We start from the raw sequence: 48,721 nt of genomic DNA, 5'->3' as shown, positions 1-48,721 counted from the left end.
GTACGAGCCCGGTGGCTTCTGGGTCCAGGCTGCATATCAACTCGAGATCGTCTGAGTGGCTTGGGTTTGCCGTCGGTGAACTGCTTCGACGCTCAGGGCGGATGACGATCCGATTGCCGTGCAACGGTTCTCATCGCCAGCGTCGGTCAGCCTGCAGAAGTGACTATCGACGGTGTCGTGGCCAGCGACCCGCCGCGTGCGGACCAGCGCGGGCCACGCCCGCGCCGACGCGGTGGCCGCTGGCCTACCTCGGCGGGCCTAGCAGGCGATCTCCGCCGGTGACGATGCTCGTTTGCACGCTGATCCAGCCGAATCGGCCCTGCACGAAGGACTTTGCGACCTGGACTCGGTCCAGGCGCCAGGGCTGGCGGCCGCCGTTCACGGAGTTCTGCAGTCCAGTGGACTGCTCGGCCGTGAGTCCCTCGCCGGCGAAGGTCGTGCCGGGCGCCGGACGTCGTCGGCCGCCCCACTCCGCTGCCGATGAACCGGGCACCGCACGAGAGCGTGTTCATCCTGGTGCACCGCGGCCAGCAGGAGGAGCCGCTACGACCGCGTCCCGCGCAGGCGAAGGGCAAGCTGCGTCCGGTTCCGGCAGCCGGTTATCGAAAGAGCTTGGGTAAGATGCTTTTTCACCGTGTCGACACCGATGTGAAGTCGCTGGGCTATCTCGGCGTTGGTCAGGCCGTCGGCGACGAGTCCCGCCACCTCTGCTTGTCGTGGGGACAGGGCAACAGCCGGAGCGGCGGTGTTGTCCGCCGCGAGATGCAGATCCAGCAGACCGCCCAGATGACGCCCGATGAGCCGCGCCAGGGCCAGATCGCGGGGTCCGAACGCGCCCGACTCCGAATCGAGCACACCCATCGCAGCAACGGCACGGGAACTCCGCAACAGAATCACGATCTTGGCGTGCATGCTGTTGGCGAACAGGAATCTGTCCAGGTAGTTACGCATATCGGGTCGGCTGGGGCGGGGAAACCAGTCCAGTGACGCCACGTCGTACCGAGCGAGAAAGCCGACGGACGGCGGCCGCGCGAATGGGTCGTATCGGTGCCAGTGTTCCAGGTACTGCGGGAGCAGACCGGCGACGCGGCCGTTGAGTATCGCGGTATCGTCGACGAAGCAGTCCTGCAACGTCTCGCCCATGAAGAACGTGGTCTCTCGATATCCCAGATAACGCGCCATGGCCTCCAGTGCGACGGCCCGCAGATCACCGGCGGAGGGTGCGCGCTCGCAGTCTTCCAGCACGCGCAGGACGCCGTCCAGATCCCGGCTCGTGAGTGCCTGGGGCGGAGCGATCAGCGAGGGTGGCGGTGTCACTGGAGGAGGCTGCAACACGGTGACAGTATCTCACCCACCTCCGTGTATCGCACCCGCGCTGGGCGAAATGTCTTTCGGCGCCGAGCCGAGTCGTGCGGAAACTGCGAAAATGCGTGTGCGATCCGACGAGTCGTGTGCCCACGCGATTCGTCGGATCCCCGCCATACGGATGAGGGATCGGAGCACAGCCGGATGGGTCGCGCGTGGAGTTTCACGGACTTCGGGTGGAATACGCTGTGGGACAGCGTGCATCACGACTGGCTGCCGGCGCCGCTGATATACACCGAGCGGATGACCGACGAGCACGAGTACCGGGCGGAGAAACAGCGGGTACTCGATCGGTTGCGCACCCTGAACGATCTGGAACTGCGGTCCATTGTCGATGCGCTCGGTGGGCCGGACATCCGGATCGAGGTCCAGGGTTACGACGGGCAGGATATGGAGGATCCGGAGGGCTGCATCCGGGTCCTGGGCGCGCGCCGGGCAGGTCTGGCCGCGGTCGTCGTTCAGCGCCCCGGTGAGACGATTTGGCACAGCGGCGGTTACGACCTCGCCGAATGCGAGGTGCCCGAGCTGGCCGCCGTCGTGGTCGCCGCGCTGCCGGAGATGCCGGCGGGCGAGTTGGGCGAGGTCGTCGTGCCGGGCGCCTCGGCCGAGGATGTCGACTACGAATACGGCCTGTCGCCGGTGTACATCGGGGACGACAGTGCCGCGCAACGGTATCGGGCGTTTACCCGCGCCGGATTCGACACCGTCGGCAGGCTCGACATCGTGCAGGCCCGGTCGAAATTCGGGGTGCGCGGCACGACCCGGCACCGCCTGGAGTGGCGCGATCGACGCGGCGACGGGCGGTATGCGATCCTGCCCGGCGATCCGGCGATCGCGAAGCCGGTGGACGCGCGTGGCCTGGTGGACCTGATCAACGATCGCATCGCCGCGATCGTCACGGCGATCCGCGACGAATCGCTCTGATCCACACGGTGATTACCGGAGCACGTGCGGCGACGATCAGACCGTGATCTGCCGCCCCTGTCCCTGATCGGGCCTGTGGACGCGAACCTTGGTCTTGCGCGACGAGACCGGCGGTTCCTGCGATTCGCCCTCGACGGTCCGCACGGTGACCGGTTGCTCAACCGGCTGGGCCTGCTCGGTTGCCGGATCGGCGGCGCCGACGATCGGGCGAGCCATATCGGGCGCGGTGCCGAATGCCTCGTCGAGATTGGCGGTCGAATCGAGGTATTTCGCGCGCTTGTGGGCCTTGTCGTTGTCCCTGTTCTGTCCGGCGCCACCCATGCCGCCCATGGGCGAGCCTGTTGATGGCATGCTGCCGGCCGCCACGCCCGGCACCGCGACCGCTGGTGAGCCGGGGGCCGTCGGACCGATGAGACCAGCCCGGGGAAACAGGCGAGATTGCCCCTGATAGTCGCCCAGCGCCTGGACCGCACCCGCTCCCATCCCACTGCCGGCGGATCCGGCCGCGGTGCCACCGAATTGCGCAGCGGCCTTATCGGCCAGGCCGGCGATGTCCGAGGGGGTCAGCGCCGATAGCGCATTCTGCGCCGCGGCCTGCTGTCCGGCGGCCAGCGCCTGCTGGGCGGCCTGCTGCCCGGCCTGCAATGCCTGCTGCAGTGCCGATAGACCGGTCTGCAAACCCTGCTGAAGAGCCTGTGCGGCCTGGGCCTGTTGCTGTGCGGCGGTCGATGCGCCCGAAGCGGCGGCGCCGGAGCCTACGGCGCTCCCCGGGCTGAAGCCGGACTGAGAATCTACACCGGAACCGGAACCCGAATGCGAACCCGCACCGAAACCGGACCCCGACACCGAGCCCGCACCGAAACCGGACCCCGAGTGAACACCCGCACCGGAACCAGTACCCGACTGCGAACCCGCACCGGCTCCCGAGTGAGATCCGGCGCCGGAACTCGAGCCGTTGTTCGCCGCCCCGTTGTTGCCGTTATTCGTGCCGCCGTTGTTATTACCCTTATTGCCGCCGTTCTGGTTCTGGTTGTTTCCGTTGTTGTTCTTACTCTGCGGCGCGACGATGGTCGGCACATCTTTTCGCGACTTATCGTATTGGCTGGCATATGTGGACTGGTACAGATCCCGGTAGCTGTTGAGCGTCGCCGCGTCCATCGGATAGCTCTTGCCGTTCTGGGTGACGGTGGCTGAGGTCGGCATCGCGGCCTTCGCTTGAGCCAGCCAATCCTGCGCATACGCCAGATTGTTCGCCACCAGCATGGCGTGAGAGGCCAGATCGGCGAGGATGCACACCTCGTTGTAGACCGCCTCGTTCGCGGAACTCGCTCCGTATCCGAACCAGCTACCGGATTCCATTGCCTTCGAGATCTGCTGCGCCAGGGTGGTACGGGTACTGTTCAGCTGAAGGTACAGGTGCGTCCAGTTGTTGGCGGCGGTATACACCTGCTTGTTGTCTATCGTCTGACCGAGTGTGACCAGCTGAAAGGCGGCCATGCTGCCGGGCTGATCTCCGGTCGCGAGCGCGGGAAGATTTTCGTAGTCGACCGGGAAATTGAATTCCGGAACATTGAATCCCGGAACGTTTCCGGTTGTATTATTGTAGCGGCTCTGGCCGTATACCGGCAGGGAGCTCAGCGAGTCGGTATCTACGCCGTACTGCAGCGCGGCCGGTGTCGGGTTGTGCAGTTCTCCGGACAGATTGGTGAAACTCGATGTCGATTCGTGGTCGGCCTTTGCATAGGCCGTGGCGGCCGAGATGAAGGTGTCACCCATATCGGTCAGAATCCTGGAGTGCACGTCCAGGGAGTCGTTCATATTGCCGACCAGCTTGTTGAACGCAGCCTCCAGGAGATCGCCCGAATGATAGGGCAGCGTACCGAACGCGCCGTTGGGGATGGTCAGCAGCTTGGTCGAATTCTGTCGCAGCCCCTGCAGACTCTCGATCGCGGCGATGCAGGCCTTGACACAGTCGGCGGCGATCGAGGGGGCGAATCCAAAAGAACCCTGGCCTGCCGATTTGCTCAGATTCGACCATTGCGTCTCCAGACTTCCCGGATCGCTGAGGTCCGGCTCGCCACTGTACGGTTGGCCACCCATGATGATCTCCTGCTGTTTCTGGCTGGGTTTGCTCGATCGAGAGCTCGTTCGACGTTCCTATGGCGGGGGCAGCCTGGGGAACCGATCCGGCGGGTTCGCGAGATTGCCGTTCCGGTCGACGGATATGCCCGCGCGCGCCAGGGCATCCCGCATCTCCGGTGGGATCTCCGCCCCGGCACCACCGCCGAAGAGTTTGTTCAGATTGAGGGAGATGGTGGAGTCGCCGCCCACATCGGGAATTTTCAGCGCCCAATCCGGCGGCACCGTGATATGGTTCGCACCGAGTATGCCTGGCAGGGTTTTCTGAACCAGATTCTCGAGGACCGAATAACTCCCCATCAGCTGCAGGGAGTAATTGACGGCCCCCGTCGGCGCACCGTTGTCGGTACTGGTGAACACGGTGTCCATAACGATCCTTGCCGTCAGTGGGACATCGGCGAGGGCGATATGGTTGAAGAATATTCTCGGGTTGACCGCCCAGTAGTTCTTGATCGTTACCTTGTCGACATCGTGCAGGTTCAGCGCGGGGTCGAAGGTGGCCGGATCCTGCTGTGACTCCGCCTCCGGCCAGAAGTTGACATGCTGTTCGATGAAGGCCGGGCCGGGAGCGAGAGGATTGATCTTGACGGCAAAATAATCGCGCTGGTCCACATTCTGCTCGAATCGCCGGCCGCTCGCTTCCACGACCGCGGTATTAGCCGACGCCGAATAGCCCAGGCCGAAGTGTTCGTGCCAGAGCAGTTCGTGGTCGACCGGCGGCAACACATCGGAGAGCCCGTCCCAGACGCCGGACCCGAAGTAATATCTATTGGCCTCGTACGCGATCATGTCGGTCAGCCTGTTGAACCGCAGATAACGGGTCCCGTTCCCGGCCTCCACAATATCCGCCCCGACCCGCATGGTCTTCGTGACCGACTGAGAATCCACCACGCCGCTGCGCCACGCCGCCCGCTGCCACCAATGCTGTTCGGGCAGACTCGATCCGGTCTCGAGTTCATTGATCAACCTGTGGGCGTAGGCGGTCACCCTGGGATCGGGAACATTCCGCGCGGCGAGATCGATCTGGCTGCGCGCCGCGTCGAGCGCGGCCCGCACCCGCTCGGGTGTCGATCCGGATTCATTGAGCACCGCGCGGACCGCGCTGATCGGCCTGCGGAGCTCCTCGGGAAGAATCGGGGACAGGTTGCCGTTGCGCACCTGCTCGTCGAGCATCTGCCTGGTGAAATTCACCTGCATCCGATCGTTGCCGCTGACCGGCAATTCGAATCGGGCGATCACGCGGGCACTGCTCAGATCGACGGTGGCCCCGCTCTGGTCGTTACCGAATCGCAGCAGGCTGTGGACGGCGATATTGGCCTGAACCCACTTCTCGTCGAGCCCGATCTTGTCCCCGATCAGCTGGGTACGCTGGTCCAGCAGTTCCTTCATCCGCTGGGCCACATCCGGATCGGCGCCGTTTCCGTGCTGCCGCAGGGCATCAATCTGCGCCTTGACCTGATCGAGTAGTGTCTGCACGCCCGCCCGCTGCCCGCGCAGGGCCCGCCGTTCGGCCTCCGCGCTCGCGACCTTGTCGTACAGGCCCGCCGGGGGACGCCCGGTCTGACGCAGGGCCTTGTTCACCGCCTGCTGCCGGTCGGCGACTCGCTTGCGGAGCTCGTCGAGGTCGGGGTCGGCCTGGTTGCGGAACTGCTGTTCGGCGTCCTGCGCCGCACGCACCCGGGCCGTGTGGTTCCGCACGTCCCGGCTTTCCCTGATCGCCCTGTCGAGTTCGTTCTGGGCGGCAAGGCGCTCGTCGGCGAGCGCCTGTTCCGTGGCGATGCGCCGATTGTCACGGACGTTCAGCTCGTCCTGCTCCCGGTTCAGGATCACCTGCTGGCGAACGAGGTCTCGCGGATCGATGATCTTCGGAACCGCCTCGCGGACAGGCGGATTCGGCGACATATCCGGCTGCTGCGGGGCATGCTGCTGTGACTGTTCCGGCGGCAGCATCATCTGCTGCATCTGCTGCCCACCCGCCATCTGGGCGGCTTCATCGCCGCCGCCCGGCTGCGGCGGCGTGATCTGGTCGACCGTGATCGGCCCCTGGGGGTTCGGGTTCGCGCCCTGCGGCCGCAGGCCCTGACCGTACGCGTTCGCGGTCTCGTCCTGTGTGCCTCCGGGCCGCGTGGGCAACTCGCTGATGTCGGGACCATGGTCACCACCACCCGATCCGCCACCGGCCGGATTCACAACCGGCGGAGGCTGATTCGAGTCCCCGGCATCGAGCGGGGCGAGCCTGACGGGACGAAGCCGAGGCCGGGCCGGGGCGTCAGGTCTGGTGGGCTGATTCGAGTCCCCGGTATCGAATCCGGTGAGCCTGACAGGACGAAGCCGAGGCCGGGCCGGGGCGTCCGGAACCGTGGTCCCGGCATTTCGCGGCGCCGCACTGTCATCCGCAGATGCCTCCGGGGAGCCCGGCTTCGTCGCGGTGACCTGAAACGGTGATTCCGGCACCCAGCGCAGCCGGGGCTCACCGTCGGAGTACAGCAGAATGGTGCCCTCGTCGTCCCGGTCGAAGAACGGCCGGATATCGGCCTCCTCGTTGAATTCCCATCGGATATCGGTGAATCCGGCATTCTCCAGCGTGCGGATGACGGCCTCGCGCAACCCCTGTTCGGCGAAGTACCTCGGGCCCGTCGTCATCACCAGCTGTCCACCGGGCTCGAGCACGCGGTGAAGCTGGGCGGCGGCGGACGCGGTGAGCTGATCGAGTCCCACATTCTCGAATACGGCCTTACCGGATGTCCCGGTGGGTAGCGCATCCATCTTCGCGACATCCGCCTTCAGGTGAGGGCGGGCCTCCGGATCGATGTTGACGGTCAACTCGCCGCGTGCCAGCGGCCGGAATGCACGCCCGCCGCCGATGATCAGCTCCCTTCCGCCCGGTGCCGAGCCCGTACCGGACAGCGCCCGCTCCACGTCCTGGACGGGTGTCTGCTCCTGGAGGGGGGCGTCCCGGAGATCGAGCAGGTCGAGCTGCCGCAGAACATCGTCGTAGGGCAGATCGTTGAGCGAATCCATCAGTAGCTTGTGCTCGTCCCTGAGCGCCTGCCCGGCTCGGCGAGCCAGTTCTCGCAGCGTCTCCTCGGGAGCCCCGTCCCGGAACGCGGCCCTGAATTCCTGGACGGCCTGCTTGCGCGCCGCGACGAGGCGGGCAGGTCCGGATTCATGCGATGTGGGTGATTCGCCCGATGCCAGGGTGCCGGGCATCTCGGCATGCGGCGCAGGCTCATTCGTGTCTTCGCCCTCGAATGCGGTGAGCCTGACGGGACGGAGCCGGGGGCGGACGGGTCCGTCCGACCCGTCGGGCTGCCGGGATGTCCGCTGGGCGCCTTCGTCCGGATGTGCCCCCGGCTTCGACGGACCTGGCGGCTCGACCGCAGCGGGCCGGGTCGCAGCGGCCTCGACGTCGTGGCCGTTCGGCGTGGTCGACAGGGAGAACGGTCTGTCGGGCTGCGATTCCGGAGGCGGCGTGGGCTGTTCGGCGTCGCCGTGCGCACCGATACCCCGCTGCCAGGGTTCGAGCTGCTCGCCGGAGGCGCCCGGAAGGGGGCCGCCGCCCCCCTCCGCGGAGGGCTCTACTCCTCGAATGTCCCCTGTTCCGGCCAGGTTCCGTTCGTGCGGGCCTGCCACTGCGCCCAGGCCGCCACGCTCGCCCCCGGTGGCGTCGCCGGTCGGCAGGCCAGGCTGGTCTTGGTGATCTCCAGGGGGTATTCCCTGGTCGGTTCCGGAGGTTGGGCCAGGGATTCGATCCGCACCTGGTATTCGATCGTCTTCGGATCCTCCCGCGTTCGCCGGATGATCACCCGGGACAGGTGCGGATAGATCTGCCGTCCCAGCAGGGGCCGGCCGATCCGGACCGACTCGTCGTACCGCTTCCCCGCCAGGTGTGGGGGCGTCGAGCTGGGAATCGTCGTGACCACCCCGGTTCGCCTGTCCACCAGGTAGCTGCCCAGGCCCAGGTGTTCCCTCCGGGCGATCTGCTCCGGGGACAGCGTCGCCTGGCACACCCAGCAGTGGTCGAAGGGGATCACCCGGAAGCGTCGGGTCGTTCCGAATGCCTGTGTCAGATAGTGATTGACCTGTTCCTCGGTGTTCAGTTCCGGTGGCATCTGGGGTTCCTCCAGGCGGTTCGAATGCGACGTACTCCAGCGATGCCGCTTCCTGCACCACATCTTCCGGTAGGCGGGGGTCCGTGATGATCTCGCCCGACTGTGGATCGAACCACACCGGACCCTGGGCGTCGTGTGGATAGACGAGGACGATGGCATGGCCACTGTTGACCATCGGTGTCCCGTCCGGGTTGAACAGCGGATTTTGCTCGGCGTCGTATACCTTCCACCCCCACCCCACCAATGCGGCGGATCCCGGCCCTGCGCTCTCGATCCGAGCGCGCAGGGCATCGAATTGCTCGGGAATCGTCCTCGTGCCGTCGTTGAAGTTGTCCCACGGGCGATTGCCCATCCAGGGACCGATCTGCCGCCACTCGGCATCGCCCACGCCGGTGTACGTCATCTCGCCGTCGACCACGGTGGGCGCGCGGGGCACCGAGACCGTCGGGTCGCCGTAGAAGGTCGCCAGCGCGGAGAGGGAGGCTATGACACAGTTGTCGCCGCGACCGGGCGCGGCGAGACCGCCCGGATTGATGAGCCGCCTGTATTCCTCCGGGTTGACCCCGATCCGGAACCTATTTTCTCCGGGCATCCGCAGGATGTCCTCGAGATCGTATTGGTTTCCGCGATCCTCCAGCTCGGCGTACCTGCCGAGGCGCTGGATGTGCTCCAGACCGCCCAGCATCGCGTCGGTGTTCACCCTGCAGATGGCCCGGCTGAACTTGTAGAGGTCGTCCTCGCTCAGGCCGTGGCCGGATCCGGGCTCCAAACCCAGGTCCTGGTGCAGGCGCTGGGCGAGGTCGTCGACGGTGGTGCCCTCATGGAGGGTGCCGAATTCGCCGTTTTCGGTGAGGTACAGGCTCACGGCGCCGCTGCCCTCGTCGGTGGCGGGGACCAGCTCGGCCAGGAACCGATCACCCGAGGGCAGTGTGTGGCCGCGATTGAACAAGGAGTCACCGGCGGACCGGAGTTTCTCCCACAGCCCCGCCTCCAGACGATCGCCGGTGGCGGGCTCGCTGCTCGGATCCACGGCGATATCCACGGGGATACGGACGACGCTGAGCGGTCCGTCGGGGTGATCCGGATAGCGCCGCCACTCGTACGCCGATGGTTGATCCGGGTCTGTTCGGACGGAAGCGATCTGCGGCGGATGCTCGCCCTCGTACCGATCGAGCGTCGCGAGGGTCCCGCGCGCACGCGCAATGGCGGCCCGATCCTGATCGGACGGCTGTTCCGCCGAATTCTCCGGTAACTGCTGCGGATTCTCCGGCGGTGTCGCCGAAAGGTCCTGGTGTGACGGGTCGTCGGATTCGACCGGGCTGCCGATCCGGAAACTCTTGTCGGCGGGATTCGCCTCGATCGCGGTTCCCGCGCGAGCCTGGATCTCGGACTGGGGTTTGGCATCGACGGCCCTCGGGGCGGCCGGATCATCGGCGGAGACGACGGCGCGGGTGGGGCGCTCGTTCGGGCTCTTGGAACCCACGGTCTCGGTACGGCCGTTGCGCGCCCCCTCCTTCGAGGCCGGAACCCGGTCGCTGGCCGGTACCTGAGATTTTCCCGTGTCCTGTGTTTTCTGCGGCGCCGCGGGAGCGGCGGCGCCCTGCGATTCCGTCTCGTTGCCGGTCGGCTGATCGATACGGGAAATCGTGTCGGCGGCAACGGGATCCAGCGCGGGCGTAGACGGCTCCGGGACGGCCGTGGACCGATTCGCCACGGGGAGTGGCTCGAGATCGGTCTGCGGATTCGACGGTCCGCTGCCCCGGGCGCCGGTGGTCGAGGCATCCGGGAGCACGCCCGCCGCCGTCGCGGAGGCCGGTACCGGCGTTGTTGTTTCGTCGGCCGTTGCGGGACCCGGTATCGGCGTGGCGGTTTCGTTCGTCGGCGCGGCAGAGATGGGCGAATCGCGCATAGGCGCTGGGATTTCCGATGCGGAATTGCTAGCGATCGAGGCAGCCGGTTGCGCTGGTTGCCCGGGGATCTCGTCCGATACGGGAGCGGTATCCGATGTCACCGGCCTCGATGTGACCGGGCTCGACCGCACCGGGCCCGGCGCCGCGGTCTTCAGCGTCCCGGTACGAGGTTCCGCCGCGGCCTGCTCCGGGGGCTTGTTCTGATTCGCGTCGGAATCGACTGTGGGGACCTGACTTTCGCTGCGACCGATCATCGGGCCGCTGTCGTTGGCCGTGCCGCCGCTCTGCTCCGTGACAGTCGGAGCGCTCCGAGCAGGGATTCCATTCGGCGACGCCGAATCGGTGGTTATCGCATCGGTCGGCGCCGTACCCGTATCGGGTACCGGAACGTCGGGGGTGACGGTGGGCACGTCCGGTGCGGCCGTGGTGTCCGCCGTCGTCCCCGGGGCGTGCTCCGAGAGGGCCGAATGCAGCCCGGTGCTCACCGCCAGGTTCAGGAACATATTGGTCGAGAACTCGGGCTTGTCCAGATGCCAGTCCCCGGTCGTGAGGCCACGCATGATGGTGGACTGCGCCTCGCCGGCCACGGTGCCGGCAACGAGTCCTCCTGTGCCCCCGGCGATTCCGATGAGCGCCTGCTGGCCGAATTTTCCCGCGAACGATTTCAGAAGATCCTCGCCGACGGCCTTGCCGATCGGACCGGCGAGCATCTTTTCGAGCAGACTGCCGAATCCCTTGCCGAACAACCGGCCACCCAGCTCGCTCGCCGCCATATTGGCACCGGAGAAGGCGATCTCCCAGCCGTCGAGGCTCTTGATGTGCCCCTCTTCCAGCTGTATCAGCTCGATGAACAACTCCTGCAGGATCCCGATCAGCGCCATCCGCAGCATGGCCCAGGCGAGCGGCAGGTCCGCCTGGCAGCCGGGGATGGCCGCCGATGCGAGCATCGCCACGGTCACCGCGGCGGCGACCAGGATCTGCAGCTTGCTGTGCTCGATGCTCGCACCGGTTCCGTCCGAATAGTCGCCGAGCTGGTCCATGAACCCGGACAGGGTGTCGAACGAGGAGTTGCCGGTGACGAATTGGTCCAGGGCCGCGACGATCGCGTCATGCCCCTTCCCCTCGGGATACGCCACGTCGACCGCGGACTTGGCGTCGGCGAGGTCGGTGTCGAGAGCCTTCAGATCACCGGCTGCCTGCTTCCACGCTGCGCCCAGGGCGAACAACGCATCCTCGTCGGCCTCGGGCCACGTGCCGCCGCCGAGCACACCGATGATGCCAGCGGCCCAGTCCGGCAACATGATGCTCATAACCACCCTCGATCCACGGCTCCACCGCGGTTACGGAACCGGTGCGCGTCCGGTTCACCACTGCGAGTCGTTGACCTCGGATCGGTTGCCCCGCTCTCGATCCGCCTGCGCAGCCGTCCGCGACGGCGAGCCGGGCAGATCGGTCGGCGCCCTCGGGGCCGACGGGAACATGGTGCGGATCTGATCGAAATCCGGTAGACCGGGCAGGATCTCGGAGAATCCGGGGAGGTCGCGGGCCAGGCTGGTGACGTCCGTGATCTCGGCCGATTCGCGGACCGCCGCGGCGGCCGCGTCCTGCGCCGCCACTCGCACTGCTGCCGCGATCTCGCCGTAGTCCAGATCGTCGACATCGTCCGCGAATTGGACGTCGATCACCACGCCGTCGGCGTTGACTGTCACCGAGACCCGGCCGTCGGCGGCCTCGGCCGTCACCATCAGCTGCTCTCGGCGCTCCCGCGCCCGCGCGGTGGCGGCGGCGTAATCCTGAACCGATTTCATCAGCTCGGCGACCTGAGCTTTCAATGCCTCATTGGCCATGGCATTCCTTCCGGCACACCGTCATTCGAGACCATATCGGCCTGCCGTCAGTATGGGTGGGTCAACCGGCGTTCTGGGCTTCCATCTTGTCGATGAGGTCGGCCGCCTGCGTGATGTTATCCGCGTACTCGCTCAGCGTGGCGCCGGATTTGGAGAGTGCGCCTTCGAGATTCGCAGCGGTCTTGACGTAACCGCCCGTGCCGTTCTGTCCGTTGGCGAACTGAGTACCGGGATCGTCACTGCCCCAGTGGCTTGCACCCTCGTCGCCGGTCACGGCACATATCAGCGTGTCGTATACGGATGTGACCTTGTCGGCCAGATCGCCGACTCGGTGGGCCGCCTCGCGCAGCGCGGCGGTGTCCACCTTCACGGTGTCGGACATGATGGCTCCCCATCATTTCATTCGTCGTGGCGATCCAGCCGAGCCCGACGGCCCGCGGACAAGAACACCCACGAGATTACTGCGACCGCAGGCGGATTGATACGGCCCAAAGGTGGAATTCTCGGCGTAGCGGAATCTGTTGGGCCTGTGATCGTTTCGCCTGCTCGCACACGGGTTCGACCACACGCTACCGCCGGTTCACTTGTGCGCCACGGCGAGTTCGCTGGCGGCTGTCATGGTGCTCTCAGGGGTTTCTGCGCCGACGGAGGGACGAGCGATGGCCGACAAGATGATGGTCGAGGTGAACAAGCTGCGCACCGCGGCCGATAAGACCGAACGCGTGCACGATCGCATCTACGACGTGCTGACCACACTGCAGGCGTCGATGGTGGCCCGCGGCCCGGTGTGGGGCAACGACTCGCTCGGACAGCAGTTTTACGGCGACGACAAGCAGGGCTACAAGGGCTCCAGCGAGAACCTGATCACGGGCGCCGGTCAGATCGCCGACACCATGGACAGCTTCTCCCAGGCGCAGTACAAGTCCGCCGACCAGTGGGAGACGGCTGATCAGCAGAGCGCCGGTCAGTTCTGAGGCCGGGCTGGATCGGCCGACCATGACGAACGAGCGGGCCAAGGCGGACCTAGCCGCGGTAGTCGACGGGGTGCAGACCCAGTTGCAGATGATCGCGCAGGTGCAGCGGGATCGAGCCCAACTGCTCGGTACCGCGACGGTCCTCAAGGGCCGGGTGTCGGTCACGGTGAACGCCGCCTTGGTCGTCGTCGAGACGAAGTTCGGACCCGGCGCCGAGGATATGACCTTGTCGGCGCTCGCGCGCGCGGTGACCGACGCCGCTCAGCGGGCCGCGGAGGATCTGACCCGTAAGAACCAGGAGCTGATGGCGCCGCTTCGTTCGCATCGGGCCCGGATGCCGAGCCTCGCCGACCTGATCGAGGGGATGCCCGATCTGCGCGCGGGGCTCGGCGAGCCGCCGAAGCCCTCGCTGGCGCGACCGAATTCGCCGGACCGCGAACCGCCGCCGGAGGGGGGCGGGTTGCGGTTCACCGACGTCGAGGACATCGACCGCAGCGCCGAGCCCAGCGGCCGCGTGACCGACTCCAGTTGGTGAACCGAGGGCAGGGCGGATGACGCTCGAATTCCCCAGCGGCCTGCAGTGGGTCGGCGACCTGATCCAGATGCAGTGGCCGCAGGGCGACGAGGACCAGATGTTCGCGCTCGCCGGCGACTGGCACACCGCGGCCGGTTCGCTGCGCGACATTCTGTCCGATATCGATGCCGCGCAGGCGGCGAGCGTCGATGCCTATATCGGCGACGGCGTCCAGCAGATGATCGACGACTTCAAGACCATGCGGGACGGTCAGGGGTCGCTGTCGGATCTGGCCGACAACTTCTCGCAGGTCGGCGACTCCGTCTACGGCGGCGGTACGAACATCCAGTACCAGAAGATGATGTTCTACTCCACGCTGGTGATGACGGCCGCGGACCTGGCGATGGTGTGGCTGGAACCGTTTACCGCGCCGATCGAGGAGGCGCTCATCGTCGGCGCCGCCCGCATCGCGGCGCGCATCATCGGCCGCGAGGGCCTCGAGATGATGGAGAAGTGGGCGGCGAGGCTCGCCGAGAACGCCCTCGCGAAGTTCATTCTGCGACACATCGTGATCAGCACGCTGATGGCCACTCTCCAGGATGTCGGCATCCAGGAGTTGCAGGTCATGGAGGGAACCCGGCACAACGTCGACTGGGGCCAGGTCGGCATCACGGCGCTGAGTTCGGCGGTCGGCGGCGCGCTCGGCGGAGGCGTCGCGGAGGGGCTCGGCTCCACCCTCTTCAAGGATGTCTTCAAGAACGAGATAAGAGACGTCACCAATAAGGATGCTCAGGCGGTGGCCAGCCGGTGGGCCGCCAGGGCCGCCCGCGCCGGAATAGGCGTGGCCTCGGGGGAGATCAACGCGCTCGGGGCATTCGGCACCAACTTCGCCGCGCAGGTGGCCACCCAGGGCTGGGACAAGGCCGTCGAGAACACCCACTTCGACTGGCGCATGCTGACCGGCGCCGCGGCGACCGGTGTCCTGTCCTCCGGCAATCACGAGATGAATCACTGGGCGAGCGAGCACTTCAATTTCAGGAAGTCCTCGAGTCTGGCGAGTGTGTTGTCCAACATCGGGGCCGCTCCGGGCGGCGACGGCAGTCATGCACCGCACGACCTGGTCAACAGCCACGGCACCGATGGATCTGGGGCCGAGGGGTCGGGGGTCAACGGCCACGCACCGAATGACACCACGTCGAACGGCGCCCCGCCCCGGACCGGTGCGGGGACCCCGGATGTCTCGGCCTCGTCGAACGGCCATGTCGTTGCGGGCAGCCAGGATTCGAGCACGGGCGGCGGAACCACGACGGCGCACTCTACGGATAGCGCGGGCGGGTTGCCGCGAAGTTCGACGTCGACCTCGTCGACCGGCGGTGTGTCCACCGACTCCGGCGGAGATACCGGGTCCGGCGGTCGTTCCGGCACAAGTTCCGAAACTACCTCGGCGACAAACGAATCGGCATCCGACACCGTCGTGCCGACTACAACCACCATCGGCGCGGCTCCATCCGGCGTCGAATCAGGCAGCAACACAACGACATCCGCGCAGTCTACCGGCGGGGGCGCCGGCTCGGCCCGCTCGGACGGCACACCGGGCGCGAGTCCGCGCTCGGACGCCCCATCCGGCGCGACGCCGCGCTCGGACACCATGTCCGGCACGACGCCGCATTCCGACGCTACGTCCGGCACGACCCCGTCCACCGATCGAACCGGTGCGACATCCGATGCGCAGGTTGGTGATTCGGGCAACGAGTTCGCCGATGCCACGGGCGGCGTCGATACCGGCAGCCACACCGAAATCGGCGGGGGTATCGACGCGTCGGGTCGCACCGACGCCGCGGGCAACGGCGACGGCCGCATCGACCCACCGGCCGATGGCCGGGCTCCAGGCTCGGACTCCCGCACCGACGGGCGCGACTCGTCCACCGTGCGCGGCACCGCCGACCCCCGGAGCCGGACCAGTGGCCGCGGACCGGAGGGCGCTCCCCGCGCGGGCATCGCCGACGACCGCGGCGGCGTCGAGCGTCGCGGCGCCACCGCATCGGGCGACAGCGCCGAGTCGAGGTTGCGCGCGGCGGGCGCCGGCGAGCGCGGGACCGGCTCGCCCACCGGCAAATCCGAGGAGGTGACGGCCGGGCGGCAGGAGCAACGCGGTGCTCAGGCCGCCTCACCGGAGAAGGACAGTGCCCGTGCCGTGCTCGACGAAAACCGCACTCCTGCAGGTGATCGCGACCGGCGGCCGGAGCCGGGCAACCGGGAGGCGGGACTCGAACCGCAGATGCCCGCCAAGGAGCGCGCTGATACCGAGCCCACCGGCGGACGCACCGATCAAGCATCGCGTGACGAGACCGAGATCGCCGAGGCCCGGGACCGCGCCGCCCACGAACAACAGCGGCAGCGCGACCGGATCGACGAGTCGCAACGGCGCGTCGACGAGACGCAGGAGCGGCTGCGGCGGGCGCAGGAGGCGCTGGGTCAGGGTGCCGTCCTTATAGAAACGCACCCCGACCATGCCGGGACCGAGGATCCGGCGGCTAGCCAGCGCAGCGAGCTGGCCGCGGCCGAGGCCGAATATCACGCCGCGGTGGCCGATCACGTGGAGACCCTGCGGGACGCCACCGACAATCTGGTGGCCGCGGCGCGCGACGCCCATGCCGGCGGCGTCCGCGGCAAGGCGCTGACGGAGGCGTACCGGGCCGCGGCCAAGGCGGCACGGGACTATTACCACGCCCGGACCGCGGAGGATGTCCCCGAGCATCTGCAGTTGAAGGATGCCGCGCCGGAGACGCTGCGCCGGATGCTGGAATCGGGCTCGGAGGCCGACAAGTTCGCCGCCGTGATCGAGGCGATCCGCCAGTCCGATGAGGGCAAGATCATGCGTGAGGTGCAGGTCATGGGCGCCCTCGCCATGCGGGACGGTGCGATCAACATGGACGCGGGCGAGGGCAAGTCGATGGTGTTCCTCGCCAGCGCCACCATCGACGCGGTCGAGCACGGCAAGGTCCAAGTGCTCACCACCCGGGACACGCTGGCCAATCGCGAGGTCACCGCGTATCTGAAGACACTGCACGACTTGGGTTTCGATGTGGTGCGGATGAACCCCGACCACGAGTACGCGACGCCCGCCGAGGGCAGGCCCACGATCTACATCGGCACCATGGAGGATGTCGGGTTCGGTCACCTGCGCGGCAACATTCCGCCCGGCAAGCACGTCGCCATCGATGAGATTGATGAGGCGCTCGTATATGCCAACACCACCTACATCCTGTCGGAGGGGGCGGGTGAGCCGGCGTCGGCCGAGGTGGAGGCCGAGGTGACGGGGGCGGGCGAACTGCTCGACAAGAGCCTGGCCAAGGATGCCAAGGGCCACAGCGTCCTCACGGAGGCCGATCTCGGCCGCAAGCCCGGCCAGCAGGGCGGGCCCGCCGTGCTGACCGACGAGGGCCGGGCCAAGGTCGAGGAGTCACTGGGCCGGGAGCTGACCAACGACGAGCTGAACCGGCTGAACATGGCCGCCGCGGCCAGATACGAATACCAGGAAGACGTCCATTACATCGTCGAGGACGGCCGGGTGCTGATCATTGATCAGACCACACACAAGGTGATGTTCGATCCGGAGACCTCGACGGAAAGCCGCTGGAACGGTGGCCTCGCGCAGGCCATCGAGGCCAAGCACGGGCTGCAGATCCGCGACGACCCGGGTAGCACGAACGAGAAGTCCGCGAAGGAGCTGATCAACGAGCATTACGAGGGCAAGACCGGTGCGTCGGGCACGGCGAAGTCCGAGCAGGTGGCCGGGAAGCTGCAGCAGGACTACGGAATCGGCGTCACGGAGATTCCGCGAAACGAGGATTCCAAGCTGCTGCACGGCGCCGACGATGTATCGGATACCGAGGCCGAGAAGCTGGACAAGATCCCCCAGGACATCGCGCTGAATCAACAGTCGGGTCGCCCGCAGCTGGTGCTGGCGCACCGCAACGACATCGTCGGGAAGATCTCGTCCAGGCTCACGGAGGCCGGCGTCGAACACGTGGCGGTGGATGCCCGCTGGTTCGCCAAGAACGGCGTCCACGCCGAGGAACGATTGCAGGCGATCTTCGACGAGGCGGGCAAGGAGGGCAAGGTCCTGGTTATCAACATGCAGGGCGCTCGCGGCGTCGACATCAAGATCGGGGCCGACGTCAACGCGAAGGGCGGCCTGCACGTCATCGTCACCGGCCACTCCGCCGTCTCGCACGATATCGACATCCAGGCCGAGAACCGGGCTGCCCGGGCGGGGCAGCGCGGCAGCGTGCAGTACTACACCTCGCCCGAGGACGACCTCTACGCCCTGAGCGACAACCCGGCCGTACAGCACGTCGTGATCCGCTTCTCGCAGGCCGCCGGCTCCCACGACGAGTCGGCCGACGTCGTCACGCCGGCGCCCGGCACGGAGACCGTGGCTCAGGACACCCGGTTGGCCGGCGAACAGCAACTCCGCGACCTGGTCGAGCCCCTGCAGAAGGCCGCGGCGGATCGGCTGGTCCTGAGCCGGGCCCCGCCGGGCGCCAGCCGGGCGCCCACCGCCACCCGCGACACACCGGGCGCCGATACCCGCGAACAACCGCCCGTACCCCCGCCCAGGACCCAGGAGACGCCGTCCGCCGGTGGAACCGCCGGGCAGGACGCCACCACACCCGGCGCCGTGCCCGCCGACGGCGCGAAGACACAAGGCGGCGGAGAGCGCACCGCCGATCCCGAAGTTGCGGGGTCGCAGCCGGATTCGTCGACCGTCCACTCGCCGGAGGCGCGGGTCGCGGATCCTGGAATCGCGGAATCGCAACCGAATGCTCCGGTCGCCGAATCGGTCCCGCCGGCCGCTACCCACGGCCTCGGTGACCAGAGTTCCGAGCCCGCGGATTCGACTGTGGCGCAGGACCAATCGCCCTCCCCGGTGCGTGAGGAGGCCCCCGCGATGGTATGGGCGACAACGGATCCGGGCGCTCTGCCGGCGTTCGGTGAGCTCGTCGGCCACGAAGCCGCCGGAGCTATGCCGACGCCGGGAACCGTGCCCGGGCCGGTGGATTCGACTGTGGCGCCGGATCGTTCGCCACAACAATCCGACATGCCGGTGCGTGATTCCGGGACCCCCGCGATGGCACGGGCGACGACGGATCCGGGCGCGGCGCAGGATCATTCGCCGCAACAGTCCGGCGATCCTGTGCGGGATCACCCGATCGCCGGAAAGGCCACGGCGACTTCGGATCCGGGCGTCGTGGTGGTTTCCGCCGATTCGGTGCAGCCCCGGCGGAGCGCCGAACCGGACCTCGGCCCGGCGCACGACCGCTCGGCCACGCCACCGCAGACCGGGGCGCGGGCGCCGCGCGCGACGCATGCGCCGACCTCCGACGGTTCCGTCCCGCACTCCGTGCGCCGCGGGTCCGGCCCGGCCGCGACGAGCGAAGCGCCGCAACAGGATGCGAACCGCGGCAGGTGTGCCCCGCTCGCGCTGAAGCTCATCGTCGAGCTGACCGGCAGCAAGTTCATCCGGATGTTCGACCGCGAGGTCGGCCTCGAGGGGGTGACCGCGCAGGAGCTCGAGCGCGCCGCATTCGGCCAGCTGCGCCCGTACTCCGGCCACGGCGCCATCGTCGATGCGATCGGGGGCAGGCGGCGCCACGGGCACGTGGCCCTGGTCGTCGACGATTACGGGGCCGGCGCGCATGCCTATCTGTACGTCAACGAGCACGGCACGATCATCAAGCGGGATCCGTCCACCGGTGAGGTGCACGAGTATCTGGGGTCCACGCCGGCGAACGTGCGCGGCACCCACGCGATCCTTTTCGACGGCAAGGGCCGGCCGCGGCATCCGCTGGTGCGGATCGGCCGCCGCTACGGTGCGAGATCGTATTCGACACAGTCGTATTCGACCTTGGAGGTGCCGATCGGCCAGGCCCTCGACGATCACGAGGGGCGGTTGCGGTCGATACTGCGCGATCTCGGATCCCCGACCGCCGAGACGATACTGGCCGCCTGGGACCGTGGCCTCTTCCACGGCAATTTCGACCACGGGCCGAGCGCGGATGGCCGCAGCGCCGGATTCGGTCGTGCCGACCTGATCGCCACGGTGTACACCGGCGACTCGAATCTGATCGGGCACGTGCTGAGCCTCGCGCACGAGAGCGTGCACGCCGAACGCTTCGCCGCCGGCACCTCGGCGTTGGAACGGGTGCGTGACCTGCTCGAACCCGATTTCGTGCGGGAGATGGTCGCCGAGGAGGCCGAGGCGACCGGCCGCCGCTTCCGGCTGGCGCAGGAACTGCGGGCCGCGCGCTTCGACGTTCCGGAGCACGAACTGGAACACGTCTATCGCAATGCCTACGACCGCGCACTCGCGGCCTACACCTCCGACGACCCCGCCACGCCGGCGCAGCGGCAGGACCAGGCGCACGAGGTCGCGGTCGAGCAGTTGTGCGGGGTGATCGCCACCTTCGGGGCCGACCACGGCAGCCAGCATTACGAGGGGTTCTACTCCGACTACTGGCGCAGAGTGCGCGCCGACCGGCCCTCGCGGCACGGCGACTTCCGCCACGTTCCGGCCGACCCCGCCCTCGTCGACCGGCTGCGGATCGGATCGATCGACCGGCACATCGCCGATGTGCGTGTCCGCGAGCGGACCGCCGCGTTCGACAGGCTCGCCGATCGGCTGGGCATGGACCCGACCATGAGCCGGGAGATGCTGGACTACCTGCTGTCGGACCGGCTGCGCTATACCGCGGGAGCACTGTCCCGAGATGACCTGCCGGCCGCGGACCGCGCGCAGTTGCTGCGGTGGCAGCACGAGCTGCGCTCCCTGCAGGACGCGGCCGACCGGGCGCACAACGCCAGGGCCGCCTACGACGCGCAGGTCGGGCAGGTGTCCCGCGACGCGTCCCGCGATGTGCTCGCCGCCGAGATTCGGGGGCGGGACGGCGCGGTGCAGTACGGCGACCGTGTCGTCGTGGTGCCCGGCGACCGGCCTACGGTGCTGATCGCGGCCGCCGCGGGCGACCATCAGCGGGTGCTCCGCGCGGCCCCGCCGGAGGTGGCCGCCGCGCTGGCACATCCCGACGCCGAGACGCAGTACCTGAACGTCGAGACCCTGCGCAACGGCCAGGTCCGCGTGCACATCACCGACCGGCCGTACGTGGCGCAGGACGATCCCGTGCAGCCGGTTCCGCCGCGAGAGCTGGCCGCCGCGGCGTCGGCCGAGAAGGTGGCGCAACTGCGCGAGCAACTGGCCGACAGCGAGATGGGCCGCTGGGCGCTGGGCGTGCTGGACGAGCACGGCGTGCGGATCGGCCACGACTCGTCCGGCGGCTCTCGATACGTGCCCGCGCACAACCGGGTCATCCTCGATGCCGGCGGCACCGACACCCGGCAACTGGGCGCGCTGGTGCACGCCGCCGTGCATGTCCGGCTGGGGCACCAGCACGACGATCCGGCCGCGAATGTCGTTCCGCTCGGTGGTGATTCGCGTCATACCGGCGAGCGCGGAGACCCGCACGCTCCCGGGGAACTGCTCGGTCCCGAGCAACCGTACGTGGACCGGATGCTCGGCGAGGAAACCGACGCGCACGCCATGGAAATCGCGGCGATGGCACAGCTGAACCGGCCGGATTTCCCGGAGACACCGATGGAGCGCGCCTACGTCGATGCCTACGGCGCGGCCCGGGAACGGGCGCAACGGGACGATCCGTCGCCTCCCTCGAGCGAATTGGACCGCATCGCCAACCAAGCCGGCGTGGACGCACTGCGCCCGCTGGTCGAGATGCACGACCCCAACGGCGACGGGCGCACCTACGGCGAACTGTTGCACGAGGCGTGGAAACGCGCCAACAACCCGCGCGCCGCCGGGGCGCCCACCGCCGAGGGGACACCGCCCCGTTCCGCCGGGAACCGGACGCCCGGCGAGGAGGTGCACCCGGAGGGCTCGGCCACCTACCGCAACTTCTACCGCGGCAGCGCGGATTTCGGTATCCGGGGCTCCGTCGACGAGCACGGCGTACTGCATGTGAAGGTGCGTGTCGGCCCCGGCACCCCGACCGGCTACGAGATGTTCTCGGACCTGATGGCCGCGCTCGGCGATCGGGTGCGAGTGATTCAGGGGGAGTGGTCGGCCGCCGGGTACCTCTCGGACAACCTGGACACCTTCAACGCCGCCATTCAGGAGCTGCTGCTCACCCCGGAGGAAGCGGCGAAGGTCACCTTCACCGGCCGGCTGGCGGAGCGCTTCGGCTTCACCGAGGTCACCTTCGGCGATCCGGAGGAGGCCGCCGCCACCGGTCCGGGTTATCGCGCCTTGGAAGGCCGCCACGGCGAATATGTCGGTGCCACAGTACGATTCAGCCGTCCCGGCGCGTCCTCGGACCTTCCCGCGCCGGATTCGGATTCGTCGCCGGCCGACCCCAGCGCGGCCCCCGACGGCACGGTGCTGTGCGAGGGCGCCCTCCCGACCGGCGAGAACGCCACCCCGCTGTACCGCGGTATCCCGCGCCTGTTGCCGGACGGCGCTGTCAATCCGGCTTATGAGGCGGCGCTGTCCGGACGGGTGGTTCCCCGTGGCACCGCGGACGTGACGGGTGAGGCGCACGTCCGGAGTCTTTCGCAGACCAGCGATTCGACGTCGTGGTCGCGCAGCCGGCGCACGGCCGAGGTATTCGCCCAGGATGACGGCGTGATCGTGGAGTGGCGGACCGGCGCGCCGCCGGAGGGAGCCACCTGGCGATTCAAGCCGCTGTACGAGGAGGGCGACCTCAGCCAGGTCCTGATCCAGGGCACCCTCACCGGCGTCCGCACGGTGCGCTGTGTCGCCCCGGCGCCCGCGGAAGAGCTCGAATTGCCGGAGCTGCCGCCGCGCGGATCCGGCAGTGGCCATTCCGCGGATGCGGGCGATCCGGGGTCGCGGGTGCTGGCGCGCTCGCGGGCCGCCAACGCCGACTGGGACGCCCGCGCCGCCGCCCGTCGCGCGCAATCGCTGCGGGCCGAGGCGAATCGTCTCGTCGAGCGCGATGGTGAGGGCCCGGAGAGCGGCGCGGCGTGGAGCGCGCGTATGCGGGCCGAACAGGCCGAATGGGAAGCCCGCATGGCGGCCGAGCACGCCGACCGGATGTGGGAGTACGCCGGCGGGCGCGACGCCGGGCAGTCGGCCGGTGAGCAGCCGGTCGCCGAGGGCGCCGAGAGTGAGCAGGACGTCGACCAGAGCGCCTGGGAGCTGCAGCAGCGCCTCGAGCGGGCCGAATGGCGAGCCCGGATGGCGGCCGAACACGAGAACGTCATGTGGAGCCTGGTCGGCCGGGGGTCCGAAGAGGTATCGGCGCTCCCGCTGTCGGAGCGGATTCTGAACCGGATGCGTGCTTCCGCGCGGCAGTTGGGTATCGATCCGGAAGGTCTGAGTGCCGAGCAGTTGCGCGGACGGATCACCTCGGCGGCGGTGGCGCGGGCGGATCGGCTGAACGAGCAGATGCGGCAGCTGGATTCGCAGGTTACCGGTGGTGAGTCCGAGTCCGAGTGGGATCGGTTGCTGGCGCGGGTGAACGAGGCGCGCGAGTGGGTCAGGAATGCGGCGAGCGACTTCCGCGAGTATCGGCAGGCGGTCGAGGCCGAGCGCGCCCCGGAGCAGGCTGAGCGTGAGCAGGCTCCGCCGGACCCGGACCACAACAACTCGGGCGGCGGAGCACCGAAGCGCCGTCCCTGGCGCCGGAACGGCAACCAGCAGGAGCATCGGCCACAGACGCGGCGGCTGCGCAGGGCGATGCGCGAGCTGGCCCGGGCCACCGAGACGCGCGTGCGGGCCTGGGGCGGCGTACAGGCGCGAGTCCGCGACGCCGGCCTGAATCCCGATCAGGTGCTGCGTCAGGTGATCCGGGATCGGCTGAATCTGCGCGCCGACCATGCGGAGCAACAGCATCGCGACGACCGGCAGCAACCCGAGCCGCAACAGCAGGACCTCGACCAATTGCATAGTCGCGCAACGAATCTCGGTCTGGATCCGGGTGATGCGACGGAGGCCGCGCTGCGCCGGCGGATTGCCGATGCCGAGGCGGAGCGGGCCGCCGCGGCGGCCGCCGCACCGGGGCTGCGCGCACTGGCCCGAGACGCGGAGCAGGGCGCTCCGATGGTCGAATTGCGCCGCCGCGCCGAACGACTCGGTGTCGACCTGCCCGGCGAGCGCGAGCTGGAGCAGGCACTGCGCGATCGGATCGAGCAGCAGGCCCGCGACGAGACCGCGCAGCGGGCCGCGCTGCGGACCGAGCTGAACGATCCGCGCACCTCGCGGGGCCGGCTGCGCGAATTGGCCAGGCAGCACGGCGTCGACTCTGCGGGCCGCACTCGCGAGAAGATCTCCGATGCGGTACTGGACCGGCAAGCGAAGGATGCTGAACGCGCGGCAAGGCAGCGGCAGACGTTGCGCAAGCAGCTGGACGAGTTCCGGGTCGCGGCGATGAACGAGTCGATCCGGCGGTCGGACGCCCAGGCCGAGGCCGAGCACGAGGTGCTGAACTGCCGCACCGGTCTGGACGACAAGGGCCCGCGGCCGATCGGTATGGGATACCGCCGAATCCGTTTGGGCATAGCGCATATGCGCACCGTGAAGGGCGACGCGGGAGAGCGCGGCCGTGCGGTCGCCGTCGGCGAAACGGACAACCCCGACATCTACCTGCCCGAGGAACGGCGGCGCGCGCTGGCACTCGAGGGTTACGACTCGGTCTACTACCGGGTCCAGCTCGATGACCACGGCCGGATCTGGGTCGGCGAGCACCACCCCGACGACGCACCCGTCCAGCCGCCCGCGCCGCCGCCCGCTCGCCGTCCCGGCGACTGGGTACCGACCGGCGGCGAGCGCGAATACCGCCCGTCCGACCGTGCCGTGCGTAAACAGCTGAGCGAGTTGGCATACCGGATCAAGCAGCTCGACTCCGCGGGCGACAAGATCTACGACAAGATCGTCGAAACCGCGCGCAAGATCGGCGCCGAGGACCCCCATCCGGAGCCGCGGGCGCTGGCGCGGGCGGTCCGGGCGTTGATGGACCAGCACACCGCCCGGGCCAACGAACTGTGGAACCGGGCCGAACTTCCCGTCGACGAGCGCGACGGTTTCTACGCGCGCCGGCGCGCGATCGAAGAGGAGGCGCAGCGCGTCAACCGGATCGGCAGGACCGTGCTCGAGTTGCTGGCGGCCTACGACCACAGGTTCGTGGCGGCCCGCGACCGCTTGGCGGCGGATGCGGCGGTGCTGGCGGCGCGTGATGTGCTCGCCGGACAGGGCGGCCGGCCGCGGGGCCTGCACGGCCGCCCGATCGATCCGGCACACCCGGAGCCGGAACTCGCGCGTCTGGTGCCCGAATCCGGGGAAGAACCGCGCCGGCTGGTGCTGGTCGCGCCCGGCGCCGATCCGGACCGCATCCTCGGCGCCGAAACTCGCTCGGCGCTTCTCGGCGCCGATGGCCGCTTCGTGTACCAGCGGGTGCGCGTCGACGACAAGGGTCGCGTGTTGCTCACCGAGCTGCGCGCCCCGACGGCCGCCGAGGATCAGGAGGCCGCTGCCGCCGTGGCGGCCGAAGCCGCTGCGGCCCAGCCGGATCCGGCATCCCAGGCGCCCGCGGCCCGGCCGAAGGGGAAGGCGCCCGAATCGGCCCAGGCCGAACTCGATCGACTGGCGCGTGAAAAGCAGCGCCTGGCAATGGATCAGGAGTACTGGCGAGCCAAGCTGGAGAACCGTGCCGGCAAGGTGCTGGAGCGGGACGCCTGGTCGGAGACCGTCCGGCAGTTGACCGGCGGTCTGGAGGGCTATCGGGAGCTCGCCGCCGGCCTGGACGCGCCGGCGGTGTCGGAACAGGAGAGCCTCGGCGAGGAGGAGCTCGCCCAGCGGCAGGATTCGATCGACAAGATGTCCGAGGCCGCGGAGGAGTACTACGCCCTCGGCGACCGGATCCAGCAGATCGACCATCGCATTCACGAGCTGGAGAAGCGCGGCGCCAGGTACGACGCATCGCAGTCGGATGAGGCGCACAAGAAGCTGGGCCGCCTCGCCGATCAGCGCCAGGCCGCCGTTGAGCGGTCGAAACCGTTGCGCCGGAGGATGTTCGAGCTGCGCGAGCGCCTCCCCGCGGATCCCGCCCGGCACGCGCCCGAGCAGTTGCGCGAGCTCGCCGACGCCACCGAGGCGGTGGCCCGCGCCGATCACGAGATCGACCGCATCAACGATCGGCGTGTGGCCGTGGCCGGCGCGCACCGTGATGCCGCACAGGCGCGGTGGCGGGCGGCGACGGGCGCCGGGCCGGACGAACCGTCACCGCTGCGCCGGATGAGCGACAACGTCTGGGTGGACGGCGGCCGCGTGCCGGACGCCAACGGCGACGGGGGCCGCCAACCGCGCATCATCGTCGTCGCGGGCCGCCCCGAGCACGGCCGGCCGGCCGCGGCCGAACACGATCGGGCGTTGGCGGCGGTGCTGGCCGGCAGGCACGAACTGGCCCGCCTGCTGGCGCGGCCCGGCGTGGTGGTCGACTACGTGTCGGTGACGGGCGACGAGAACGGCAATGTCGTTGTGCGGCAGCTCGATTCGCCGCAGGTGCGGCGCGAGGTCATCGGCCCGCGGGCCGGCGCCGACGGCCCGCTGCGGGTGAGCGGCGTGGTCCGGCTCGGCGACCTGGCCCGCGAGATGACGGCCCTGCCGCTCCGCAGCCCGGCCCGCCCGAGGCAACCCGACGACAGCAAGCTGACCGACGGCCCGGCGCGGTCGGTCGGCAAGACCGTCGGCGGCTGGCTGACCGGTGCGAACGACGGCCGGTATGCCGCGGAGATCGCCCGGTTCACGCGGGGAGCGCAGCCCGGTGAGACGCTGGTGCGCTGGCGCGACGCCGAGGGCAACTGGCACAACGTCCGCGAGGGCGAGGCGCGCGGTTACACCGCGTACCAGCCGCAGTTCACGAAGAAGGACCTCCAGGACATCGCCGCCGGCAAGAAGCCGTGGCAGCCGCAGGTCGGCGACTATCGGCTGTCGCCGAAGGGCTGGGCGCCGTTCGGCGGCGACGACAACTCCGGTAAGCGCGCCCGTCAGTACGAGGAGAAGATGCCGGACGGATTCAGCGGCACCGGGGCCGCCGAGCCGTTCCAGAACGAGGTCGAACCGTTCCTCATGTGGTGGCTCACCGGGCACTGGCCGGAGATGAGCTACGGCGAGATCCTCAGCATGACCGAGCAGGGCCGCGCCGAGGAGTGGGCGCACCAGGGCATGGGCGAGCTGGCGCCGCCGCCGGGCTGGGATGAAGAAGCCCATCATTCCCTGCCCTACGACGGCGCGTTCTATACCATCGGCAAACGGTGGGTGCAGATCTATTCGGCCACGAAGACCCACCCGAGGGTGCTGCGATGGTTCCGCGATCATCCGGGCGTCGGCGAATGGGTGCTGGCGCACACCCGCTGGGCGCCGAAGGGCCCGTTCGACCCGAAACACCCGGTGTTGCGCAAGATTCCGATCGTGCGCACCGTCCGCGGCTACAAGGGCTTCCATCCCAAGCCCGACAAGAATGTGCAACCGGCGCATCGCAGCTGGAACGCGACCGAGCATGCCCCGCCGCGCGACCGCGACGAGGTGACGTCGCCGAAGTGGGACCGCGCCATCGCGCTCTTCGATGCGGCGCAGGCCTGGGGTACGCACGTGATCGGCGGGCTCGCCGCCGACGAGCAGAAGACCCACGTGCGCCAGATCGCCGACATCCTGGTCGGGCCGCGCGATCCGCTACTGGCACAAGGGGATGCGGGATACGCCTTCGCGGACGGGCTGAGCTTCGCCCGCGGGGCCGACGGCACCCGGCTGTCGGCCGACGAGCTCGAGGCCCGCATCGAACGCATCACCGACCATCTGGTTCGCGACCAGATGCTGGTACGCGACGCGGCGGACCCGGACGGCCGGTTCGTCCGCAGGACCTACGACCGCATACCCCAGCTGGCCGACGCGCTGCTGCGGCTGACGGGCCGCGGCGACGGCGACGGCCGCACCACCCCGCGCGACGCGGATCTGCTGCTGCTCGAGGACGCCTGGGCCGAGGCGCATTACCTCGACACCCACGCGAACTCCACCTGGCACGACGCCGACGAGCACGCCGCCCGCCTGGGCTTCGACTGGGACAACAACCGGGCGCCGCTCAGCGGGCACCTGGTGGTCCGCAACGGTGAGTTCGTGCATCCGGACCTGCTGCCGCCCGACGCCCCGGAACACGAGGGCGACAAGCTGATTCCGATGTCCAAGATCAAGTATGCGGTGCGGCCGATCGCCGCGGACCCCGGCTGGCAATCGCCCCAGCAGCGCCGCGCCGATTCGATCCTGGCGGCGACCGGCATGCGGGAGCGGCATCCGTGGCTGCCCGAGGATCCGGTGCAGGCGGTGCTGCGGCTGGCCGACGAGGCGCTGGCCGACACGTTGTCCGGGACGACCCCCAATGCGGCGCTCGCGCTGGCGATCCGGGCCGGTCAGGTCGAGCGCTTCGCCGCGGCCACCACCAATGCCGAGCGCGGGTTCTGGGCCCGGCAGCTCGGTGAACCGCCGGAGTCGGCGGCCTCCGCGAACGCGCCCGAGGTCACCGCGCGCCTGCGGGGCGACCTGCTGTACCGGGCCGCGGCGCTGCCCGAGTCGGTCGCGGCGGCGCTGGTGGCCCGGGCGAATGCCGAAGCGGCACTGCGAGACTGGCAGTACGCGGCCGGAGATCGCGACCGGGCGCGCGCGGAGGTGGAGGCGCTGGCCGGGGAACTCGGCGTACCGCCCGGTGTGCTGCTCGCCGATCACATGCGGCAGGATTCGGCGCTCGAGGATCACTTCCGCGAGCTGCGTGCGCGGCTGATGGCCGCGCGGGAGACCCGCGACCGGGCGGGCCGGGTCGGCGACCTCGAGACGGCCACCCGGAGGTATCACGCGGCGCACGAACGGGTTACGGCGCTCGACCGGCGGGTGGGCCGCGCCCGGACCGCGCTGCGCAGGGTCGGGACGGCGACGGAGGCGGCGGCCCGCCACGACGAGCTGGCCGGGCTGGCCGAGCGGCAGCGCGAGGCCGCCGCCCTCCGCGACGCCGCCCGTGCCGAGTTGCTCGCGGCGGCCGGCGCGGCCCGCATCCCGGCGCCCGAGGTGCTGGCTGACGGGCTAGGAGACGCTGCGGCGCGCGAGGATTGGCTGCGCGCGCAGCGTCAGCGCGTGCTGGGTGCGCCCGAGCAGGCCCACCTGATCGACAACGTGAACCGGTTGGAGCAGCTGCTGGAGCGGCATCACGCCGCGCTCGACGGGGTCGACACGGCGGGGGCGCGGATACGGGAAGTCGAGGAGGCGGTGCGCGCGGCGGGAGCGGTGCACGCCCCGGCCGCGCGACGGTCCGAGTTGAACTGGCTCGCAGCACGATTGGCGCGGGCGACGGCGCAGCGGGCGGTGGCGGCAGCGGCGATCGAGGCCCGCGCCACGGCGGTCGGGGCCCAGGCCGCCGCGGTCCGCGACGCGAGGCTCGCCGAGGAAGCGGTGCGGCAGGAGTGGTTCCGCGATCTGCGCAACCGGCTGACCGCGGCCCGGGAGCTGCGAGATCGGCTGGTGCACGTCGATGAGCTGGAACAGGCCGCCGAGCGGTTCCACGCCGCCCAGGGCCGGGTTACCGCGCTCACCGATGCGCTGGAACAGGCGCGGGCCCGCGACGCGGAGCTGTCGGCGCAGCCCGCGCCGCCGCCGGGCGCGGTGACGATGCGCAGGGACGTGGAGGTGTTCGGCCACGCGGCGGGGAAGCTGCGGTACCTGCACCGGGTCTGGGACGGTGTGCTGTCCAAGCTGTCCGTTCCCGAGCGGGAGGTGCTGCGGAACTACCTGGTGGACAACGACTCCGGATTGTCGGCACACGTGGCCGGGACGTTGGACCGGGTCCTGCGACGGGCGCCGTTGCCCGGCAAGGTGCTGGCGGTGTTCGACGGCCATCACGGCCTGTTCGGCCCGGACGGCGGCACGGTCGGCGCGGTGCACGAGGTGCCGGGCTATCTGCGGACCTATCTGGGCGAGATGCCGCCGGCCCGTGACGAGGGCTACCGCGTCGAACTGACCGTGCCCGAAGGGACCCCGGCATTGTTCGTCGGCGGCGCCGAGTTCGCCGCCGACGGGCGGCTGAAGTCGCCGCAGCTGTTGCTGGGCCGCGGGGCGCACATCCGGATCGACTCGGTGTCGCAGGCCGACGGCTACACCCGGGTGATGGCGACGGTCGTGCCGGACTCCGTGCCGGAACATGGTGTGACACCGGCGCATTCGGCGTCCGAATACGAGCGGCAGATCGCACGGGAGCAGGCCGGCCGGCAGGCCGCGCTGGACACGCTGCGCGGGCTGGTGCGGTCGGCGAGTCTGGCGATGCCGTCCGGCGCCGATCCGAATGCGATGCGCGGCAACGACTTGGCGCGCGCCGCGTTGCGGGCGCTCGCCGAGCGGGAAGCGCCCTTGAAGGCGGACATCGCACAGTTCCGTGCCGACGTCGAGGCCGGTAACCCGCCCGCCGACGGCGGGGCAGCGCTGCGTGCCCGGGTAGCCGAGTTCCGCGAACTGCGGCAGAACGTCGCAGAGGCCACCGAGGAGTACTGGAAGGCGGCGGGCGCCGAGGATCGCCTCCGTGCGGAGCTGAAGGCCCTGGGCCTGACCGCGACCGGTGCGGTGGGTACCACCCCGCCGCCCACATCCGGGCCGGACGCCGGTAGCGGGCAGGACGGGAGCGGTGTGGGTGGTGCGCCGTCGCAGACCGGCGGTCCGCCCGGCGCACGTGGCGCACCGCATTCGAGCGCTCCCACCCCGAACGCACCCCTCTCGAGCACCCCGCACGGACCCGAGTCCATCGGCCCGGTGCGCGAGCGGCTGTACTACAGCCACCAGGTGTGGGGTCCCGTGCTGGACCGGCTGTCCGAATCCGAGCGCGGCGTGCTCGCCGAATTCCTGTCGGGTCGTGGGTCCGGCCTGTCCGCGGACGTGGCCCCGGTGCTCGACGAGGTACTGGGGCGGGCGGCGCTGCCGGACGCGGTGTTGTTCAGCTTCGACGGCGAGTACGGCCTGTTCGGCGACGCCATCGCCGGATCGGTGTACGAGGTGCCGGGCTACCTGCAGGGATTCCTGGGCAGGACGTCCGGCGGCCCGGAGGCCGATTATCACCTGGAGCTCACGGTGCCCGAGGGCACCCCGGCGCTGTTCGTCGGGGGCACGGACTTCGCGCCGGCCGGCCGCCTCGAATCGCCGCGCCTGGTGCTGGGACGCGGCCTGGGCGTGCGCATCGACGCGGTAGCCGAGGAGGACGGGCAGGTCCGGATGCGTGGCACCGTCGTGCCACTGACCGCGTCCGGACATCCGGATCATGCCACCGCCACTGCGGCCCAACCGCTTTCGGAGTACACCCGGCAGCTGCGGCGGGCCCGGGCCGCGCAGCAGGCCGCACACGATCAACTGAATCTTGCCCGGCGGGCGTTCGCTCTGGATCCGTCGCTGTCGGGCAACGATGCGGCCCGCGCCGTCGTCCGGGCCGCGGGCACCGAGTGGGACCGGCTGCGTGCGGAGACCCGTGCCGCCCGCGAGCAGGGCGATGCCGAGGAGCATTCGGTGCTGCGCACCCAGCTCGAGGGGTACGGTCCGGTCAAGAACGCGATCACCAAGATCGCCGGAGACTATTGGCGCGCCCTGTCGGCCCAGGATCGCCTGCTGGCCGAGGCTCGCGCGCTCGGGCTGGATCCCACCGGCGGCGAGACCGCCGCGGGCTCGCAGCCCGATAGCGTTGGGCTGCAACAGGATCCGAGTCAGGGGGTGACATCGGAGGCCGGCGGCGAGTCGCCGGAGGGCGAGCGCGGCGTCGATGCCGCCGCCGTGCCGCCGGGCTGGGACGGCCGAGGTTCGCGGCCCGATGCGGCCGCGATCCGGCAGGCGCAGGAGGAGCTGCGGCGGCTCCTCTACGACCTCGCCGATCAACCGGACGGCTGGCTGACCCGCGGCGCCGATCCCGCGCCGGCAGAGGTGTGGGAGGTGTTGGCGCACACCGAGACCGGGCGGGCGGCGGCGGCCGCCCTGCGCGCGGTGGGTGCCGCGGTGCGCATCGGAGACCACGGCGGCGAGGGCGACCTGTTCGACGGCCGCACGATGGTCATCGACATCGACAGCAGCGGGCGCGACCAGCTCGCTCAGGCGGCCGCCGTGGTGCGGGCCGCGGCCCGAGCAGAGGCGGTGGCCGCCGGCGCGGTCGAGGTGCTACCGGCCCGTGTCCGCGCACTCGATCGGGCCACGCACGTCGAGGCCCATCGCCGCGTCGAGGCCAGCGCCTTCGGCCGCGAGGCCGAGTTGTATCGGGAACTGCATCGAGCCGGTTACGACATACCCCGGCGCGGATCCGCCGAGCTGGAGGTGGCGGCCGAACTGCGCGGCGTCTACCTCGACGCGTTCGATGCCGCGGTCGCGGCGGCGCGGGAGTCCGGCCTGCCGCTGGAACAGGCGCGCGAACACGGCCGCGCCGCCGGTGTCGCGGCGCTGCACGATCATCCGCTGTTCGCGGTGCACGTCGGCGACCGGTTCGACGCGGAGGCCGAGCGGGAGTGGCAGGCCGCCCAGCGCGCGCGCACCGCCGAGGAATACCTCCCGCCCACCCCCGAAATCGCCCGCGCGCTGGTGCAATCGGTGCGCGAGCACGCCGCCGCCATTCGCCAGCTCCACCTGCTGGAGGCCGCCCTGGACCGGGTCTATGCCCGGCTGCGCGTGACCCTCGACATCCGCGACGCCGAGATGCCGGGCACCATGGCGGAGCGGCTGGCCGACGTAGTGCGGCGCACCGAATGGATGCGGCCGTTGCCCGAGCTCTCGCGGTATTCCGGCGCCGCCGATCGGGCCTGGGGTCAGGGGCAGCGGGACCGCTGGCTGCTGATCGAGCTGGCCGACCGGCATGCCCGGGTGCTCGATGAGCTGGGCCGGATCGAGGAGGCCGCCGCCGAGCTGGCCGGGCCGGAGAATGTCCGCACGGTGCTGCCCGCCCCGGCCGGGCCGGGCCGGGAGCGACTGCCGATCGCGTCCGAGCGGTCGGATTCGCCCGCGCTGGAGAGGGATCCGGCCCTGTTGCCGAGGATTCTGAGCGGCACCCCGTCCGATCTGAACCCGGCCAACCACTGGGCGGGCCGGGTGCTGGCCCGCCACGGTGTCGCGGTGCGCTACGGCCTTCGGGCCGAGCTCGGCGAGCGCGGCCCGGGCTACGACCCGGCCACGAATACCCTGGTGCTCGACGATGAGCAGTCGCCCGAGGAAAAGGTCGCGGCACTGATCCGGGCCGCGGTGCAGGTCGAGCTGCGGCCACCGTGGGGCGAGCCGCCGGAGCGGCTGACCATGTCCCGCCTGGACTACGTCCGCACGATGCTGGACCGGCAGGCCGAGGCGCACGCGCTGGCCTTCGAGGACATCGTGATCAGCATGCGTCAGGAGGCGTTGGGCAGGGACCGAGGGGATATCGGGGACGACGAGCTCCGGCGGTCCTACGCCGACGCCTACGTCGATGCCGCCAAGCGAGCGCGGAGCATGTACGACGCGAACACCGTGGACTCCAGCCTGTTCTGGGCCGCGGCGCACCGCGCCGGGGTGCGTGCGGTCCGAGCCGGCCTGAGTACCCTCCGGCTCGGCGACGGACCGACCTACGCGGAGCGCTACGCCGCGGAGTGGGACCGCGCTCACGGTGTCGGCCCCGGTACCGAGCCGGTCGACGCGCGACCGCCGGCCGACACCCCGCAGCTGCGTGAGCGGCTCGTCCAGGCCTACGACATGGAGGTGGCGAGTTATCGCGAGATGCGCGGGAACGGGCGCAGCGTTCTGGTCGGCAAGGTCGAGCAGGCCTATGACGAGGCCTACGACCGGGCGTTCCGGAAGGCCGCCCGCGCCGCGCGGCGGTCGGCGGAGGCGCCGCCGCCTGAGCAGGTGGCCCGGGAGGCGGGACGAGAAGCGTTGCGCCGCTTCATCGATAAGCACGGCATCGCGGGCGCCGAGGTCGCGGCCGACGTGGTCCGGGCATTCGTCGACGGCTCGGACTGGCGCTGGAGTCACCCCTCGGACAGTGACGTTTCGCTTCCGATCACGGACGAGCCCCGGCCCGGCCCGGCGGCCGACATCGGTGGCCCGGACATCATCGCGCTGGCGCATCGGGAACTGGACGCGGCGATCGAGGCCGCGAACGGTGGCGAGCGGCCGACCGATCACGTGGCGGTGCTGCCCGGTGCGGGTAAGGACGGCCGGCCCCGGCTGCTGGTGGTGGCGACTTCGGATGGTCATATCGACGCGCTGCACGAATTGGCCCTGCACCGGCCGGATTTGGCGAACGTGCTGTGGGATCGCTCGCACGCCTTGGAATATCGCGTGGTCGAGCGTGACGCGGCAGGAGACCTTACTGTCCGCACCATGCTCCCGGAGCATGCGGAGGGGCCGTATCGGCGGCCGGACTCCTATGCGGCGGCCGATGCGATGTTGGACCACTATCTGCGCTATCGCAGTGAGGGACGGACCACGCTCGGCTATGAGGAATGGCTGCGGCAACTGCCAGACGGTGTGTTCCGCAAGACCACGGTGCACCCGTCGAACGGTCGTTCGCGGAAGGTGACCGTGCTGAGCGACGATTTCTTGGAGGTCGGTCACCGCCTGGTGGAGTCGGATCGTCAGCATCGGGCGGAGCCGGATTCGCCGCCCGAACGGCCGCATCCGGCCCAGGTGGCCTGGAAACTGGTGACTCGCCGGGTGCGGCTGCCGGAGCTGCGGCGCCGGGACGTCGACGAGGTGCGGTTCGACAAGCGCCGGGTGCAGGTGACCGACCTGCACGACCTCCACGGGTTCTATGTCTATCTCGAGCGAGACGGTCTCGGCTGGCGGGTGGCGGCGCCCGCCGAGCACGGCGACGACACCAACGTGCTCTCGCACCATCTGGCGGGCATGGCGGACCGGGACGACAAGCGCCTGCTGCGCAGGATCGAGGCGCTGCTGCGCGACGGCAAGGCTCCGCTACCGGGCAACGCGGGGCGTGGACTCGATCGGGCGGCGGCGCCCGTGCTGGACCGGGCGTCGGATCCGGATGGGTTGTCGCGCACCGGGTCTCGGGCCTGGGACGAGATCGTGCGCGGGCTGGGCGGCGATCTCGCGATTCCGGCCGCGCCGGTGGCGCCGGTGGACGATGTGTGGTCGGGGCTGGATCGGCAGGGCATCGTCGACGAGCTGACGCGCCGGTATCCGCCGGGCACCCCCGCGCAGGGGCGTCCGGCGCTGGAGGTGCGTGGGTTCGATGACCCCGCGGTCGATCCGGATACGTTGCGGGAGTACGCGCGTGCGATCGACGCGATGTGGTCGGCGCATCCGCAGCTGGATGTGCGGCGGATCGAGATCGGCCCGATCGAGGGTGGTCATCACGCGCAGGCGATGTGGCGCAAGAGCCGGGACGGCGCCTACTACGCCGAATCCATCACGCTGAACCGGTATTTCGCCGCGCATCCGGAGGAGTTGCGGGACGCGATGGTGGTCGCCGAGCGGGACGGTTTCGCGCCCGCCGGTGTGGCGGCCCGTCCGGTGTTCGCGCGGATCGTGCACGAGCTGGCCCACGCCCTGGACTATGCGGGCGGTATGCGGGCGCGGGCAAAGGCGCGGACCGCGCTGCTGGAGCATTACGCGGCGACCCATGATTACGTCGATCCGGACCGGTATCTGGCGTGGGAGCGACAGCTCAGTGCCTATGCCTTCGAACATGGTTCGTTGCGGCCGGCGGAGGCGCTGGCCGATGCGTTCCTGGATGTGGTGCTCAACGGGGACCAGGCCGTCGAGCCCGCCCGGGTGCTCTACGACCTGCTGCTGCGCGAGGCCGGATCGGACCCCGGTTCCGGCCTGTCCGGCGATCTGTCGACGCGCACGGGAACCGATGCCGCCGCCGCGCCACCGGGTACCCCCGCGCCCGACGGCGTCCCGGCCGCCCCGCTCACGCGGGCAGAACGCAACCGCATCGTGCAGGAGGCGCGCCGGGCGGCGTACGGCAGGCACGACCAGCCCGACCGCTGGATCGCCGATCCGCCGGACCGGAACCTGGTGCAGGTCTGGGAACTGTTGTCGCACACGGATATCGGCCGTAACCTGCTCGATGTCCTGGACACCGTCAAGGCATCGGTCCGGTTCGCCGCGCCCGGCGACCGGGTCGGGTCGGCCGATTCGTTCGACGGCCGCACGATGGACATCGTCATCGATCCGGCCGGGCGCGACCACATACGGCAGGCCGCGGCGCTGGCCCGGGCCGCGGCGTATGCCGAGGCGGTCCAGTCCGGATTCCTGGAGGTGCAGCCCGCCCGGATCCGGGCACTCGGCGAGGCCGGGCATATGGCGGCGCACCGGAATGTCGAGGCCGCCGCGTTCGTCGCGGAGACCGAGTTCTTCCGGCAACTGCGCGATGCGGGGCTCGACATCACGCCGCTGACCCGGCCGGCCTCGGACGTCACCGAGTTCGCCCCGCTGCTGCGGTCGGCCTATCTCGCCGCGTACGACGAGGCCGTGGCCGCCGTGCACTCCGAACCGGAGACCCAGCTGGCGCAGATCGGCCGGGAGGCCGGATTGCGGGCACTGCTGGCCGACGATCGCTTCGGGTTGGAGGTGATCGGCGGCGGCATCGGCGCGGCCGAGTGGGAGGCGGCCCAGCGTCCCACTGGCCCCGACGAACTACCCGAATATGTCCCGGCCACCACGGAATCCGCGCGCGAGCTGCAAAAGCTGGTGCACCGGCAGGTCGCGGCGCGGCGGCGGGTCGAGGAGCTGGAGGCCTCGTTCGATCGGGTGTATCAGCGGTTGCGGAACGGTCACGAGCTGCCGGAGCACCGCACTCCCGCGACGATCGCCGAACGGGCCGAGCAGATGATCCGCTACAAAGATGGCGGGTGGTACCTCGGCAACAACAAACACGCCGACACCTGGCTGGCCGCCGAGCTGGCGGAACGGCATCAGCGGGCACGTGCAGAGCTCGACTGGTGCACGTCCGAGGTCGTGAGCCCGGTCGCGCTCGACCTGCACCAGCGGACCCGTCGGGAGCGGCCCGCCGGGCTGATGTACCGCGACCTGTTCCAGGTCATCGTCGACGACTCGGGTGTGGTCCGTGCCGCCCCGCATCCGGATCCCGAGGCCGCGCGCCGCGCCCACACGGCGGCGAAGGGCTCGGCCGAGACACCGCGCGTGCCAGCGCATCCCGTGCCCTGGAAGGACGCCGCGTCGCTGCTGCGTATGCTGACCAGGCGGGACCACAGCGGTGTCGGGTCGTGGGCAGTCGCGGCCCTGGACCGGCACGGGGTGGGGGTGCGGTTCAGCACCGAGCCGGAGGTCCGTGAGTTCAGGGACGGCGAGGGACCGTATACCCGGCGCGGCGTCGGCTACGACCCAGCGACCCGCACGGTCGTGCTCCCTCATGCTCGACTGCCGGCACAGGAGGCCGCGGAGCTGCTCCGGGCCGCGATGATGGCCGAGATGTCCCCGCCGGACGGTGCTCCCGAGCGGTTGACGATGTACCGCGACGAATACATCGGCCGCATGCTGGATCGCCAGGCGGAGGCCCAGACGCTGGCCCTCGAGTACTCGTACCGGATGGATCTCGAGCGCGCGCGTGTGATGGGCGTCGAATCGCACCAGCTGGATAAACGCTCGGAGTTCAGGTGGGACCCGCTGCAGCGGGAGTACGTGAAGGTCTTCGAGGAGGCGTTGAAGACCGCGCGCGACGAATACGGTTCCGGCGTGGATCGCGCGGTGCTGACGGCCGCGGCGTACCGAGCCGGTGTCCGGGCCGTGCGCGAACTGCTCGACGTCGACGGTGCCGGGCCGACCCTCGACGGATTGCGCTATCCCGCGTACTACGGCGCCGAATGGGACCGCGCGCACGGTATCGCCGCCGGGCCGGAAACCTACGACGCCCGGCGCTACGCCGATACTCCGACGCTGCGGGACCGGCGCAGCCGCCAGTATGCGCTGGAGATCGAGGGATTCCGGGTGCTGCGGGGGTCCGGTCGGCCGATTCCTCACGGCCCGGCCGAACGTGCCTACACCGACGCCTATGACAAGGCTCTTCGAAAGGCCGCTCGCGCGGCGCCCGTGGCCGATGGCAGCACGCCCGAGCATATTGCCTACCAGGCGGGTGTGAAGGCGCTGCGGCGCTATATCGATCGGGTAGGAGCCGAGCGCGCCGAGATCGCCTTCGACGTGATCCGTGCCTCCGCCGGCCCCACCGAGCGGTTCTGGACGACGGCGCCCGTCGAGGCCGAAGTGGTCCCGCAGGCAGCGGCCCCGCACCCCGTGCAGGACGTTGCTGCGGTGCGGGCATTCGCCAGACGGACGATCGACGACATGGTGCACCGGCACGCCGAGAACATCAGCGTGGAGCGGCTGACCGACAACGTCGCCCGGGTCCGGGATTGGCACAGCAAGGATGACAAACGGTGGCGCCTGGTGGTTTTCGCTGGTCTGGGCGGGCACACCGACGCGCTGGCCGAGTTGGGGGCGCGCATCCCCGAGTACGAGAACGCGCTGTGGGATGGGAGCCGCGCGCTGGAATACCGGGTCGTCGCGCCCGGACCGGACGGGGCGCTGCAGGCGCGGGTGATTCACGACTACGAGGCCGAGGGCTCCTCGCGGGCGCCGACCGTGCACGAGGCCCGGGCGCACATGCTCGACTACTACCTGCGGCATCGCGCCACGGGCGAGATCCGCATCGGTTTCGACGAGTGGCTGAAGCAACTCGGTCCCAAGGCGTTCCTGCCGCTGGGCACAACGCGCCTGGCGGGCACCGGCGGTACCCCCAAGAACCCCTACGGCGACAAGGCTGATGTCGAGGGTAAACCCGGCTACTTCGTGTACCACGGATACACACTGGCCCAGTCGGATTCATCGATCGCGGCGCCGCACCCGGCCGCCGCCGCCCGCGACCTGGTGACGCGGCAGGTGTCGCTGCCGATCGCGGGGCTGCACCCGGAGCGCGATCCGCAGATCTACGAACGGCACGAATTCGTGGTCGACGCAATGGTGCTGGATGTGTGGCTCGAGCGCGACGGTCACGGCGGCTGGCGGGTGCCTGTCCCCGGGCCCCGCGGCGACGCCACCGATGCGCTGGCCCGGTACCTGCAGGGCATGTCCGACCGCAACCCCAGGCGCCTGGTGGATCGCATCGCCGCGGTGCTGCGAAATCCCAAGGCCGATCTGGCGCCCGAGCAGCGGGGCATGTTCCGGCGGGCCACCGACCGGTTCACCGGGCGCGGCGACGGCCCCGAGCTCGAGCGCGGCAGCGACGCGTTCCCGGAACCGGATCGGCAGCACGACTCATCGTTCGATGCCGGTGCACCGTTGCCCGATGCGGGCGCTCCGATCGAGGACGTATGGTCGGCGCTGGACCGGCCTGGAATCGTGGCCGAGCTCACCGCGCGGCATCCGGGCGACCCCGAACCCGGCCGACCACCGCTCGAGGTGGCCGGATTCGACGATCCCGCAATCGATCTCGACACGCTGCGGGAGTACGCGCGGGCGATCGACGACGCGCTGACCCGGCATCCCGAGATCGAGCTGCACCGCATCGACATCGGCGCGCCGACCCACGGCGGGCGCGCCGAATCGGTCTGGCGGCGGCGGCCGGACGGCAGCTATTACGCCGAATCCATTACCCTGAACCGGGATACGGCCCTGGATCCGGAGGGACTGCGGGCCGCGCTGGCCGAGCAGGAACGCAACGACTTCGCCCCGGCCGGCGTGAGTGCCCGGCCGGTGTACGCGCTCATCGCGCACGAAATCGGCCACGCGCTCGACTACACCGGCGGCATGCGCGCCCGCGACCGGGCGGTGCACGTACTGCTCAGCTACTTCGCCTCCACCCGTGGAAGTTTCGAGCTCCCCGAGTACCTGGACTGGCTGGATCAGTTGAGCGGCGGCAGTTTCCAGCAGGACACCCTGGCCCCGGCGCAGGCCCTCGCCAACGCCTTCCTCGACGTGACCCTCAACGGCGACAACGCCACCGAGCCCGCGCGCGTGCTGCACCGGTTGCTCGTCCGCGAGTACCGATCCGGATCGCCTGTGCAACAGGGTCATTCGGAGCGGGAACAGGAACAACGTGAGCAGGCTGAACGCGAGCAGGCCGAGCGGGAGCAGGCCGAGCGTGAACAGTCGGAGCGGGAGCAGGCTGAACGCGAGCTGGCCGAACGGGAACGGGGTGAACGGGAGCAGTCGGAGCGCGAACGGGCGGAGCGTGAGCGGGTCGAGCGGGAGCAGGCGGAACGTGCGCAGGTCGAGCGTGAGCAAGCGGAACGCGAACAGGCTGAGCGCGAGCAGGCGGAACGGGAACAGGCCGAGCAGAAGCAATCTGCGCCGCCGCTGTCGGAGCGGATTCTGGATCGGATGCGTGCCACTGCGCGGCAGTTGGGCTTCGATCCGGAAGGTTTGAGCGCCGAACAGTTGCGTAGGCGCATCACGTCGGAAGCCCTCGCGCGGGCCCAGCGTTTGGACGAACAACAGCAGCATTTGGATCCACGCCTCACCGGCGGCGAATTCAAGGCCGAGCGGGATCGCTTGCAGGCGCAGGCGAACCAGGCCCGCGCGTGGAGCAAACAGGCTGCCAGTGACCTTCGCGAGTACCAGCAGGCGGTCGAGGCCGAGCGCGTTACGGACCAGGCGGAACGAGAGCGGGCGGAGCAGGAGCGGGCCGAGGTGGAATCGCCACTCCCGCTGTCAGAGCGGATTTTGGAGCGGATGCGTGCTGCTGCGCGGCTGTTGGGTATTGATCCGGAGGGTTTGAGCGCCGAACAGTTGTGTGGGCGGATTGTGTCGGAAGCGGTGGCGCGGGCGGATCGGCTGAATGTGCAGATGCAGCGGTTGGATTCGCAGGTTACGGGTGGTGAGTTCCAGTCCGAGTGGGATCGCCTGTTGGCGAGGGTGAATGAGGCGCGTGAGTGGGGTAGGCGTGCGGCGAGTGACTTCCGTGAGTATGAGGAGGCGGTGGAGGCCGAGCGGGCCGCGACGCAGCGTCAGGCTCCGCCGGACTCGAAGAAGAAGCAGCAGGAACTGGAGCAGGAGCAGCAGCACGAACCGGAGCAGCAGCAGGAACCGGAGCGGCAGGAGCAGCAGCAGGCAGGTGGCCGGAAATTCGGTGCCGGGAGTGGCGGTGGGTCCAATGGTGGAGGGACCGGCGGCGGGGCTGACGGTGGGGGCGATGATGACAACGACACATTCGAGTTCCGGCCGCCGCGCGTACCGCACTATTTCCCCCAGTACCAATACAACTGGCCGAATTTCCAAGCGGCTCAGCCCGGTCCGCTGCCCACGTCGCCTCCGCCGCCGGCGCAGCATCCGCAGCCGCCCGTGCAGCAACCGCAGCCACCCGTGGTCCAGCCGCAGCCACCTGTGCACCAGCCGCAGCCACCGGGCCACCAACCCCCACAGCCCGGCCTGCCTCACCATCACCACCGGCATGACGACGACCACGACCGGGACGACCGCAACCGGCATCATCATGACCGAGACGATCATGACAGGGATGATCGTCACTGTGCGGAACACCATCGGCCCCACCGGCATCACGCCGGTCCGGGCGCCGGCAACTCTGGCAATTTGAGCGCGTACTTCGAACCGACTGTGTCACAGCCGATCTCGCGCACCCCCGGTATCCCCCCGGTACCCGGCGGGCCGGATCCCGCGGGCCGGCAGCCGCAGGTTCCGCATGGCCTGGGTGAGCCCGGTGGCACGGGCTCCGGATCGAATAGCCCGTCGTGGACCTCGCAGCCGACCTGGCCGACGCCGGGGACGCCGCAGGTGCCCGGTGTGCCTAGCCCTGCGCGGTGGCAGCCCCAAGCTCCGGACGGCTCCGGTCAGCTCGGTGCCGCAGGTTCCGGATCGAATGGCCAGCTTCCGCAGCCGATCTCGCCTGCTCCAGGGATGCCGCAGGTGCCTCACCCCGCCCCATGGGGCCCGCCCGGTGCGCAGCCGGATCAGGGAGGGGGCGCACCCGGGCAGCCCGGCCCGAATCCGTCGGCGTGGCAGGGGAACCACGGGCCGGATCCGTTGCCCGGGTATCCTTCACCACCGCGGCATCCGGCCGGGTGGCCCGACCACCAGCTCCCGGCTACGCCTCCGAACGACTGGTCTGGATCGGCTGTGCCCCAGAGTGATTCGCCCGCGGGTGGATATCCTCCGACGCTCCCGCCGATGAACGGCGGGGCACCGCCCGCCGCGGCGCCGCCCGGCAACGGGCCGTCGAACCGCCCGGGCCGCCATCGTCCGCAGCCGCAGGCCCAGCCGCCGATTCCGGCCACGCTGTTTCTGCAGCGCTACGGCGACTGGGCCGAGTGGGCCGAGCTGGATCCGGCGACCGGTGCGATGCGCCCGGCGCCGATGTCCGCGGGCTTGCTGAGGGGCTTGTTCGGCGATATCGAGGGCGTGCTCGTATTGTTCTACCGGGAGCGAGGCCGGCTCATGCTGCGACTGGGCGAGCAGGTGATCGACGCGGACGATCTGGCCGTCATCGTCCGCTGGGAGCGCACCGGCCGCCACCACAGCGTGCTCACGGTGACCCACGGCGGCATCCCGGTCCGGGAGGTCCGCTACCGAAATCTAGCCCCGGAACTCGATGTGGGTCTGGTGATCCGGGACGTGCTCGACAGCACGATGCGCAGGTCCCAATTCTTCGCCGGCTGACCGGCAGTACCACACGGAGGCATTGTGCTCGAACCACTCTCACCCGACCAACTGCGTCGCAACTTCGAACGGTTGCTGGCCTCGGTCGTCGATGGCGGCGCCCTGACCACCAGCAGCGGACTGGACGACGAGACCGAGCGCGCCCTCTGGGCGATTGCCGACGCCTATCCGCAGATCCCCGAGAATCTGGTGAGCGCGGCCCGCACCACGTTCGAGGCGCAGCTCGACGGCTCGCACGCCGCGGCCCGCCTGGCCGAGTTGACCCGCCGCATCGACGAGATCAACCGCCGGTAGGCCGACCGGGGCCCGGCATGATCAGGAGGTGGGGACGCCCCTCGGCCGCTGGAACCACGCCCGCGAGGAAGGCCCCACCACCGCCGGCGTTTACTACTCTGCGCCGGCGAAGGTGTCGACGGTGCGGCTGTCGAGCCGGGGGATGATCTGTCCCAGCCCGATGCGCTGGAAATGCTCCTGCTCGCGATGCGCCGCGAATCCGGCGGCGTCGGTGTACCGCTCGAGGATCACGATGTGCGCGGGGTCGTCGACATCCTGGAAGAATTCGTAGGAGAGGTTGGCCGCCTCGTCGCGGCTGGCCGCGGCCAGCTCGTGCAGGTGCTCGATCACGGCGTCGACGGACTCCGGGCGCGCCCGGTAGTGCGCGATCACCTGGAAGTACTTCGCGGTCATGCTGCTCCTTGATGAAGATGGTGGTGGTTGTGCCGGGCCGGCGGCGCCGCCTGGTGTCAGCATCAGCGGCCCGCCGCATCCCACAACGACGCCGCACTGGTCGAGACGGCGCGCGCACCCTCGCGCAGCGCTGCCGACACGTCGGCGGCGCTGCGCACGAACCCGGCGGCGACGAACGGGCTGAGTCCTTCGATCTCCGGCGGTGTGAGATGGGAAAGCACCGGCCAGGGCATCGTCTGCACCAGGTGCGGTCGGTTCTGCCGCACGGAGTTGATGGCGCGCGGCAGGTTGGACCGATCCGTGACGAAGACCTTCTGCATGGTCACCATCCCCGCCGCGGTGGTGCGTTGGATCAGCGCGCCCTTGGTGCTGACGACGCCGGGTGCGCCGATCGACTTCAGATACTCCACGGCACCGCGATCCTGCCCGAGGCCCGAGCAGGCATCGGCGTTGACGAAGGTGAACCGACCGGCCTCCGACAGCGTCTGGACCAGGCCTGCCAACTCGTGCAGAGACACGTGCGCGAGGATGTTCACCCGGCATTCGGACCGGAGGAACGCCGGGACCGACTCGGCGCCGAATACGGCGGCTATCACAGGGTTCCGGGTCAGCCACAGGTCGAGTTCGCCGGGTAGTGGGGGCATCGGTGTCGACCTTCTTTCGTACAAACCGTTCGGTTCGACTTACGGTACTAGAGACCCAGTTTGCCCGGGTTGAGCAAATTTTCGGGGTCGAGCGCGGACTTGACCGCCCGGAGCACCTCGAACCCCGCGCCTAGCGACCGCTCCATGTACGGCGAGCGCAGCAGACCGACGCCGTGGTGATGGCTGAGCGTGGCTCCATGCCGGAGGATCACCTCGTTGGCCGCATCCCATGCGGCCCGGTACCAGGCGGCTCGATCCGCGACCTCTACGCTGCCGCGCAGCGAGAAATACAGGCATGCGCTGTCGACGTAGGCGTGGGACTGGTGCGCCGAGCCGGCCAGCGTGCCCGGCACGGCGGCAATCGCGGCGACAACCTCGTCGTAGATCGCCGGCAGGTCCTTCCACTTGCCGATCATCTCCAGGGTGTCGGCGACGAAACCGGCGCTGCGGGTGAAGCCCTCGGCGCTCTTGCCGGTCAGATACCTGGTGTCGAGCCAACGCTCGTAGATCGCGTCTCCGTCGAGTTCGGTCCCGGTCTCGGCGCAGACCCGAGCGCTGATCTGCATTGTGGCGTCGACCAGCTCCCGGGTGCCCTCGTCCGCGACCAGCAGCACATTGGTGTCGGGCAGGCCGAACTGCACCCCGCTCTCGAGGCCGTCGTAGAGGCGCAGCGCGGCCGGGGTCGCGCCCTGCTGGACGATCTGGCGACAGGCCTCGAGCCCCTCGGCGAAACTGTGGAAGGCGTAGGCGTGCGCCCGCCCGTAGTCCGGCAGCCGGTGCACCTTTAGCCGGATCTTGGTGATCACCCCGAGGGTTCCCTCGGAGCCGATGAACAGCTGCAACAGGTCTGGACCGACCGCGGCACGGGCGCTGTCGCCGACGCTGACGAGCTCCCCGTTCGGCAGGACCACATCCAGGCCGAAGACCATGTCCTCGATCTTCCCGTACCGGGTCGAGAGCTGGCCGGCACCGCGACAGGCCACCCACCCGCCGACGGTGCTGATCGCATACGAGGAAGGCCAGTGACCCATCGTCATCCCGTATTCGGATTGGATCTTCTGCTCGAAAAGATCGCCGAACATGCCCGGCTCGACCTCGACGATCTGGCTCTGCTCGTCGAAGCCGAGGAACCGGTTCAGTTCGCACACATCCAGCACTATGCCGCCGCGGACGGGCAGGGCCGCGCCGGTGACATTGCTACGGCCGGCCGAGACAGTCACGGGAATCGTTGCGGCAGCGGCTATCCGGATCACCTGCTGCACCTGCTCGGCGCTCGACACATGCGCTATCACCGCCGGCGGTGTGGCTGGGCGGCCGCCGGTCTCGGCGATCATTGTGCCGGCCCACCAGTCCCGGGTGCCCTCCCGCACCGCCGCCGGCTCGGTGTCGACTCGGTCGGCGACCGCGGTCAGGGCCTCGATGACGGTCTCCGGAACCGACACCGGGTCATCGGTGAAGCAGGGCTCCCCGTCGACCGGGCCGACGTGCTGCGCGAAGAGGGGCTGGGTGGGCGCGCCCACCGTGTAATTGCCCCGGTTGTATCCGCGCTTCAGTGCTTCCTTGCTGATCATGTCTACTTGTCTCCCATCAGGATTGCGCGTTCGTGTGCTGTCTGCAGTCGGTAGTGGGCGACCTGGTCGGCCACCTCCGAGCGGGGGAGGTCGAGCTCCTTCATCAGCAGCTCGCCGACCCGCTCAGCCGAGGCGGCCGAGGCGTCGCGGGCCATGATCCGCGCCCGCGTCCGACGCGAGAGGATGTCGTCGACGCTGCGGGCCAGCTCATGCCGTGCCGCGTAGACGACCTCGGCCTCCAGATAGGGGAGGCCCTCGACAATCGGGCGGCCCAGGGTGGGGTCCTGGGCAAGAATGTCGGTGACGAAACGGGCCTCGGTGCCGTAGCGTTCCCCCAGGTGGGAGGCGAGTCCCCCGGACGCGACGATCGCTTCCGGATCGTAACCGGCGGCGCCCAGCAGGTACGCCGACTTGGTGCGGCAGCGGCCCTTTCGCCCGAGTACGGCCTGTGCCGCGTCGACGGTCTGCTCCGCCATATGCCGAGCGGTGGTCAGCTTCCCGCCCACCACCGTGACCAGGCCGTCGGGATCGGTGCGGACCTCGTGATTTCGCTTGAGTTCCACCGTCTTTCCGCCCGGGGGCGCCACCAGCGGCCGGCAGCCGGCGATACTGCCCAGCACGTCCTGCGGCTCGATGTCGATGTTGAGGGCGGTCCGCGCGCCGTCGAGCAGGAAGTCGCGTTCCTCGCGGGTGCAGTTGACGTCGTCGAGGTCGCCGCGGTAGTCCTCGTCTGTGGTCCCCAGGTAAGCCGTGTTGCCCCAACGGGTTATGGTGGCGCGACGGTTGCGGCCCGGGACCGGGATGGTGACGGTGCAGTCGTTGCGGATCTTCGACCAGGGCACCGCGATGTGCACCCCCTTGGCCGGGCGAATGTTGGGGACCTCGACGTCCTTGCCCGCCCCGCTCCAATCGCGCAGCCACACGCCGGTCGCGAGCACGACGACGCCGGCGCGGGCCCGGACCTGTCTGTTGCCCACCTCGGCGACGACGCCGCTGACCTTGCCGCCCTGGCGGGTCACCTCGGCGACCCGGGCTCCGTTGAGGACGGTGGCGCCGTGGAACGCCGCGGTGCGAGCCAGGGCCAGCGTCAGCCGCGCGTCATCGGCGCGGGCGTCATAGTACAAAAAGCCGCCGTCGAGGTGCTCGGCCTTGAAAGTTGGGCAGTGTGACAGCACTTCGTTCTTGGTCAGCTTCTGGTGCAAGATCCCCTCGCGCCAGCCGCCGGCCAGGTCGTAGGTCCACAGCAGGCTCTCGAAACCCGCCGCGAGGCGGCGGTCGAAGACCCCGTTGTGCGAGAGCACCGGGAACAGGAACGGCAGCCGCTGGACCAGGTGCCGCGCGTTCTTGCGCAGGCGCTGCCGCTCGAGCAGCGAGTGCCGCACCAACGCCAGATTGCCCTGCTCGATATAGCGCAGTCCGCCGTGGATCATCTTGGAGGACTTCGATGATGTGCCGGAGGCGAAGTCGTCCTTCTCCAGCAGCGCCACCCGAAATCCGCGCAGCGCCGCGTCCATGGCCGTGTAGGCGCCGGTGACCCCGCCACCGACGACGATGATGTCGAAGTCTCCGCCGTCGAGGTGGGCAAGCTGTTCGGCGCGATCGAGCCGCAATGGCGCATCCGAGACCATCCGCGCCCGCGCCGATGCCGGCCTCCGCGCGGGCATGGATACCGAGCGTAGCGAAACCAATGTGTTCATCCTTCCGAAAGTTGTTTGTGGACAGGGGCGATGGCAGATTGTGGCGGTGCGTCCCGGGACTCGACGAGCTCGAGTTCTGCGGCTATCCGGGCCTTCCATGCGGCCCGTCGGCGGCGTCGAAGGCCATCGGCGAGCCTCGGTTCGAAGACCTCCGCGGCAGCGAGCGTGGACGCCGCCTCCGCCAGCGAATTCCACAGCAGTCCGTCGGAACCGGCCATGAACGCGGCCCCCCGAAGACTGGCCACGCCGGAGTCCGGCAGGCGTCGCATCGGGATCCCGGTCAGGTCGGCCTGCATCTGGATGAGCGGATCGCTCGACGACAAGCCGCCGCCGACCACGATGTGCGTCACGTCGAGCCCCGCGACCTCCGCGTTGGCCTCCGCGGAGTCAGCCACGGATTGCGCAATACCCTCCAGAACCGCGTACCCCACCTCCGCGCGCGTGCTCGACATGGAGAACCCGGTCAGCGACGCCCTGACCTGTGATTCCACCACCGGTGTCCGAATCCCCGCCAGCGCCGGAACGAACACGATCCCATTCGACGTGGTGGTCGAGGCCGCGAGCTTGCTGATCGACTGCGCCGAATCGAACCAGCCCAGCGTGTTGCATACCCAGTCCAGGGCGGACCCCGAGGTGGCGGTGAAAGTCTCGACCGCATAGACGGTTTCCTGTTTTCTGCGCCACCCGGTGACCGTGAGCGTCCCGGGATGGAGCGCGGACCGGGCGGGCGGCTCGGTTCCGGTGATCAGGTCCACGAAGCTGCCCGTGCCGTGCACGCACATCGCCTGCCCCTGCTCCAGGCAGCCCAGGCCGACCGCACCGGCGTGCTGGTCGCCCATGGCCGCGAGGATGGGGGCCGAGACCCCGATTGTGGCCGGGTCGGTGTGCCCCAGGCAGTCCGCGTCCTGCCGCAGCTCCGGCAAGAGCTCGAGCGGGAATCCGAGCGCGGCGATCCAGTCCCGGTGGTAGGCGTGCTCGGCCAGCACGTATGCCCCTGCCGAGGTGACGTTGGTCGCGGTGGCCGCATAGGTGCGCTCCACTGCGAGATTCCACAGCAGCCAGGTCTCGATGGTTCCGAATCCGAGCCGACCCGCCTGGTGGGCTTGTGCCACCGCAGGATCTTCGCGCACCTTGTGCGCGGCCCACAGGTAGGGCGAACGCAGCCCGGTCGGGCGTCCTACCTCGGCCATGAGCGTGCTGTCCCACTCCGGGGCAAGGGCTGCGAGCTCGTCCGCGTGGCGGCAGTCCTGCCAGACCATCGCGGGAACCAGCGCCTGCCCGGTAACGGTGTCCCACAGCACGGCCGTCGCCCGTTGGGTGGCCAGTGCCACCGCTGCGATACTCGCGCCGGCCGCCTCTGCGCGGGCGACAACAGCCCTGCACACGTCGAGTGTCTTTTCCAGAATCTCGCCGGCGTCTTGTTCGACCACGCCGAATCTCGGTGTCGATACCGCGAGGCGGCGGTATTCCAGATCGTGCACGACACCGTCGGCGGTGACCCAGGCCGCGCGGGTTCCCGTTGTCCCCTCGTCGATTGCGAGGATGGCGGTCGAGCTCATACGCGAACCCCGTTCTGCACGGCCGTGCCGTCGGCGCCCGGCTCGTAATCCTCGGATCGGGCGAACCCGGGTG

Annotated in this window: 17 protein-coding genes (1 of these 17 only partly in view); 5 read left to right on the top strand and 12 right to left on the bottom strand. The window is 69.7% G+C overall.

The features are described 5' to 3' along the window. Window positions 1-244: 244 nt before the first annotated feature. Window positions 245-493 carry a hypothetical protein gene (locus KO481_RS40195; RefSeq protein ID WP_215923811.1) on the bottom strand — a complete coding sequence of 83 codons (249 nt, stop codon included), beginning with the start codon at window positions 491-493 and terminating at the stop codon, window positions 245-247. Between the two features lie 50 nt (window positions 494-543). Beyond that, entirely contained in the window at window positions 544-1,317 is a 774-nt protein-coding gene (locus KO481_RS44575; protein WP_215923810.1) for a helix-turn-helix transcriptional regulator, read from the bottom strand. A 192-nt stretch (window positions 1,318-1,509) separates the two neighbouring features. Here KO481_RS44575 and KO481_RS40185 point away from each other — a divergent pair, with 192 nt between their 5' ends. Further along, the gene (locus KO481_RS40185) at window positions 1,510-2,289 is read left to right on the top strand and encodes an ESX secretion-associated protein EspG (RefSeq protein ID WP_215923809.1); all 780 of its coding nucleotides are present in this window, start codon (window positions 1,510-1,512) and stop codon (window positions 2,287-2,289) included. Window positions 2,290-2,325: 36 nt separating this feature from the next. On the opposite strand, the gene KO481_RS40180 is transcribed toward KO481_RS40185, so the two are convergent. The 4 genes from KO481_RS40180 to KO481_RS40165 all read right to left on the bottom strand — a co-directional run bounded on the left by KO481_RS40180 (window position 2,326) and on the right by KO481_RS40165 (window position 12,679). Further along, on the bottom strand, window positions 2,326-4,389 hold the full coding sequence (locus tag KO481_RS40180) for a PPE domain-containing protein (protein WP_215923808.1): 2,064 nt from the start codon (window positions 4,387-4,389) through the stop codon (window positions 2,326-2,328). Between the two features lie 57 nt (window positions 4,390-4,446). Next, the gene (locus KO481_RS40175; RefSeq protein ID WP_215923807.1) at window positions 4,447-11,760 is read right to left on the bottom strand and encodes a WXG100-like domain-containing protein; all 7,314 of its coding nucleotides are present in this window, start codon (window positions 11,758-11,760) and stop codon (window positions 4,447-4,449) included. A 54-nt stretch (window positions 11,761-11,814) separates the two neighbouring features. Further along, on the bottom strand, window positions 11,815-12,297 hold the full coding sequence (locus KO481_RS40170; RefSeq protein ID WP_215923806.1) for a YbaB/EbfC family nucleoid-associated protein: 483 nt from the start codon (window positions 12,295-12,297) through the stop codon (window positions 11,815-11,817). Window positions 12,298-12,358: 61 nt separating this feature from the next. Beyond that, window positions 12,359-12,679 carry a hypothetical protein gene (locus KO481_RS40165; RefSeq protein ID WP_215923805.1) on the bottom strand — a complete coding sequence of 107 codons (321 nt, stop codon included), beginning with the start codon at window positions 12,677-12,679 and terminating at the stop codon, window positions 12,359-12,361. Window positions 12,680-12,956: 277 nt separating this feature from the next. On the opposite strand from KO481_RS40165, the gene KO481_RS40160 reads away from it, so the two are divergent. The 4 genes from KO481_RS40160 to KO481_RS40145 are packed head-to-tail and all read left to right on the top strand — an operon-like array spanning window position 12,957 to window position 42,784. Then, complete coding sequence (locus tag KO481_RS40160) at window positions 12,957-13,271, top strand: WXG100 family type VII secretion target (protein WP_215923804.1); 315 nt, start codon at window positions 12,957-12,959, stop codon at window positions 13,269-13,271. Window positions 13,272-13,293: 22 nt separating this feature from the next. Beyond that, complete coding sequence (locus KO481_RS40155) at window positions 13,294-13,806, top strand: YbaB/EbfC family nucleoid-associated protein (protein WP_215923803.1); 513 nt, start codon at window positions 13,294-13,296, stop codon at window positions 13,804-13,806. 16 nt (window positions 13,807-13,822) lie between these two features. Continuing rightward, the gene (locus KO481_RS40150) at window positions 13,823-42,490 is read left to right on the top strand and encodes a WXG100-like domain-containing protein (protein ID WP_215923802.1); all 28,668 of its coding nucleotides are present in this window, start codon (window positions 13,823-13,825) and stop codon (window positions 42,488-42,490) included. Window positions 42,491-42,514: 24 nt separating this feature from the next. Continuing rightward, window positions 42,515-42,784 carry a hypothetical protein gene (locus tag KO481_RS40145; protein WP_308166965.1) on the top strand — a complete coding sequence of 90 codons (270 nt, stop codon included), beginning with the start codon at window positions 42,515-42,517 and terminating at the stop codon, window positions 42,782-42,784. Between the two features lie 93 nt (window positions 42,785-42,877). On the opposite strand, the gene KO481_RS40140 is transcribed toward KO481_RS40145, so the two are convergent. The 6 genes from KO481_RS40140 to KO481_RS40115 form a co-directional block, all read right to left on the bottom strand. Further along, on the bottom strand, window positions 42,878-43,177 hold the full coding sequence (locus KO481_RS40140) for a putative quinol monooxygenase (protein WP_215923801.1): 300 nt from the start codon (window positions 43,175-43,177) through the stop codon (window positions 42,878-42,880). Window positions 43,178-43,239: 62 nt separating this feature from the next. Continuing rightward, complete coding sequence (locus KO481_RS40135; RefSeq protein WP_215923800.1) at window positions 43,240-43,821, bottom strand: glycerol-3-phosphate responsive antiterminator; 582 nt, start codon at window positions 43,819-43,821, stop codon at window positions 43,240-43,242. A gap of 47 nt (window positions 43,822-43,868) precedes the next feature. Beyond that, on the bottom strand, window positions 43,869-45,392 hold the full coding sequence (locus tag KO481_RS40130) for an FAD-binding oxidoreductase (protein ID WP_215923799.1): 1,524 nt from the start codon (window positions 45,390-45,392) through the stop codon (window positions 43,869-43,871). Between the two features lie 2 nt (window positions 45,393-45,394). Continuing rightward, the gene (locus KO481_RS40125) at window positions 45,395-47,056 is read right to left on the bottom strand and encodes a glycerol-3-phosphate dehydrogenase/oxidase (RefSeq protein ID WP_215923798.1); all 1,662 of its coding nucleotides are present in this window, start codon (window positions 47,054-47,056) and stop codon (window positions 45,395-45,397) included. 29 nt (window positions 47,057-47,085) lie between these two features. Then, a complete protein-coding gene (locus tag KO481_RS40120) occupies window positions 47,086-48,648 on the bottom strand; it encodes an FGGY-family carbohydrate kinase (RefSeq protein WP_215923797.1) in 1,563 nt (520 codons plus the stop codon). Beyond that, window positions 48,645-48,721, bottom strand: partial view of an MFS transporter gene (locus KO481_RS40115; RefSeq protein ID WP_215923796.1) — the final stretch only. The gene runs 1,384 nt beyond the window's last position; 77 of the gene's 1,461 nt are visible here — the last part of the coding sequence; its start codon lies beyond the right edge, outside the window; it ends in the stop codon at window positions 48,645-48,647. Before KO481_RS40115 ends, KO481_RS40120 begins: the two co-directional genes overlap by 4 nt.

The sequence above is a fragment of the Nocardia albiluteola genome, from assembly GCF_018860155.1.
In the GTDB taxonomy this organism is placed as follows: Bacteria; Actinomycetota; Actinomycetes; order Mycobacteriales; family Mycobacteriaceae; genus Nocardia; species Nocardia albiluteola.
Note: the sequence above shows the minus strand (reverse complement) of the source record. Positions and strands in the feature narration are given on the sequence as shown.

Coding starts and splice junctions, on each gene's coding strand:
- KO481_RS40185 (WP_215923809.1), top strand. CDS start 1,510: ATGGGTCGCGCGTGGAGTTTCACGGACTTCGGGTGGAATACGCTGTGG.
- KO481_RS40180 (WP_215923808.1), bottom strand. CDS start 4,389: ATGGGTGGCCAACCGTACAGTGGCGAGCCGGACCTCAGCGATCCGGGA.
- KO481_RS40175 (WP_215923807.1), bottom strand. CDS start 11,760: ATGAGCATCATGTTGCCGGACTGGGCCGCTGGCATCATCGGTGTGCTC.
- KO481_RS40170 (WP_215923806.1), bottom strand. CDS start 12,297: ATGGCCAATGAGGCATTGAAAGCTCAGGTCGCCGAGCTGATGAAATCG.
- KO481_RS40165 (WP_215923805.1), bottom strand. CDS start 12,679: ATGTCCGACACCGTGAAGGTGGACACCGCCGCGCTGCGCGAGGCGGCC.
- KO481_RS40160 (WP_215923804.1), top strand. CDS start 12,957: ATGGCCGACAAGATGATGGTCGAGGTGAACAAGCTGCGCACCGCGGCC.
- KO481_RS40155 (WP_215923803.1), top strand. CDS start 13,294: ATGACGAACGAGCGGGCCAAGGCGGACCTAGCCGCGGTAGTCGACGGG.
- KO481_RS40150 (WP_215923802.1), top strand. CDS start 13,823: ATGACGCTCGAATTCCCCAGCGGCCTGCAGTGGGTCGGCGACCTGATC.
- KO481_RS40140 (WP_215923801.1), bottom strand. CDS start 43,177: ATGACCGCGAAGTACTTCCAGGTGATCGCGCACTACCGGGCGCGCCCG.
- KO481_RS40135 (WP_215923800.1), bottom strand. CDS start 43,821: ATGCCCCCACTACCCGGCGAACTCGACCTGTGGCTGACCCGGAACCCT.
- KO481_RS40130 (WP_215923799.1), bottom strand. CDS start 45,392: ATGATCAGCAAGGAAGCACTGAAGCGCGGATACAACCGGGGCAATTAC.
- KO481_RS40125 (WP_215923798.1), bottom strand. CDS start 47,056: ATGCCCGCGCGGAGGCCGGCATCGGCGCGGGCGCGGATGGTCTCGGAT.
- KO481_RS40120 (WP_215923797.1), bottom strand. CDS start 48,648: ATGAGCTCGACCGCCATCCTCGCAATCGACGAGGGGACAACGGGAACC.